This window comes from Proteiniclasticum aestuarii, assembly GCF_017368455.1.
Lineage (GTDB): Bacteria > Bacillota > Clostridia > Clostridiales > Clostridiaceae > Proteiniclasticum > Proteiniclasticum aestuarii.
The window spans coordinates 114,256-171,926 of sequence record NZ_JAFNJU010000008.1 but is presented as its reverse complement, the minus strand read 5'-3'; the positions used below and the strand labels follow the sequence as shown (position 1 = coordinate 171,926).

Sequence of the window (57,671 nt, the reverse complement as noted above, 5' to 3'; positions counted from 1 at the left end):
GATTATTTCAAGGTTGCGGACTTCGATCCGGATAGACCAGATCTTCGGATTGATATACAGGAACAGGTCAATGTCATGAGTAAATATGAAGGTTACATCAAGCAGCAGTTTGAAGATGTAGCCCAGTTTGCCAAGTACGAGAAGAAAAAACTTGATGGAATTGAGGATTATTTCAGCATCAAGGGACTACGAATTGAAGCAGCCCAGAAGCTGAATAAACTGAAACCTGTGAATCTAGGACAGGCATCAAGAATTTCAGGGGTAAATCCTGCAGACATCACAGTCATTCAGATTTATCTGGAATCAAAGCGAAAAAGCAGGGAGGCTTAGGATGTATTTTGATATCATGAAAAAAAGCGCCGATCAGCTCAATCTGACTTTCAGCAGAGATCAGTATGAACAGTTCATGCAATATAAGTTGCTGCTGAAGCAATGGAATGAAAAACTGAATCTGACAGCCATAACTGAAGATGATGAAATCATCAGCAAACACTTTATTGATTCTATCCAGGCGTTCCAGTCAGAAGAACTGAACCATGCAGAGTCTTTGATTGATGTGGGTACGGGCGCTGGATTTCCGGGATTACCCATTAAAATCATGAAGCCTGAGCTGAAGATTACGCTCCTGGACTCGTTGAACAAAAGACTGAATTTCCTGCGTGCAGTCTCGGAAGAGATGAACCTGGAGAATGTGGAGTTTGTTCACAGCAGAGCTGAGGATGGTGCCAGAAAGTCGGAATATAGAGACTCATATGACGTAGCCGTATCCAGAGCGGTTGCAAACCTCACATTGCTTACAGAGCTGTGCCTACCCTATGTTAAGGTGGGTGGACATTTCATAGCACTGAAAGGTCCTGCAGTTGAACAGGAAATTGAGGACGCGGAGTATGCGGTTAAAGTTCTGGGTGGAAAAATCATCAGAATACAGAAAGTCAAGGTAGAAGGTACAGACCTGAATCATAATCTGGTTGTAATCAGGAAAATGAAGCCCACACCGAAAGGTTATCCCAGATCCTCAGCAGCGATCAAAAAGTCATTAATCTCTGAGAAATAGCTGATATAGCTAAAATTTTCAAATGTTTCACGTGAAACAAAATGTAGATTCGTCTATGTTTCACGTGAAACATTTTTATTTGCCTACATTTAGAGTTGAACAAGACAAACGATCTATAAAATATTCGTCAATCAAATAAGCTAAGAAGTATGTGGTGAAAGACAGAATGTTTCACGTGAAACATTTCTTCTGATGACAACAAAAGATTAATTTTAAACTTCGTTAATCGATGTAAAGCTTGAGAAACCTACTTTGTAAAGATCCCGATCACGAATGTTTCACGTGAAACATCTTTTAGGAACTATGAAACTGCATTGATAAGCGTTATAATCAGAATTAAGAGTTCAAAGGAAGAATAAAAAGGAGTGTTATATGAAAATCGTCAGTATTTTTAACCAAAAAGGTGGTGTTGGAAAAACTACCACAAACATAAATCTTGCTTCCTATATTGCACTGAAGGGTCACAAGGTGCTTGTAATTGATATAGATCCTCAGGGTAATACATCCAGTGGATTGGGTATCGAGAAGGATCAGCAGGAGAATACCACTTATGAGCTGCTGCTTTCTGAAACCAAAATTGGTGAAGTTATACAGAAAGTGGAAAAAGTGGAAAATCTGAGTATTGTACCTTCCAATATGGATTTAGCCGGTGCAGATCTTGAATTAAGCTACATGGAGAACAGAGAATCGATTCTGAAGAATAAAATCCAGGGTCTTGAAGAAGAGTTTGATTTCATCATCATTGACTGTCCTCCATCACTGGGGCTTCTGACAATCAATGCACTGACTGCATCAGATACTGTGCTTATACCGATGCAGTGTGAGTATTATGCATTGGAAGGTATAAGTCAGCTGATCAAAACTGTTCAGAAGGTCAAAAAAGGCTTGAATAAGAATCTTGAAATCGAAGGTGTTGTCCTGACGATGTTTGATCCTCGCAGGAATCTTCAGCTGCAGGTGGCAGAAGAGCTGAAGTCATACTTTGGTGAGCTGGTGTATGAAAATTCGATTCCAAGGAATGTGAGATTGGCAGAAGCACCAAGTTTCGGGATCCCAATAGCGCTGTATGATTCAAGAGCCAAGGGCGCTGAAGCATATTCGGATCTTGCAGACGAGTTCTTAAGAAAAAATCTAGGGAGGTAGATGATGGCTAAGAAATTTGGATTGGGTAAAGGATTGGATAAACTGATACCTGAAGATGAAGAAAATATTGGAGTTCTTGACATCAATAAGATCAAACCGAATAAGAAGCAACCAAGAAAGTATTTTGATGAAGAGAAAATAGCGATGTTGGCAGAATCCATCAAAGAGCATGGCATGATTCAACCGATTATTGTGCAGAAAGAGAAAGAGGATTACAGTATCGTGGCTGGAGAAAGACGATGGAGAGCAGCCAAACAAGCGAATCTGAAAGAAGTACCTGTTATCATTATGGATATAACGGAATCAGCAGTACTGGAGATCTCGCTGATCGAGAACATTCAGAGACAGGATCTGAATCCGATTGAAGAAGCAAATGCCTACAAAAGGCTGCTTGGTGATTTTGATCTCACTCAGGAAGAGCTTTCCAGAAAGATCGGCAAATCCAGAACAAGCATCAGCAACACGATGAGGTTAGTCAATCTGGATGATCGGGTACAGGAGTTTCTGATAGAAGAAATACTATCTGAAGGCCATGGCAGAGCTATACTTGCTATAGAAGAGAAAGAAGATCAGTACAAGTTGGCACAAAGAGTTGTCGATGAAAACCTTAATGTAAGAGAAACGGAGAATCTGGCAACGAACTACTATAAAGTGAAACCTGTGGCAAGAAAGATCAGACTGGATCCCTATTTCAAGGATGTTGAAAAAAGACTGGCAAAAACCATTGGAACAAAAGTATCATTAAAGCCGAAAGCCAAGAACAAAGGAAGAATAGAAATAGAATATTATAGTATGGATGATCTGAACAGAATTTTAGAGCATCTGAAACTAGAAGAATAGGTGTTAAAATGGATTACAATATTGTATCGACGTATATTACTGCCAATTTACCGATCATTATACTGATTATGGCCACTGTATTTATCGTAATGTTTTTCTTATCAATAGCACTGCTGATTTCAAATAGAAAGCTTAAAAAAAGATACGATCTGATGATGAAAGACGCCGATAAAGGTTCTCTGGAAGACATGATCAGGTCCTACCAGCGCAAAGTAGATACTTCATATGTAGATACGAAGCTAGCAGTAGAAGAAATCAAACTGCTCAGTAATCAGATCAATCACTGCATTCAGAAAGTAGGCGTAGTACGATATAAAGCTTTCGATGATGTGGGCAGCGATTTAAGCTACAGTGTAGCCATGCTGGACAATAAAAACGACGGTGTCGTGATAACGAGCATCTTCGGACGAAATATGAGTACATCCTATGCGAAGCCTATTAGTAAAGGAACTTCCAAATATGCATTGTCTGAAGAAGAGAATTATGCGATGAATAAGGCCCTAGGGCTGGAAAAGAAATAAAATAAATCGTCAGTTATGTGTTTCACGTAACTGACGATTTATTTTATTGGGATGCAGTTTGTTTCTGATTGAATTTGTCCAGAACGCCGACCGTCTGCAGGACTTTAAATCCCACAGCCATGAAGATGAGAAAGAACATGCCGATGATTCCGGCAATTTTCAGACCAATGAAGATCGCCATGATCGTGATGATCGGATTGATGTTGAGGCTAGAGGATAGGATCCTCGGCTCCCATATATTTCTGCCAACAGCCACAATGATCCATAGTATACCCAGACCTATCGGTATGGTCATATTCCCCTGAGTGAAATAGTAGAAGGCCAGTGGTATATAGGCAGCTGATACACCCAATACCGGAAGCAAATCAAGAAATGCGGTTACAAGGCCAAGAATCAGAGCATAAGGAATACCAAGGATCAGATATCCGATCATGGAAATAACACCGGTAATCATTATGATCAGCAGATAGGAAAGGCTGTATCTCACCACCATGTTCTTGCCTTCTGTGATGATGTTCCGTACACGATTCTCCTGGGTATCAGAAGTAGGCAGATAGTTGTATATGAAACCGGGATCGTTGATGAATTTCTTAGTAAAGAAGAAGGAACAGACTACAGTGAATATGATAATCAGCATTAATGTAGGAAGACCTGCAATCGTATCAATTGCAAAACCGCCAACAGCTCGACCCATGGATATTACAACATCTTTCAAAGAGTTCAGAGTAGAACTGAGCATTTCGCTGCCTGATTCGATGATTGCCGGATCCAGGCTTTGTATGTTGGATGCCAGCCAATCATATTGATTCTGGAACCATCTGACAATGGCATCATAATTCTCATTGATATAGTTCACACCATTCACGACTAGAAGAGCGGACTGATTCACCAGACGGATGGTGAGTGCGGTAACAAGAGTTCCAATGATTCCATAAAAAGTCAGCAGCGTTGCCAGTATCACCAGATTCTGATGAATCTGATTGCTGGTCCAGGAAATCAGTTTTTTCACAATCGGGCTGACAATGGCTGCAACAATAAAGGCCAGCACAAATGGAATTGTGTAAGGAAGCGTTTTGACAAAAGCAAAGAATGTGATGGTATATACGACAAGGTAAATGAGAATTTTGTCGTACTTTCTTATATAAGATTCTCTATTATTCTCCATGATACACCTCACTGATATATTTCAGAGCGACCAGCAGCTGATCGATGTCCTGGACTGTGGTAAAGTGCCCGAAACTGATCCTCAGGCTGCCGGTCTCTCCCGTTCCTAAAGCTTTATGAGCAAGAGGAGCACAATGATATCCGGATCGGCTGATGATGTTGAATCTGTTTTCCAGAATGAATGCAGCTTCAGAGCAATCCATGTTCTTGAAAGTAAGAGAGAAATTGGGGATACGTCCAGAAGGGGTACGCTTTCCCATAAGTGCTATGCTATCAAGAGCATCTAGGTGATGCAGAAAATACTCCGATAAGAACATGTGTTCTTCATTGATTCGGTTTATCTCTCGTTCTTTTATGAACTTGACACCTTCCAGAAGTCCTGCGATTCCGGGTATGTTATGGGTTCCTGATTCGAACTTATCAGGAAGAAACAGGGGCTGATCCAGACTGAGGGAGTCAGATCCTGTACCACCAGTGAAAACAGGACGCATGTCCTGATTCATACGATCTGATATGATGAATCCGCCTGTGCCTTGTGGACCCAGCAGTCCTTTGTGACCTGTAAAGGCTATTGCATCCACTTTCAGCGATTCCATGTCTACCTTTATATAGCCCGCACTTTGTGCAGCATCTATTATAATGTAGATGTCCTTATTACGAAGCCTTTCTCTGATGCGAGCTGCGGGCTGTATGGTTCCAGTCAGATTGGAGACGTGGCTTAAGATGATTGCTTTTGTGTTCAGGTTTTCCAGGTCTGACAGTGAATCCAGGAGTATTTCTCCGCTATCGTCGCAAGGGAGCAGGTCATAAGTGATGATTCCATCCTTTCGCAGCTTTTCGAGGGGGCGCAGGACAGAGTTATGTTCCATCACAGAGGAAATCACGTGATCACCAGGTTTCAGTAGGCCCAGCAGTATGGTATTTAGTGCTTCCGTCACAGATGATTTCAGAACGATGTTTTCGGGTTTGTCGCAGTGAAAAAGCAGGCTAAGTTCAGTTCTGCAATCATGTAGAATTCTACCGGCAGCCATGGAAACGCTGTTGGCTCCTCTTCCCGAATTGCCTGCACCATTTATCATTGTATTATAAACAGCATCGTATATACGTTGGGGTTTGCGGTAACTGGTTGATGCGTTATCAAAATAAATCATATTCTTATCTCCATTTTCTTCTTATAAATAATTATAAGCCATAGTTCACTCAATGGTATGCATAATATGAAAAAATTGTCTTTTTGTTGATATATTCTGAATTCGGCAAGGTGGATAAAAACAGATGTATTCGTGTATAATATGATGGATAGAATATAATCAGAAACTGACTTAACGGAGGATAGATATGGATTTTTACTTACTGGTTTACAAGAACACTTCAGATGCGCTTAAGGGCGAAGAGGAGTTTAAGCAAAGAAAGATAGCACACGCAGTATATCCAACACCTCCACAAATATTAGGCAGCTGTGGAATTAGTCTCAGGTTTACCGAGATGGAACTAGAAGATGTTGAGAAGATGATTGATTCCGGAGCGGTGTATAAGGCACTATATAAGATCACAAAGATAAGCATCATTAAAATTAAGGGGTTTGAATAGCGTGATTAAGGAATATGAGATCGGCACCATCGTTCAGATGAAAAAACAGCATCCATGCGGAAGTTATTTATGGGAAGTCACCAGATTGGGTGCAGATATCAAAATTAAATGTAAGGGTTGCGATCGGATCGTGATGCTGCCCCGCAATAAATTTGAAAAAGATGCAAAAAAAGTGATTGAGAAAAAATAATGTTTGCATAATGTAGCTATAAGTGATAAAATTTACTGATGTAATCCCCGCCATGAAAATCATGGCCTTAGTCCGGGGGGAGGAGGTGACATGATGAGAAACTATGAAACTATTTTCATACTACATCCATCATTTGACGAGGAGGCAGTGAAGACTGCTGTAGATAAGTTCAAGGGTGTAATTGAAACAGAAGGTGGTATCATTGATAACGTTGATCTTTGGGGCAAGAGAAGACTTGCTTACGAAATCGACAAAGTTAATGAAGGTATCTACGTTCTATTTAACTTCCAGGCAGAACCAGAATTACCAAAAGAGTTAGACAGAATATTCAGAATTACCGACGGTATAATCAGACATATCATTGTTAAATTAGATAAGTAAGGATGGTGCAGCAATGAACAAAGTAGTTTTAATTGGTAGATTAACGAAAGATCCGGAACTGAAATACACTCCTGGATCGGGAACTGCAGTTACAACAATTACATTGGCTGTTGACAGAAGATTCTCCAAGGACAACCAGAGAGAAGCAGACTTTATTCCAGTAGTAATCTGGGGTAAATCAGCGGAATCCACTGCCCAGTATATGGCAAAAGGAAGACTCATGGGTGTTTCAGGAAGAATTCAGACCAGATCTTATGAAGCTAAAGATGGTGGCAGAAGGTATGTTACTGAAGTCGTTGCAGAAGAAGTCCAGTTTTTGGAATGGGGAAACAGCAACAATAGGACCCAGGACAACAACAGCGGATATTCAGGGAACGATAACAACCAGGGGTATGGGGCATCATTCGATGATATGACACCGATTGATGACGGAGATATTCCATTCTAAACGAATAGGTAAGGAGGGAAAACCATGAGCAGAGATTTCAAAAGAAATCCTAGAGGAAGAAGAGCAAGAAGAAAAGTTTGTTCTTTATGTGTAGATAAAGTTGAATCTATAGATTACAAGGATGTTGCGAAGCTTAGAAAGTTCATCACTGAAAGAGGTAAGATTTTACCAAGAAGAATTTCAGGAGCATGTGCTAAGCATCAGAGAACAATAACTGAATCAATCAAGAGATCAAGAAATATCGCACTACTTCCTTTCACACAAGATTAATGATTTAAACCGTGGTCCTTGGGATCACGGTTTTTTGCATATTATAAGCTAGTTGATGTGTTTAGCATAATGAGTGCGGGTAATCCTGCATTCATTATTGTAAACATATATGATAAAATCGTAAGTAAAATGTACTATAATTACAGTGTGAAACCTTTTGCAGAATAAATCAGAAAATGGAGATAGAAATGAACAACAACAGCAATACAAAGAAACTAGTCACAAGTGCACTGCTGGTGGCACTTATCGTGATCTTCTCGCTTCTTGGAACCTTACCGTTTTTCAGCACGATATCACTGGCGGTGGCACCGATCATCGTTGCGCTGATTTATCATAAAGGCGGGAAACTGAATACAGTCATCAGCTTTTTCGTGACGCTGGTACTGGTTTCGATCCTGATCAACCCGATATATGCAGCAACCATGATCGTGCTCAACTTCGCTATGGGTGCTGGACTGATTTTCATGATTGAAAAGAATGTAAGCCCACTGATGAACTTCATCGTCTTAGCCCTTGCCGTGGCCGTCGGTGTCAGCATCATGGTGATAGTAGATCTGAAACTGATCAGCGATCTCACCATGACAGAATATGCGGCTGTCCTTGTAGAGGATATGAAGTTTTCCATCAGTGAGGTGATAAAATCCTATGAGGCTATGGGTATGGATATGGAAGGCAATGAGGCCATAGAAATGTTTAAGTCCATCAATGTGCGCATGATGCTTTCCTTCATGCCAACGATGCTTGCCTTATACTCTCTGACAGCCGCTGCTTTTGTCTATAAGATTTCAGAAGTGGTCTTCAGAAAGATTGGCATCCGTGTGAAGCCCTTACCGAAACTGAGTGAAATCAAATCCAATGCGTTCGTCATACTTGGTACATTGCTTGTTGCCATGCTGGGCATTGCGCTCGTATCTTTCGGCGTCCCCATGGGGGAAGGAATCATGCTGATGGGAAACAATCTGTTCACCATAGCAGGAACTATTGGAGGAATTTCTCTGATCAGTTACTATATGGAGGCAAAGCTAAAATACCCTAAGGTGTTCAGGATTGTCATTCTTGTCTTCATCCTTTTTTCCAGCCTTGTATCCGTAATATCCATAATAGGTGTCATAGACAGTGCATTCGACTTCAGAAGACTGACAGAGAATGGCCTTTATTCCATAATCAAGAGCCGAAGCAACAATACCAAATAATATTGCAATGAAACGAGGGGCAGGTATGAAAAAGTATTATGAGTTCAGAAAGAGTGATTATTTATATAGCCTGATCATTTCTGTGGCGATCCTGACCCTTTATGCATTGGGGCAATGGCTGATCGCTACGGGACTTCTTATTCTGTTTGCGATGATGATCATCTATCTGAATGCATTGGATACCTATAAGAAAAAGAGATGGGAGAAATTCGTCATTGATCTCATCACGAAGATGAGAGAATCGATTGTGCATACCATTGAAAAAACCAGTGTACCTATTGTGCTGATCCGGGATGATGGTGAAATCATCTGGTACAACCAGGAGTCTCTGAATCTCTTTGATAAGAAGAATCATAACTTCAGACTGGAAGAAATCACACCCGGAAATAAGGAAGAAATTCTTTCATTGCATGAAAGCGGATATGTGGAAGCGAAAATCAACACCAAGGAATACCATATCATGGTGATTCCGGTGGACCATGCTGCAGATGAATTTGAAGAACATCTCCGCGTGCTGGTATTTAATGACATATCGCTGATCAAAGAAGCAGAAACGAAACGATCCTGCGTCATGTCTGTGGAGGTGGACAACTACAGCGATCTGCTTGCCAGCATAGATACGGAGAAAAAACCTTTTCTTCTGGCGGAAATCGAGAATTTCATTTATGCTTACGGGCATGAAATGAAAGCCATGGTAAGAAAATACGAAGCCAGCAAATTCATGATGGTGGTTCCGGAGTACTTCGTAAATGAGCAGGTGAGAAAGAAATTTCAGGTGCTGGACAGCATCAAGAGTATCGACCACGGTAATACGCTGGAGCCCACCCTGAGCATAGGAATCGGCAAAGGGGGAGATTCTCCTGAAGAGAATCAGAACCTATCAAAAGCAGCCAAAGAGCTCGCGCTTGGTAGAGGTGGAGACCAGGTTGTAATCAAAACGCCGGAGCATCTTTCTTTTTATGGAGGTTCATCCAAGGAGATCGAGAAGAAATCAAGAGTTCGATCAAGAGTCGTATCCAATGTACTGAAAGACATCATTGAAGACAGTCATAAAATATACATCATGGGTCATAAGAATCCGGACATGGACTGTTTTGGCGCTGCGGTAGGAATCAAGGTCATAGCAAGAGGTCTTGGAAAGAAGGCGATGATCCTGAATGAAGAGCCTTTTGTGAACATCCTTCCGGTGTACAATAAGTTTATGGAAGTTTCGGAGTACAAGGAAGATATCATTTCAGTCCAAAGAGCCCTTGCCAAGATCAAGCCACAGGACACGCTGATCATCGTGGATGTCCATGCGAACAATTATGTACTGGACCAGAGTGTCATCGAGAAGTTTGAAAAAATCGTCATCATCGATCATCACCGAAGAACACCGGACCAGATCACCGGAGCGATGCTGTCCTATATTGAAACCTATGCATCGTCCACTTCTGAACTTGTCACGGAGCTCATTCAGTATGTGTTTGAAAAACCGGAGATGTCCATTCTGGAAGCGGAAGCGCTGTTTGCGGGAATCCGTGTGGATACCAAGAGTTTCAATTTCAAAACGGGCGTCAGAACCTTTGAAGCCGCATCTTTCCTGAAGAGGCAAGGTGCGAGAACGGTGGAAGTAAGAGAAATGTTCGCTTCGGATCTGAAAAGCTTCAACCTGAAATCGGAAATCATACGCAATGCGGAAATCATTGACAAGATCGCCATAGCAAAAGTATATGATACAGAAGATATTCTGGTTTCCGCTCAGGCTGCTGATGAGCTTTCAAATTTCAAAGACATTAACGGAGCTTTCGTACTAACCGCGCAAGATAATGATATAATAATAAATGGTAGATCAATCAAAGAGCTGAACGTTCAACTGATTCTGGAGGAATTAGGCGGGGGAGGTCATATGACCATGGCAGGTGCTAGACTTGCCGACATATCCATGGATGAGGCATATGAGAAGCTCTATGAAGCAATCAATAAACACAGAAAAGAGGAGAGTAATTTATGAAGATCATACTACTGAAAGACGTAAAGAACATGGGTAAAAAGGGAGATGTGGTGGAAGCTTCAGATGGATATGCAAGAAATTATCTGTTTCCCAGAAAGCTGGCGCAGGAAGCAACACCGGATAATCTGCATATCGTGAATCTCAAAAAAGAGAACGAGAGAAGAATCAAGCTGGAAGAAACGGAAGCTGCGCAGAAAATTGCAGATCAGATGAGAAACAAGGAGCTTGTAATCAAAACAAAGGTCGGAGACAATGGCAGACTTTTCGGTGCCATAACAAATAAAGATGTGACTGAACTATTAAACAAGACTTTTGGTACTGACATTGATAAGAAAAAAGTCCTGATGAATACCATCAAGCTTGTAGGAAGCTATGATGTGGAAGTCAAGATTTATCCTGAAATCAGTACAAAACTTAAAGTAACTGTTCAGGAAGACTAAAGGAGCAAGAATTTGAATAATTCAACAAATAGACCCTTCTATGAGGACAACGATATTCTGGCGGAAATCAATGTTCAGCTGGACATTCTTGAAAATGTCCTGGATAAGGGTGCAGTAAAAGCAAGAATCAGTAAACATAAACTGCAGAAGCATCTGGCAGGAGATACGCTTTCTCGTGCTTATGCTGTAAATAAGATCGCATCTGATGGGATGTCCTCTCTGGCAATGCCAAGGGAGGATGATCTGGTCCAGATGGTGGAAGACACCAACAAATGGATTTCCGAAATCATCGCACGAAACTATGTTCAGCGCAAAGTGGAAGAAGAAGTGGAAAAAGAACTCATGGACAAGCAGGACAAGTACATCGATGAGATGAGACTGAATGTCCTGAGAAAGAAGAAAGGTCCAGAGAATGCAAAGACGAGAAAGAAGTTCGAAGAGCTCCTTGAGCTGGATCAGAAGCATCTTTCAAAAAACCTTCAGGCGCTGCTGAGACCGGAACAGTTTGATGAGATCATAGGACAGGAGCGGGCAGTGAAGTCCCTGCTGTCGAAAATCTCCTCTCCCTATCCTCAGCACATCATTCTCTACGGCCCACCAGGAGTAGGGAAAACCACTGCGGCAAGAATCGCTCTGAATGAGGCGAAGAAACTCAGCTTTACGCCCTATGAGGAAGATGCGAAGTTTGTGGAAGTGAATGGAACAACCCTTCGCTGGGACCCTAGAGAGATCACCAACCCCTTACTGGGCTCGGTTCATGATCCCATCTATCAGGGCAGCAAGAGAGATCTGGCTGAGGGAGGAATCCCTGAGCCCAAACTCGGACTGGTGACGGAAGCTCATGGAGGCGTCCTGTTCATAGACGAGATCGGGGAACTGGATGAGATTCTGCAGAACAAGCTGCTTAAAGTACTGGAAGATAAACGGGTGGAATTCTCCTCCGCTTATTATGATCCTGATGACGACAACACACCACAGTATGTGAAGTATCTGTTTGACCGGGGAGCACCGGCGGATTTTGTCCTGATTGGTGCCACCACGAGAGAACCAGGCGATATAAGCCCTGCCCTGCGCTCAAGATGTACAGAAGTGTTCTTTGAGCCGTTGACCTCCAAGGACATTGTGCGAATTGTAGAGGACGCGGCAGAGAAGCTCCAGATCAGTCTGGAAGAAGGCGCAGCGGAGCTCATTTCCAGTTACACCATTGAAGGGCGTAAAGCCATCAACCTGCTTGCAGATGCATATGGTGCGATTCTTTACGAAGGAAGAATCGAAGAGGACAAGAGAATCACAGTAATGGTCAAAGACGTGGAAGAGATCATCAAGATTGCCCGTATCGCGCCCTATGAGATTATTTCCAATGACAATGAATGGGAAGTCGGACATATTTATGGCCTGGCAGTATCCGGGTTCGTGGGATCAACCCTTGAGATTGAGACCATGGTCTATGAATCCAAGCAGAAGGGCAAAGGCGTTGTAAGATTCAACGATACAGCAGGAAGCATGGCGAAAGATTCCGTGTTCAATGCGGCATCGGTTATCAGAAAGATCACCGGAAAAGACATGAGCGACTATGACATCCATGTGAATGTCATTGGAGGAGCGAAAATCGATGGGCCTTCTGCTGGCGCCGCCATCACGGTGTGCATCATTTCAGCACTGCTGAATAGACCCATCAGGCAGGACACAGCAATCACCGGTGAAATATCCATACGAGGCAAAGTGAAGCCTGTGGGCGGAATCTTTGAAAAAGTCTATGGTGCAAGAAGAAAAGGCATCAAGCATGTGATTGTCCCTTATGATAACAGAAACGATGTGCCCACGGGCATGGAAGATATAACAGTGACTTCGGTGAAAGACATCGAAGAACTGCTTGAAATTGTATTGCAATAAGGAGAAGAGAATTCATGGAGAACAGACCCCTACGAATAATGCCCAATAACCAGGAAGCAGAGCAGTCTGTCATCGGGTCCATGATCCTGGATAAGAATGCCATCGCCACCGTTCTGGAAAAGCTCCATGCGGACGATTTCCACAGAGATGGACATAAAATCATCTTTCAGGGGATTCTGGATCTCTTCACAAGAGATGTGCCCATCGATCTGGTCACACTGGCAGACCATCTGAAATCCATCGACAAGATTGATTATGTGGGTGGAATCAGCTACCTCACAGAACTGGCTTCTTCCGTACCCACAACGCTGAATCTGTCTTCCTACATCAAGATTGTTTCAGATAAAGCGATGCTGAGAAGACTGATCAGAGCTTCCACTGAAATCATGGATGACAGTTATTCCAAGCAGGACGAAGTGGATGTGGTGGTTGAAGATGCTGAAAAGAGGATCTTCAACATTGCAGAGAAGAGAAATACCGGAGGATTTGAGCCGATCAGCACAATCCTTGAAAGAGGTTTCATTGAGATTGAAAAAGTCTTCAACAACAAAGGAACCACGACAGGTGTTTCCACTCCTTTTCCTGAGCTTGACCGTATGACATCCGGTTTCCAGAAAGGGGACATGGTTCTGATCGCGGCAAGACCTTCCATGGGTAAAACTACTTTTGCGCTGAATCTGGCTGAGTATGCCGCATTAAGAGAAGGAAAATCCGTTGCGATCTTTTCTCTTGAAATGTCCATGGAACAGCTGGCCTATAAGTTTCTCTGTTCGGAAGCCAACGTGGAGCTGACAAAGCTTCGTAACGGAGATCTGGATGATAAGGACTGGGAGAATATCGCAAGGGCTTCCGGACCGCTTTCGCAGGCGAAGATCTACATTGATGATACGGCGGGTATATCCGTTACAGAAATGAGGTCCAAATGCAGAAGACTGAAGCTGGAAAGCGGGATTGATCTCATCATGATCGACTATCTTCAGCTGATGAGCGGTAAAGGAGAAAGCAGACAGCAGGAAGTATCGGAGATCTCCCGTTCCATCAAAGCCCTGGCAAAGGAGATGTCCTGCCCCGTCATTGCCCTTTCTCAGCTCTCCAGAGCCCCAGAGCAGCGTGCGGACCACAGACCGATGCTGTCAGACCTTAGAGAATCCGGCTCCATAGAGCAGGATGCAGACCTTGTCATGTTCCTATACAGAGATGAGTACTATAATCAGGATACGGAAGACAAGAATATTGCGGAATGTATTATCGCAAAACAGAGAAACGGTCCGGTGGGCACCGTCAAAATGGCATGGCTTGGACAATACTCCAAATTTGCAAGGCTTGACATGGTTCATCAGGATTACTGATCTTTCATATAGAAATAAAGTAGCAGGTCTGGTGATATCAGACCTGCTACTTTTCTGAATATATAGTATAATAATAGTAGAATAAAAAATATCCTGTCAGTTTATGCGTGAAACGATGGAGGTAAGAGTGGGAAGAAGTACTGGTAAAACGAAAGAAAGATCCTATGGAGCGGTCATCATCAATGAAAAGGGCGAATTTCTGCTGATCAGACATCAGAACGGCGCACATTGGGATTTTCCGAAAGGCCATAAGGAGAAGGATGAGACGGATCGGGAGGCTGCAATACGGGAAGTTCTGGAGGAAACAGGACTGAAGGTGAGACTCATTGATGGGTTCAAAGAGAAATCAAGATATTCACCGATCCCTGGTGTGGAGAAAACAGTGACTTTCTATCTGGGGTTCTCCATGGCCAGAGTGTCCATTCAGGAAGAAGAAGTGATGGACTATGAGTATCTTCCCTATGAGAAAGCAAGAGAAAGAATCACCTTTCCGGAAAGTAGAGAAATCCTTAAAGCTGCGAAGCAGTTTATTGATACCTATCTTCAGGCCAATGAAGATTAAAACGAGAAAAGCGGAAAAGCAAGTGCCATTCAAGGTACTTGCTTTTCTGCTTTTTCCTTCTATGATACGCTTCTCAGCGATTCTTCTTCTTTTCAAGGGTCGTCCTGATATAGCTGAAGCCAGCCATGAAACCAAGGGCTGCGGATATGAACAGAAAGATGGTACCAAGAGATTTGCTGAACAGCAGGGTGAAGATGCCGATATAGAAAGAGAAGGTCACAAACTTCCCTAACCTGTTGGCAGGATTGATGATTCCCCATTTATAGACGACGATGCCGCCTAGGATCATGAAGGTTTCCTTGATGCCCACCAGAATCAGTATGATGTAGGGAATCACGCCGGTGATTGCATAGGAGATGATGGCTGTGAGGAGCATCAGCTTATCTGCCAGAGGATCCATGACCGTACCGAAGGGGGTTACGAGATTATTTTTTCGAGCCAGGTATCCATCCAGAAAATCAGAAAATCCTGCAATGAAGAAAATAACCACTGAATAGAGGAGGTTTTCTTCAGGGTTTCTCAAATAAACATATAGGAATATGGGAATCAGGAATATCCTGAACAACGTTATTAAGTTAGGAAGATTCAGGTTGCTTGAGTTTTTTTCCAGTTTCATCTGTGCACCTCCTTCGGGAGACAAGGTGATATCTTGATTTATACCATTATTATTTGATATTTCTGTTAAGTATATTATACCTGAAAGAATGGTCTTTTGTCCTGATTCCATCAGAAAAATGAAGAGGAAGTATAACCGGAACCCATAAGAAACCTGTACATTCCCACTAAATACAGATGATAATATTCGTGTAGATGCAAGCGTTCCGAATGAGTCAGATGATAAAAATAAAATTGATGTTAACGTACGTTTCTGTTAAGATAAGACTGTTAATTTGTATCGGAGGTAATCTTATGTCAACTTTAGTTATATTAGGCGCTCAGTGGGGAGACGAAGGGAAAGGTAAAATCACCGACTATCTGGCGGAAACCGCAGAAGTGGTGGTGCGATTCCAAGGTGGAAACAATGCCGGTCATACAGTGGAAGTAGGAGAAAAACAGTATAAGCTTCATCTGATTCCTTCAGGAATCATACACGGGAAAAAACTCAATATCATCGGAAACGGTGTGGTGCTGGACCCGACTGCGTTCTTCAAGGAAGTGGAGTATCTCGAGGACACAGGTCTTACAATCACTGCGGACAATCTCATCGTCAGCGATCGAGCCAACGTGATCATGCCCTACCATAAAGTGCTGGATCAGCTGAAGGAAAAGGCAAGAGGAAAGAATGACATAGGAACCACAGGAAAGGGAATCGGACCGGCTTACACGGATAAGGTGGAAAGATCGGGAATCAGGGTATGTGACCTGATGCATCCTGAAGTCCTGAAAGAAAAAATCGAGCTGAATCTGGAAGAGAAGAACAGATATATCACGAAGGTTCTAGGCGGAGAGGCCATGGATCCGGAGGAAGTCTACAACACCTACAAAGCCCTTGGTGAAAGACTGAAGCCTTTTGTGAGAGACACATCAGTGGTTCTATATGAAGAGATGAAAAAGAAGAAGAAGGTTCTCTTTGAAGGAGCACAGGGTATGCTTCTTGATATCGACTATGGAACCTATCCCTTCGTCACATCATCCAATACAACCGCTGGAGGGGTGGCAGCAGGATCAGGAATCGGTCCCAATACCATCGAAAAGGCTGTAGGTGTCACCAAGGCCTATACCACCAGAGTGGGAAAAGGACCTTTTCCCACAGAACTGGAAAATGAAACCGGAGAATGGATCAGAGAAAAGGGTCATGAATATGGGACCACCACAGGAAGAAGCAGAAGATGCGGATGGCTGGACCTGGTCATCGTGAAGACCTCCATCCGAGTGTCAGGGCTCACATCACTGGTACTGACCAAGATCGATACCCTGGCAGGTCTTGAGAAAATCAAAGTCTGTGTGGGTTATCGCCTTGGAGATGAGCTCATCGACTACGTGCCTGCAAGCCTTGCGGACCTGGCTTTGTGCAAGCCGGTCTATGAGGAATTTGACGGCTGGGATGATTCTGTTTCAAAAGCCACAAGTTATGAGGAAATGCCTCTTAATGCGCGAAAGTATATCGAAAGAATCGAAGAACTTCTTGAAATCAGGTGTTCCATCATTTCAGTGGGGCCTAGAAGAGATCAGACCTTCCAGAAAGACGATCTATAGCATGAAACCGTACCGATGCGAAATCAGCAGTGAATTTCGCATCGGTATTTTCCTTATCCTGAGTCTCCCTCTGGCTGATATAATGGAAGAAACAGAAGATGGAGGAATGGAGATGAAAAGAGAAAATATTATAGTAAAAATGCATGATGGTTCTTCGCGCAAGATCAGAGTCGCATTGCCGACAGAGATGAAGCCTTTTGAAATGTATCCGGTCTTGTATCTTTTCGACGGGCAGAACGTGTTTGACAAGAAGGATTCCTTCGCTGGCGTCATATGGGATGTGGAGAAGGCAGCGGATCGGCTGGTTCGCGCAAAAATCATAAAGCCTATGATCTTTGTCGCCATAGACAATGCAGGGGATAAACGGCTGGACGAGTATGGTCCCTGGCCCTTTGAAGATGAACGATACAGCTCTCTGGGGCAGGGAGGAGAGTTTGCAGCCTATTTTGCGGAGAAAATCATACCACTGGTAGAAGACAGATATCCTATCTCGAGGCGGAGAGAGGACAGAGCTCTTGCTGGAAGCTCCATGGGTGGTCTCATGACCGCCTACATGGGCACAAAGTATCCGGAGCTGTTCTCCGCACTGGGGGTATTCTCCCTGGCATCCTGGGTGTCGGAAAAGCCTTTCCTTACGATGCTCCATGAGGAAGGTAATTTCAGGGACATGAGATTTTTTCTTCAGGTGGGAACGGAGGAGAGCCGTGACGAAGAAACGGGAAAAGTGGATATAGAAGACTCCCAGATCTATGTGAACAATACACTGAACTATCTCAGAGCACTTCTTGAAAGAGGAGCGGAGTACAGAAGAATCAGCCTCAATATCGCTGTGGGGAAAACACATAATGAAGCAGTCTGGGCAGATTTCATGCCCCGGTTTCTCCAATGGCTGAGTGAAAAATGATACAAAAAATGGAGGCTGAGATCATCTTCTCAGTCTCCATTTTACATCTGTCGATTTTCTACCGACCCTCCATCTGACCTGTCAGAGCCTTCATGACGGTTCCGGCGGTGGACCAGGCCCATTGGAGGTTGAATCCCCCGCAGGCGCCCAGAACGTCCAGTACCTCACCTGTGAGGTACAGATTCGGCACCTTAAGAGATTCCAGTGTATGTCGGACTTCCCTGGTATCCACCCCACCATAGGTTCCCTGGGCCATGTTGAATCCCTGGGTTCCGGTCACTGGGAAGGACCACTCCTTAAGCAGCTGGGCCAGCTTTATCAGATGAATAGGATCCACTTCACCAATCACGGTGGAAGGTCGATCCAGTCCGGATTCTCTCAGAAGAACCGGGATGAGTTTAGAAGGAAGAAGACTTTTGAACACATCCATGGCGGACCGATAGCTGAATAATGCGGCATGATTCAGTATGATCTCCTTGACCTCCTCAGGGCTTTTTTCCGGGAAGAAATCCAGTGTGAGAAGGAGCTCTTTTCCGTTCTCTAGATGAGGATGAAGGAATCTGGAAAGCTGCAGAATGGGAGGGCCTGATATTCCGTAATCTGTGAAGAGAAGCTCGCCTTCTTCTTTCCTAAGGATAGCATCATTCATGCTAAGGACTGCGGACCCGCTTATTTTCACGCCACTCAGTGCACGCAGAGCGGGATGGGAAAGCTTCATCTGTACGAGAGAGGGCATGGGGGTGATCACGTGATGGCCAAGCCCACGGAGAATCTTATACATGGAGCCGTCGGATCCGGTTCCAGGGGCAGCCATACCACCGGAGCTTATGACCAGTTTGTCGCATTCATATTGTGACATTGTCGTTGTAACAAGAAAGGTTTTGCCCTTTTTTCGGACATTCGTGACTTTTTCATTGAGCTTCAGAGGCACGCCTTTTTCTTCCAGTGAGAGCCGTAGAAGATCCACCACAGAGGAGGACTGAAGAGAGTAAGGATACATCTTATGGTCATCCAGTGTAGTCAGGTTCAGGCCCAGGCTCGAAAAATAGCGCAAGGTATCTTCAAGGTCATAAGTCCGAAGGGGAGAAAAATCGTAGGAATCGTTGTCGCTGGTGTACATATCGCTGATTCTATCCATGACCGTTTCATTGGTGATATTACATCGTCCATTTCCGGTCGTCAGCAGTTTCTTCAGAATCCGATCCTTCGCTTCCAGAAGAAGGATGTCTTTACCATAGTCGGCCAGAAGAAGAGAAAGATAGACACCGGAAGCTCCAGCACCCACAATGATGATTTCATGTTTTTCCATATCGATACCTCATTTGAATTTCTTATTCATCATTATAATATAACTGAAGGGAAATGTCTTTCCGGTTACTTTGTTTGGTCTATATTACCTAAAGTATGGAAATCTGAAACCGTTAAGGCTATAATTAATGTACAGGTCTGTAAATGTTTTCTGACATTTTAGTTAGGAGGAATAAATTTTGGATGCAAGTAAATTGATGGAATATAAGAACTGGGTCGTCGCTGGTGATGTACATAATCAGACGAAGTATGCTGGAAGAATCTACAACAAACTGATCAAGAGAGGGTATAACGTAGTAGGTATGCATCCTCTGGATGAGAAAGAAGATGTGATCAACTCCTTCAGCGAGCTAAGTGATCGGGAAGAAAAGTTTGAAGTGCTGAATCTTGTGATCAATCCAAGAAGAGGTCTTGAAATCGTGAAGGATGCCCATGCATACGGAATCAAAATGATCATGGCTCAACCAGGAGCGAGAAGTCATGAGATCAGAGAGTTTTGTGAAAACAACGGCATGGAATATGTGGAAGGCTGCACCCTGGTGGAACTGAGCTATTAGGAAGAACCCGAAACTTTTTTACAAAAAAATGTTGACAGTCTGTTAAATGTTAGGTATTATAGTCTTTGTCAGGTTAACACCCAAGCTAATTCTGACCTAAATGAATAAGGAAATTAATGGCGATATGGCCCCTTGGTCAAGCGGTTAAGACACCACCCTTTCACGGTGGTATCAGGGGTTCGAGTCCCCTAGGGGTCACCATTTATTCATGTATTACGGGAGCATAGCTCAGCTGGGAGAGCATCTGCCTTACAAGCAGAGGGTCACAGGTTCGATCCCTGTTGTTCCCACCATTACATGGCCCAGTGGCTCAGTTGGTTAGAGTGCCGGCCTGTCACGCCGGAGGTCGAGGGTTCGAGTCCCTTCTGGGTCGCCATTTCAATTTAACTTAAGGCCCCTTGGTCAAGCGGTTAAGACACCACCCTTTCACGGTGGTATCAGGGGTTCGAGTCCCCTAGGGGTCACCATTTTTTTTTAAGGTATGGGAGCATAGCTCAGCTGGGAGAGCATCTGCCTTACAAGCAGAGGGTCACAGGTTCGATCCCTGTTGTTCCCACCATACATGGCCCAGTGGCTCAGTTGGTTAGAGTGCCGGCCTGTCACGCCGGAGGTCGAGGGTTCGAGTCCCTTCTGGGTCGCCACTTGCTGGTGTGGCTCAATGGTAGAGCAGCTGATTTGTAATCAGCAGGTTGATGGTTCGATTCCGTTCACCAGCTCCAGTAGAAACTCACTTTTATAGTGAGTTTTTTTTATTGCTTAAAAACGGATCTGGTCTTGATTTCAACAAGAACCTGTGACCAATCTGTGGAAAACCTGGGACTTATACCCGAGTTATCCACAAACAGGTGTATGATTTCATGAAAAAAGAGCAGAGCTTTGTGGATAACTTTTCGTGAACCTGCTGCAGAAATAGACCAGAATCCGATAGTGAAATTGAAGAAAGAAGTTCAAAAGGAAGAAAGCCCGGGGTCAACCCCAGGCTTTCTTTGTTCTTTCATGATTCTTTTTGATTCTGAGATCCTGCCCCAGGAACTTATAGAGGTTGAAGTCCCCTACAAGGCGGGAATAGATTCGTTCATCATACTTGTTCTTCAGATTTTCCAGTGTCAGATTTGTGGATATGATCATCTTCTTTTTTCTCAGAAGCTTTGAATTCAGGAAATTGAACAGCTCCACTTTGGAAAATTCCGTGCTGAGTTCTGTTCCCAGATCGTCTATGATGAGCAGATCGCAGTTCAGAAGAAGTTCCAGAAGCTCCACATTGTCATTAAACTTGACTTCTTTCAGATTCTGAATTAGACCATCCGCTGTACGGTAGACCACAAGAAAACCTGCATCCAGAAGCTCCTTGGCAATACAGCTGGAAAGGAAGGTCTTCCCGGTTCCGGGGCTACCATAGAACAGTAGATTACTGTCTGTGGTTTTAAAGCTGCGGATGTAACTCAGAGAAGCTTCCAGGATATTTGACATATTCTCCTTGGGCGATAAGGGATAGGAGCCCTCTTCTCTTTCATAAAGATCCAGCTTGAAATTGTCGAAGGTGTATTCTCGGATGAGATCATTGAAATCCGAGGTGCGATGATAAACATCGATGAGATTCTTCTTGTAGCAGGAACATTTATCCTGGCGGATGTATCCCGTATCCTGGCATCTGTTGCAGGTGTATTGATGTTCCAGATAGTCTAGGGGATAGCCGAGGCTGCTTAGAATTTCGAGCCTGGATGCCCTAAGTTCGGTAATTTCTCTTTTCAGCTTCGGGAATTCTTCCTGATAGTTCACATTCTTTTTGAAGTTCATCATGGCCAGTTCCATACTGAGCCGGGCAATCCGCTGCTCGATGTGCGCCAGTTCAGGCGCTTTTCGCTCCACTTCCTCTTTTCTCTTCAGTAAAGCCAGTTTCTCTCGTTCTCTTAGTTCCTCATATTTCTTCATGATGAGGCCATGGTAGCCTTTGATCATTTATCCCACCCCAATAGCTTTCTTTCAAGATCGTCATAGTCATATTCTCGCTCCGTGAAATCCTTGTTCTGGTTCTGCGTTTTTCTGGTTTTGGATTTTCGTGGCATCTTTTCGTTCTTCTCTACATCCTGAAGGGTTTTGATGTCGTCCTTCAGCCAGGATCTGAGTATTCCGTTGATATAACCCATTTCCACTTTCCCCAAGGCGTTGAAGCTGATGTCGCAGGCTTTCAGGATCATGTCTGTGGTGAAGCCATAGGTGTAGAACCATTTTTCAAGAAGATCTTCCTGAGGTTTGGGCACATCCCGGTCATTGATGCCAAGATAGGTCAGCACCTTTCTGTAATTCGACCACTTCTCTTCATGCTTTTTGATGTTCTGCTGGGCAAGTTCGGCGGTCTTGATGCCCTGACTGTCCCAGTTGATGGCCACGGTCTCGATGTATTTCATGCTGGTCTTGCCCTTCAGCACACAGTGCTGGACCATCAGTATGATCACTTCTTCTGTGAGTCCGTATCTGTCCTTGAAGTAGAGGAATTTCTCCGCTTCCGAGGAAGATAGTGGACGGCCCATGAGCATGGATATCTCCTGCAGCATGGGATGCATGGGCTCGGAAGGCTTTTCCGCTTCTTTTTCTGCAGCGGTCTCTTTCGCCTCCTGTCTCTTTGCAGGTTCCGATGCTGTAATCCTAGGATGCACCAGACTCTGGCTTTCCTTGATTTCAATGGACATGCTGCCGTGGGCATCAATGGTATGGAGGGAGAGGAGTCCCACCTGATCCCAGTACTCCAGCGCTTTCAGCACATCGGTCTCCAGAAGACCTAAAATGTCCGCAAGAAAACTGGTGGAAACACCGTCTTCTCCGACCTGTGTATAGCGAAGAAGAGTGATGTACACCTTGACGTATTCGCCCCTTGCTTTGGGCATATAATAATCCACGAAATTCGCGGATAAAGTGACGACATTTGATTTATAGGGTCTAAGCATAATGGTGCTCATGAAGTATCTCCTCGTTCCTGTGATAAGAAAATTATAACAAATAACAGCATGAAAATTCATCCCGGGACAAATTTTCTGAAACTACGGTTAAAAATGTGGGGCCTTATCGGCCCCACAGCAGTTATTTTGATATGACGTTGGGATCTTTCAGTGGTATGGTGGCTACAACGGAATCCTTTCTGAAGTTGAAGTTCTTCCAGAGCTGAAACCTGTCGACTCTGAATTTACTGCCGGCATTCTTTCTCAGTACATTCTGAAAGCTTGCCAGGTCCTTTGTGATGCCTCCGTTGAAAAGCACCAGCTGAACGGAATCCTTCGATTCGATTTCCTCTTCCTCTCGCACTTTGAATCCGTGGAGTCCAAGCATGGTATTGAAATTACGGGAGAGGCTTTTCACATATCCGAAATTGCTCACATCAAGGCCGATGGTCCTGGTACTTTCATCAAAGGACAGATTTCCTTGCACATCGATTTTGAAGTAGCGGATGGGTCTTGAGATATCAGTGATGATGTCTTCAAGCTTCGTAAGATCCGGATCTTCGATGGTTTCCAGAACAACACCGTAAAATGAGGTTTTCTTTTTCGGTTTTATTTTTTTTATGAGATTTCTGGTGGAACTTTCAATGACTTTCCCTGATTCCTTGTCCAGAAGTGCTACGAGATAGTATTTCATCTACTGCTGCCTCCGCATGTGTTTTTTTTCATTATATCATAACTTGCTTACTCTGTTGTCTATTGTCTGCTCTTCGATTAGCCGTCATCTGGTCTATTTTGTGAATGTTGGCCGGTTCTGAGGCGATGGGAATCTATCAGACACTGAAAATGCTGGCTTGCAGCGATTCAGGTATCTGCAGTAAAGATTGTAATAAATGCAAGTATACACTGGAGATTTATGATATAATATATTGTGGTAATTGCCCATGGGATGATTGAAGAGAAGGCTTGAATGTCATCAGATTTGGAAAGAACAGAAGAAGGTGCCCATGCCTCGGGAAAAGCCTGATAAGAGTATGAGTGATAAAGGTGGAATATATGGAAAAATTAATAATAATCGGTGGTCATAAATTACATGGAGAAGTGGAAATCAGCGGTGCCAAAAACGCTGCGGTTGCAATACTTCCAGCGGCGCTCATGGTGGCCAATGGAATCAGTGAAATAGAAAACATACCAGACATTGACGATGTGCACTGTCTGGAAAGAATCATAGAATCTGTAGGTGGGAAAATCGTGAAAAACGGGACCACCTATTCCGTCGACTGCACAGGAGATCTGAAAGTCGTGGCGGATACGGAAGATGTGAGAAAGATGAGAGCGTCCTACTACCTGGTGGGCGCACTGCTCGGCAGATACAAAAGTGCAAAGGTGGAACTACCTGGAGGATGCGCCATCGGCGTCAGACCTATGGACCAGCACATCAAGGGATTTGAAGCGCTTGGGGCAAAAGTGACCATGGACCATGGCTCCATCACAGCCAAAGCGGAGAGACTCATCGGAGCGAACATCTTTTTCGATGTGGTCTCAGTGGGCGCGACCATCAATGTGATGCTGGCAGCGACCCTTGCAGAAGGACAGACAGTCCTTGAAAATGTGGCCAGAGAGCCTCATGTGGTGGATGTGGCAAACTTCCTCAACACCATGGGTGCAGACATCAAGGGAGCGGGTACCGATGTGATCCGAATCAATGGCGTCAAGGAACTGAAGGGCTGCACATACAGTGTGATTCCCGACCAGATCGAAGCGGGAACCTACATGATTGCCGCTGCAGCCTGTGGTGGTGAAGTGACCATCAAGAACATCATTCCCAAGCATATGGAATCCATTTCGGCAAAACTGGAGGAAATGGGGGTAATCATAAAGGAATACGATGACAGTCTGGTGATCCAATCAGATCCGGAGAATCTCAAGTCCTGTAATGTGAAGACCTCTCCTTATCCTGGATTCCCAACAGATGTGCAGCAGCCCATGGGTGTACTCATGAGTATCGCCAAGGGAAGAAGCATCATCAATGAAAGCATCTGGGAATCCAGATTCAAGCACATGGATGAACTGAAGAAAATGGGCGCCTGTGTCCTTGTGGAAGGAAGAACGGCAATCATCGAAGGCGTGGAAAAACTGTCCGGTGCCAATGTCAGAGCTACGGATCTGAGAGCGGGTGCGGCCATGGTCATTGCTGGACTGATTGCAGAAGGAAAGACGGAAATCAGCGACGTGGAGCATATCTATAGAGGATATCCGAATATTGAACAGAAGTTCAGAGAGCTGGGTGCTGAAATTTCCGTCGAAAAGTGCTAGGAAGTGTAAATATGATTTTTTGCTCATTGTACAGCGGTTCCAGCGGAAACAGTATTTTCATCGGTTCGGATAAAACGAAGATACTTGTGGATGCGGGACTGACTGGGAAAAGTATCATCAGTGCGCTTGAAAATATCGGGGAGGATCCCACGGAGCTGAACGGCATTCTGATCACCCATGAACATAGTGATCATGTGAAAGGCGCAGGTATTCTTTCCAGAAAATTTGACCTTCCGATCTATGCAAATGAGAAAACATGGGTGGCCATGGAGAAATGTCTGGGCAAGATCAGACCTCATAATGTGAAGATTGTGGAGAAGGAGTTCACCATACAGGATATGGAGATCTCCTCTTTCAGAGTACCCCATGATGCGGTTGCCTGTAGAGGGTACACCGTCACTCAGGGTGGAAAGAAAATAAGCATCGCCACAGACATCGGTGTGTTCACGGAAGAAATCAGAAACAGCATTCTAGAGTCCGATCTGGTGCTTCTGGAAAGCAATCACGATATTGAGATGCTGAAATTCGGTCCCTATCCCTATGATCTGAAAAGAAGAGTACTGAGTGAGGTCGGACATCTCTCCAATGTGGATGCCGGAAAAGCCGCGCTGGAAATACTGAAATACGGAAAAAAGAAAATCGTCCTGGGTCATCTATCCGGAACCAATAATGTTCCGGAACTTGCTTTCAAAACCGTGGAGAACATCTTCCTGGAAGAGAAGCTGTCCATAGGTCCCGGGCAGGATGTGGATCTTGCACTGGCAAGCAGAATCAGACCCTCCAGTTATACGGAGGTGTAACATGAAGATATTTTACAGCTGCCTTGAAGATTATGACATGGCCATAGATGATTTCATATTAGAATATGAAACCTTTCCTCTAATAGAAAAGGATGAAAAGCATATATGTGACTACTGCAAAGAAAGCTCTGCCTATCGTCTCCGAAAGATGGAAGATGTAGCGGATCATAGCGATGACATGGTATAATGACAAAGCATTATTACAAAGTTTGAAGGAGAATTAGACATGAATTTATACAAAAGCTGGAATGACATGGTCGTAGACTATGTGAAGACAAAGGGAGAGAAAGCATTCTGGGAGGAATACTCCAAGGTGGAAGGCGGAATCTACAGAAAGATTCTGGACAATCCATATGAGAAATTCACTTATAGAATCAGTGATCTTGCAAAAGAGATGAAGACAACAGATGAATTCGTCATGGGATTCACAGATGGAGTCAATGATTCTCTCAATACACAGCTGGACCTAGAAAACATCGGTGCGGATGATGAAATCACCCTGGATATCAATCTGGAGAAGCTGTATTATAATATGCTGGACGCGAAAGCGGATTATCTCTATGAGATTCCAGCCTGGGAAAACATTCTGACTGAAGAGAAAAGAGAAGAGATTCAGAAGGAACTGAAGGATTCCAGAACCGTAAGAAATGAGAATAAGATTGGAAGAAACGATCCGTGTCCATGCGGAAGCGGCAAGAAGTACAAAAAGTGCTGTGGCAAGGTTTCTTAGTTCCTATATGAATGAGTAGGATTTGATTGGAAGACTTCGTGACTTATGGAACGAAGTCTTTTTTCTTTTCTTAAGTTTTTCTAAAGAAAAGCGCTTTTTTCTTTTTTGATACCAATTGAATCTTTCCGGAGCGTATTATGGTAGGTAATGATGCCAAGAGGGAGAGGAGCACATGAAATGACCATCAAGCATATACGAAATCAGGCTGTAGTGGCAGGTCTGCTCGCTCTTCTTCTGGTTTTCCTAACTGCCTGTGGAAATAATCGGGGAGAGCCGCCTGACAGTCCGTTGAATCCGGAGGGTCTCCAGGAGGAGAAAGAGACAGAAACGTACAGAGAGTTCATGAGCAGCTCTGGGAAACTCTCCATTGCTGCGACGGATCTCTGGGAAGAGGACCAGACGCTTCATGAGGAGTCGGATCTTTCCTTATATAATGAAGCGTATCAGTCCTACCTCATCACCCTTGCAGACGATAGGGAAAGATTTCCTGAGGAACTGGATCTGGATTCCTACAGTGAGCTCATCGGGACAACTGTCATGAAGGATCTGGCAGAACCGAGGATGACAGAAATTGAAACTGTGAAAATAGATAGCCTTGGAGGCAGAAGGTTCCAGGTGGAAGGGAACATCGATGGTGTTTCCGTGACCTATGCTTTCCTCATTCTGGAAAATGAGAAGGAATATATTCAGGTGATTTTATGGAGCTTCACAGAGAATATGGAAAACAATGCTGCCTATTACGACAAGATCATCGAATCTTTAGAGTGGCATGAGGTGGAAAATGACGAGAACGGAAATTGATATCATTGCGGTAGGAAAGCTCAAGGAGAACTACCTGAGAAGCGCTCAGGACAGTCTGCTTAAGGGACTGAATCACAGAGCGGGAATCAGCGTGATTGAAATAAAAGACGAAAAGACGAAAGAAGGTGCTTCGCTGAAAGAGCTGGAGCGCGTGAAGAATCTTGAAGGTAAGAGCATACTGAAGCATCTGGATGCAAGGGCTAGGATCATCGCCATGGATCTCAGAGGAAAAAAGACGAATAGCGATGCATTGAAGAAGATGCTGGCAGTCGAGCAGATGGACGGGCAGAAAATCCAGTTCATCATCGGAGGCAGTCTGGGCATTTCTGAAGAAGTGCTGGCCATGGCGCATAGGAGAATTTCCTTTGGCGACATGACTTATCCGCATCAGCTCTTCAGAGTGATGCTGCTGGAAGAACTGACCAAGTTGATCTAAGGGAGAACCCTTAATAGAAGGAGAGATAAGAGACATGAGTGAGACTAGAATGATTCGGAGAAAGAGACAGAGATACAGATCCTATCTGGAAGGGTGGAACCTTCTGCTGTTTCTGTTTGGCACTATTTTATTTATGGAACTGATTCTGAGGGTGAATACGGAGGAAATATTCTTTAATGCAGGACTTCTCTATTCCTTATTATTTTCAGGGACCGCTTCCATCCTGATCTATCTGATTGCAGGACTTTTCAAAGGAAGTGCCAGGACAGCTGTCATCAGTGCTGCACTGATCCTTCTGACACTGCTTTTTTCATCACAGCTGATTTACTATAAGATCTTCAAGACTTTCTATACAGTATACTCAGCAGGCAACGGTGCCCAGGTGCTGGAATTCATCAATGACATCTTCTTCGCCATGGGCAAGAATGCCCTCTGGCTGGTCCTTCTCTTTCTGCCGCTGATTGTATTCGCTGTACTCACGAAGAAAAGCGATGCGTCCAATTATGTATCCAGCTGGAAGGAAAGAGGCATGCTGGCACTGACCCTTGTGATCTTTTTCGGAGGAGCTCTTGCCGGGATCCATCTGGGAGACAAGGAAGTGAACTCGGCCTATGACATGTACTACAGAAACAACTATCCAGTGGCTTCTGTGAATCAGCTGGGTCTCATGACCAGCATGAGAATCGATCTTCAGAGAACCGTCTTCGGATTCGAACCTGAACTTGCGCCACCACCACTGGCAGAGGTACCGGAGGAGCCGGAAGAGCCTGAGGAGACTCCATCAGAAACTCCCGGAGAAGAGGAAACACCGGTGGAGGAGACTCCAGTGGTCTATGAAGAGAATGTGATGGATATCGATTATGAAGCCATCATCGGGGAGACTTCAAACGAGAATCTCAAAAACATGCACATCTACTACAGCACAAGAAAGCCTACCATGCAGAATGAGTATACAGGAAGGTTCAAGGATTATAACCTGATTCTCATCACGGCAGAAGGGTATTCCCATTATGCAGTGGATGAGGAAGTGACACCTACCCTGTACAAGATGCAGGAGGAAGGGTTCAAGTTCACGAACTTCTACAATCCCATCTGGGGCGTCAGCACTTCCGATGGAGAGTATGTGGCCACCACAGGTCTCATTCCCAAAAGCGGCGTATGGAGCATGTACAAATCCGGTGCCATCTCCATGCCTTTCACCATGGGAAATCAGCTGAGAAACCTTGGCTACAAGACCATGGCTTATCATAACCATACCTATGATTACTACAACCGTGACATTTCCCATCCGAATCTGGGTTACGACTATAAAGGGCTTGGCAACGGTCTGGATGTGAGAGCGACCTGGCCGGAATCGGACCTTGAGATGATGGAGCTGACCACAGAGGAATACATGAACGACGTACCCTTCCACACCTACTACATGACGGTGTCAGGCCATATGAGATATTCCTTCTCAGGAAACTTCATAGCAAGCAAGAACAAGGATCTGGTGCAGGATCTTCCCTATACGGAGGCTGGCAAGGCCTACATGGCCACCCAGATCGAGCTGGACCGAGCCATGGAGCACCTGCTTGAGAAACTGGAAGAGGCCGGTGTGGCGGACAAGACGCTCATCGCCATCAGTGCGGATCATTATCCCTACGGACTCGAGATGAATGAAATCAGCGATCTGGCCGGTCATGAGGTGGAATCAAACTTCGAGCTCTACAAATCCAGCTTCATACTCTATGCAAAGGGAATGGAGCCTGAGACCATCGACCGTCCCGTATCAAGCCTTGACATCATACCGACCATCTCCAATCTCATGGGCCTGGAATATGATTCCAGACTCATGATGGGAATCGATATGTTCTCGGACAGCGATCCGCTGGTGATCTTCAACAACAGAAGCTTCATCACGGACAAAGGAAGATACAATTCCGTGACGAAGGAGTTCACCCTGAATGAAGGTGTCACCATGACGGATGAGGAGAAGGAAGAATACCGAAAGTTCATTTCCAGTGAGATCGAGCGACAGTTCTATTACTCCGCCATGATTCTTGATACAGACTACTATTCCATCGTAGTGGATCGATAGAAGAAAACAAGAAGAGAAGATGAGGTTTATCCGCAAGAGAGCGGTTAGACCTCATCTTTCTTAAATAAGCGTGAAGGTTTCACGATCTTTTTGAACCGGGTCATGCAAGGGTCTAGAATAAAAGGTAGGCAGAATACTGTCTGTAATAAACAGCTTAATTCATTTAAGAGATTGGAGAGAGAAAGATGAAGATAAGTGTAATCGGATGCGGCAGATGGGGTTCCTTCATTGCCTGGTATCTGGATCGAAGAGAACATGAGGTGACGCTCTACGGAAGAGCATCCTCCAGCCACCTGAAGCGTTTCAGGGAGGAAAGAACCAATGGTCTCATCACGCTGCCGGAAACCGTACAGCTTGAATCTGACCTTGGAAAGGCACTGGAATCGGAAGTGATCATCATTTCTGTGAATTCCCAGGGGCTCAGAGCGCTGATGCAGGAGATTGAGCCTTTCAAAGTCAGAAACAGAACCTTTGTGCTCTGCATGAAAGGGATGGAGATCTCCACCGGAAAAAGACTCACAGAGGTGGTGGAAGAATATATGGAAGACACCTCTGCAGTTGCTGTATGGCTGGGACCCGGACATGTTCAGGAATTCTACAGAGGAATTCCCAACTGCATGGTCATTGATTCCAGGGATGAGAAGGTCAAGGAGAGGCTCATCGAATCCTTTTCCTCGGATCTCATCCGTTTTTACTATGGCAATGATCTCATCGGGAATGAAATCGGAGGAGCAACGAAGAACATCATCGGCATTGCGGCAGGAATGCTTGATGGACTGGGGCTGTCTTCGCTGAAGGGAGCGCTCATGTCCAGAGGCACCAGAGAGATTTCAAGACTCATCGAAGCCATGGGCGGAAATGTTCTTTCAGCCTATGGCCTGTGTCACCTTGGTGATTACGAGGCTACAGTCTTCTCCCAGTTCAGTCATAACAGAAAATTCGGGGAGAGCTTTGTGAGAGGAACAGAATACACTTCTCTAGCGGAAGGGTACTATACCGTGGAAGCCATCATGAAAATCTCGGAAGAGCATCATGTGGACCTGCCCATATGCAGAGCGGTCTATGATGTACTGTTTCATGGCAAGGATCCGAAAGAGACCCTGAACAGTCTCTTCGTCAGAAGTCTAAAGGAAGAATTCTGACGAGTAAGATATAGGAATAAAGAAGAGAATAGAACAAATGCTATAGGAGCTTCATGCTTAACATTGTATAATATATTTTATATCGATGTTATCTATTGAGGCTCCTATGCTTTTACAATCATGAACAAATCTTTGTCAGAAAATTGTGCGGAAATAGAGCAAAAGCCTTGAATCCTTCCGAAATAAGGTATAAGATATATGTGTTAGTTAAATGTCAAACGAAGGTTTGGCCAGTCTCACATACGGGACGGGGAGACCCAGTATCTTAATGGAGGGGAAAACATGAAAAAGATCGTATCACTATTACTCACAGCAACTATGGTTCTTGGACTTGCTGCATGCGGAAACACCGATGAAGAAACACCTGAAACTCCGGAAACACCCGGAGAGGAGGAGACGCTTACCGGTACAGGAGAAGGATACGGCGGAGAGGTGACCGTCACTGTCACCATGGATGGAGATACAATTACCAATGTCGTAGCAGAAGGTCCGGATGAAACGGATGGAGTCGGTACACCAGCACTGGAACAGCTTCCTGAGAAATTCGTGGAAGCGAACTCTGCAGATGTGGACGTCATTGCGGGCGCTACAGTCACAAGCAGAGGGCTGATCTATGCAATGAAGAACGCACTGGATCCAGATGCGAATCCATGGCCTATGGTGGAAGAGGAAGAGGATCCTTCCAATGTGGAAGCATCCGATGTAGCACTCGGTTTTGGTATTTCAAGCCTGGGCAGAAAAGGCCCCGGAGCGGATGATACGGAAACACAGGTCTGGAGCATCAATGAAGTCCTGGCCAGTGCTCTTTTCGATGGAGAAGGTAAGATCATTTATCTAAATGTAGATCAGGTTGAAGTGGCCACACCAAACTATGATGGAGAAGGAATGCCCCACCTCAGTGGATGGCCAGGACAGGGTGGATACAACATCGACGAAGACCATGATGAAAAGGTCGATGGTGTTACAGAAGATACGGAAGAGAACTTCATAGCGGAAGTGGAGCTCTGGAAGACCAAGCGTGAAAGAGGCGATGACTATAAAATGGGCATCAGCACCTGGTCCGAGCAGATGGATGCTTATGAAGAAACCTTTGTTGGAATGACTGTAGAAGAAATCGAAGAATGGTTTGAAAAATATACATCAGACAGAAATGGGCGTCCCCTGAAGGAAGGTTCCGAAGATGCGGAAGACAAGGCAAAGTATGATGCATTAAGTGCTGAAGACAAGGAAATGCTTGCAGATGTGACCACATCCGCAACCATGAGCCTCAATGACTCCCATGGAAATATCATTGAAGCCATCAGAAAAGCATATGAGAACAGAATGGGGCTTGAAATCACAGAAGCGGAAGCAGCCGGATTCGGTGTGTCCTTCATGCCAAGAATCGGACCTGGAAAAGACGACCAGGATGTGCAAGTCTACAGTCTGAATCAGGTGTTCGCCAATACCTTATTTGATGAGGAAGGCAGAGTGGTTGCCATCCATGTGGATCAGCTTGAAGTGGCTTCACCGAACTATGATGGTGCTGGAATGCCTCATTTCAGCGGATTCCCAGGTCAGGGCGGATACAACTATGATGAAGACCATGATGAGAAAGTAGACGGAAAGACCGAAGATACAGAAGAGAACTTCTTCAGTGAAATCGAATCCTGGATGACTAAGCGTGAGAGAGGCGATGACTATAAAATGGGCATCAGCACCTGGGCAGAGCAGATGGATGGTTATGAAGAAGTGTTCATAGGCAAGACTGTGGAAGAAATCGAAGAATGGTTTGACAAGTATACCTCCGACAGAAACGGACGTGCATTGAAGGACGGTTCCGAAGATGCGGAAGATAAGGCGAAGTATGACGCGCTGAGTGATGAAGAGAAAGCCATGCTTGCAGATGTTACAGCATCCGCAACGATGAGTCTCAACGATGCACATGGTGACATCATAAAAGCCATCAGAGCTTCCTTTGAAAACAGAGAAGTGATCAATCTGTCCGTAAACTAAACAGTGAAAGACAAAATCCGGATGCCTGAGGGTATCCGGATTTTCCTTGCATCATCGTAGTCTGACAGCCTTTTTCATGGGAGGTCCGGCAGTCCGATGAAGTGTGGAGATCAGAAACTTAAGAATCTATTCATGAAACCTTTCAGTGGTTATGGTACAGTAAAATAAAAGCAAGAAAGAGAGGACGATGTATTATGGGCAAATGGATCATACGGATCGTGGGTGCTCTTCTGGTGCTTGTGATTGCCGGAGGGCTTCTTCTGTATTTCACGGACAACAGATACAGTCTTTCCTACAGGAGTTACAATGCGCTTAGAAATGCTTCATCCATGGATCTCAGCTTCGAGAGCAGAATGGGTATGGGAGAGAACAGTCTGGGTATTACAGGTGATACACTCCTTGTTCTGGAGCCGAATACATCTTATACGGAAATCAGTATGAATCTGGGACCCCTCGGAAACAGAAGGATTGTGGACATCTACACGGAAGGAGAAGAGGTGTTTCATAAATACAATCTGCCTTTTCTTTCCTGGCAGGAAGGGATGCCGATTCTTCAGGAGGATTCCTTTAATCCGGCCATGTTTTCGAAGCTTCAGATGGATGTGAAACTGCTGGATCTTCTGAAATTCGTTTCCATTCTGGACAAGAATGAAGAAGAGGTGCTTCTGGAGTATTACACGACAGATTTCTTCACACCGGAAGAGTTCAAATCCATACTTGTAAGCATGCTGAAGCTCAATGAAGCGGATGTGGAAAAGTGGAACATCAGAACCTATGAAATCCGTTTTTCATTTCATAAGGAGAAGAAAGAGCTTGAGAAGTTGGCTGTGAAGTTTGATTATGAGGTTTCAGAAATGGTTCTGGATAATGAACTCATTCTGATCATCAACGAATTGAATTCTCTGGAAGAGATTCCTCTTCCGGAGGGAATCCAGGAGACTCCGTAAACGGGAGGGGAATTATATTTTGTCTGAGGGGGAACAGGTATCCATCCTGTGTGTTACAATGGAGAATAGTGAAAATAATAAGGAAATCAGGAGAAAGAATGAATATAATTTTTTGCAACATCAACTGGATGAAATATTATAACGGAGCATCAGCGAAGGACCGGCCCAAGCATGCGGGCGTGCTGGTGAAGGATCCTTCTGATGTGTTCGAGCAGAACAACTTCAGGGACTTCAACGGAAAATGCTACGGCTATGTGCGTTCAGGTGGAGACATCCTTCTGGACAGACACTTCAGAGGCGTTCCTCAGGGTGCCAAATCCATGAAGGATCTCACCATCGTCTGGTGTGCGGCGATCAGTGAGGAAGAATCCCGCATTGTCGGCTGGTACAGAGACGCCACGGCCTACAAGGAAATGATCAGTCTGCCTCTCTATGAAGATGAATATATAGATTTCAGCTTCATGGCGGATGCGGAGAACTGTGTACTGGTTCCAGAAGAAGAGCGGACCTTTGTCATCAAGACTTCCAAGTCCTCAGCACGAAGGAAAGGTGCTATCCGATCCAACATCTGGTATGCCAAGTCAGAGTATGCCCAGAGGGAGTTCATCCCAAGGGTGACGGAGTATATCGAAGACTACAGAGGTGCTTCCGACATGATGCGCATAAAGGATCTGAAAGATCAGCTGCCGGAAGAAGAAATCACAGGCTATGAAGAAGCTCTGCTGAAAGCCAGGGAGCTTTATGAGGAGGAAAACTTCAGAAAAGCGGTGCTATACTACAATGCAGCCAGGGAAATCGAGGACACCTATGATGCATCCTATGAACTGGCCAATGCCTACTTCAAATTGAACGGATATGATGAAGCTCTTGAACTGGCGGAAAAGATGATCGTTGATCATGGTGAGAAAGTGGAGCTTGTGGAGCTTGCCTTCATGGCCAGCGACATGGTTCTCGATATGGAGAAGGCGCCCAGGTACTACAGAAGACTCCAGGAGCTGGAAGGGCAGCCCCTTACGGATGAAGAGTACTATGAGTACTATAATGAGCTGCAGTCTCTTAACAGAAGCTACAAGCAGTATATCTAGCGGGAAGAGTATAGTGAGATTCAGTGGGGGAGAGATCCCTGCTGGATCTTTTAATTTGTTTTAATTCTTGCTTCACTACTTGTGCATCGCGTAGTTATGTTAGAATGAGAAGATAAAATATCATGGAGGATCAATGAATATGAAATATGAAGTACTGCTGTTTGATGCAGACGATACGCTTTTTGATTTCAAGAAAGCGGAAAGACATGCGTTTATAAAGACCATGGAGGATTACGGATATGACTACAAGGAAGAGGTGCATCTGAAATCCTATCATGAGATCAATACAGCCATCTGGAAGGAATTTGAAAGAGGAGAAATCACCCAGAAGAAACTGAAGGTGGAGCGGTTCAGAAGGTATGGAGATGCGCTGAAACTGGATTTTTCTCCAGAGGACTTTGCGGCAAAATACATGGGGCATCTATCCCATGCTTCCTTTCTCTATCCTGATTCGGAGAAGCTCCTGAAGATACTTCATGGAAAATATAAAATGGCCATCATCACCAACGGACTTACAGATGTGCAGACAAGAAGAATCAGGCAATCACCGGTCAGTCATTATTTTAAAGAAATCGTGATTTCCGAAGAGATCAGGGTGTCGAAGCCGGACCCGGAAATTTTCTCCTACACCTTGGAGAAGCTGGGGCATGAGAATCTTGAGAGAGTTCTGATGATCGGGGACAGCTTAAGCTCCGACATCAGAGGAGGAAGGGACTTCGGTGTGGATACGCTGTGGTACAATCCATGGAAGAAAGAGAACACAAGCGAAATCATACCGACATATGAAGTGGACAGTCTCATGGAGATTCTGGACCACGTGTAATTCGAATAGAACAGATAGTGGGAAAGCCGGGTGAAAACCCGGCTTTTATGCGCCTGTGAAGAGGTGATAAGGTTTACAGATATGAAAGAATTGAAATTGAAAATTTCATAAATGCATTCAGAACGAGAAAACAATAAAATGATATGAATGCCTATTTGCAATGGATGTAAGCATTTATGATTTGTTTCGCCAATTCAGTACCCGGTTAATTAAATAAATAAAATGCAGGATTTAAAATTAGATTATTCATTTTTTCGAGTTTTTCATCAAATTTGTATTGACTTTGCCTGCTCATCAATATACAATTCATTTATTATTTATTCACAAATTAAATTCGGGAGGCAATACAATGAAAAAAGGATTCATGAAAATAATGGGACTGATTCTGGCAAGTACAACCGTTCTGGCAGCGTGCGGGAACAAAGGGACAGTGGTGAAGCTGGCGACGGGTGGAAACACAGGAACCTACTATTCCTATGGAACGGCTGTCGGTCAGATTATAGGAGGAAAGGAAGACATCTCCTTTAACATCCAGTCCACCGGCGCATCAAAAGCGAATATTCAGCTCATTGATGCAGGTGAGGTGGATATGGCCATTGTGCAGAATGATGTCATGGATTATGCATACAACGGTACGGATCTGTTCATGGAGGATGGAGCCGTCACAGGATTCTCCGCCATGGCGGCCGTGTATGCGGAAGTGGTTCAGATTGTCGCAAATCCTTCATCTGGCATCACATCCATTGCGGACCTCAAGGGGAAGAGTGTTTCCGTTGGGGATGCGGGAAGCGGTGTCGAGTTCAATGCCAAGCAGATTCTGGATGCCTACGGCATCACTTTTGAGGACATCAATAAGCAGAATCTGAGCTTCTCAGCCTCAGCAGATGCCTATAAGGACGGCAAGATTGATGCCTTCTTCGCCACTGCAGGCGCACCCACCAATGCCATCATGGATCTTGTGACCAGCAAAGACATCACGATTCTGGATATTGATGATGAGGTGGCAAAGACGCTGATGGAAAGCTACCCATTCTACACCGTCTATGATATCCCAGGAGGAACCTACACGGGTGTGGAGGAGGATGTGACCACTCTGGCAGTGAAAGCGACCTTCATCGTAAGCAACGATCTGGATGAGGATACGGTCTACAGCATGACCAAGGCGCTGTTCGAGAACAAGGATGAAATCACTTCAGCCCATGCCAAGGGAAAAGAGCTCAGTGAAGCCTATGCGGTGGATGGAATCTCCATTCCATTCCACAAGGGCGCAGAAAAATACTTCAAAGAAGCGGGAGCGCTGAAATAAGATGAGAAAGAAAGTCTATCTCCTGGGAGCGCTTCTGCTTCTGGGAGGCATTCTTCTTTTTTCACTGAAGGAGAAGGAGCTTCTGATCAGAGACCAGGACACCGGAGAAATCTATGGATCCTTTGATGTGGAAGAAGGGGATGTGTTTTCCATCACCTTCATTCATTCCGTGAACAAGAGTCCGGTGACGGATCGGCTCATCATCAGAGGCCATCACCTGGATGCCTATGAGACCATCTACAGCTCCTTCGGAGCCGGTGTCCAGACGGAGCTCAGAGAGGGGGAGGAGCTGTCCTATGACAAGGATGGAAACATGGTCATTAGAGGTTTTCAGCAGTCCTATGGGTCTTTGAATCTCATCGTGGGCACGGTCAGTGATCATATCCTGACCATCCACGGAAAGGAAATCAGTCTGAGAGAACTATGCGGGAGAAACGCATCTGTAGCAATTGTAGTGAAATAGAAACGGAGAAGAGAGATATGAAGAAAAGAAAAGAGCTGAATAAAATAATGACCGATGGAGCGGCAGTGGAAGAGCTGATGGCAGAGTTTGATCGTGAGTCCAATACACGTCATTTCACGGGAACCATGAAGCATGTGATCACGGGACTTCTGGTCTTCTTCACACTGTATGTGTTCTGGATGACACTCATCGCCACACCACCCGAACAGGTCAGAAGGTCCTCCTTCATCGGGCTTCTGATTTTCATCGGATTTCTGATCTATCCCATCCGTAAAAGCCATGCGAAAAGAGTGAACAGGATTCCCTGGTATGATCTGCTCTTTGCGGTCATGGGTGGAGGCGCGTTCTTCTACTATGTATTTAATTTTGAAGCCATTGTAGCCAAAGCGGTGAACATCGGTCCCGTGGAAATCGCCATGGGGATCATCGGTACACTTCTACTGGTGGAGCTGTGCAGAAGAGTGGTAGGCCTGCCGATCCTTGTTGTGGCAGCAGGATTCGTCGCCTATGCCTTTTATTCCGGTCATTCCGTGAGAAGAATCATTCATCAGCTTTTCTATACCACGGACGGAATCATCGGAACACCTCTTGGGGTTGCAGCAACCTTCATCGTACTGTTCATCATCCTGGGTTCTTTTCTGGAGAAGACCGGTATCGGAACCTTCTTCATCGACATGGCCAACTCCATTGCCGGAGGCGCCTCAGGCGGACCTGCAAAGGTGGCGGTGATTTCCAGTGCACTGGAGGGGATGTACTCTGGAAGCTCCGTGGCCAATACCGTAGGAAGCGGCAGCGTGACCATCCCCATCATGAAGGAAACAGGATACAAGAGCGAGTTTGCAGCGGCTGTGGAAGCGGCAGCATCCACAGGCGGTCAGATCATGCCTCCGATCATGGGAGCGGCGGCGTTTCTCATGGCCGAGATGACCGATACGCCCTATGCCACCGTGGCCATGACAGCCATCCTGCCTGCGCTGCTCTATTTCTCCGGAATCTTCATGATGATCCATCTGGAAGCCAAGAAGCTGGGACTGAAGGGTCTGCCCAAGGAAAGCATTCCCAATTTCTGGAAACTGCTCTTTAAGAAAGGGTATCTGTTTCTGCCCATCGTAACCCTCATCACCTTCATGAGCATGGGACGTACGCCCGCCTATTCCGCCATCTATGCGATTCTGACGGCGGTCATCGTGAGCATGTTCAGCAAGGAGACGAGGCTTACGCCAGAGACCTTCATAGAAGCACTGGCAAACGGCGCCAAGAATACCATGGGGGTGGCCATCGCCTGCGCCATCGCGGGCATCATTGTAGGCATCGTGACCCTTACAGGCCTGGGACAGGATCTTCTCAATGTCCTCATGGGTGTTGCCGGAACCAGTAAACTCCTGGCTCTGTTCCTCACCATGATCAGCTGCATCATCCTGGGGATGGGGGTCCCCACCACAGCCAACTATGTCATTATGGCTACCATCACTGCGCCCATCGTCATGAGCATGGGTGTACCGATGCTGGCGGCGCATATGTTCGTATTCTATTTCGGCATTGTGGCAGACATCACGCCACCGGTGGCTCTGGCGGCCTATGCAGGGTCCGCCATCGCAAAGTCCAATCCCTTCAAGACAGGGGTCACGGCCACAAGACTGGCCATAACGGCCTTCATCGTGCCCTACATCTTCGCCTTCAATCCTGCTATGCTTCTCATTGATACCACAGCCCCGGAAGTGGTGAGAATCGTCCTCACCTCGCTCATCGGGATATTCGGAGTTTCAGTGGCCATGGAAGGGTTCATGCTGACGGAGATGAAAGCCTGGGAAAGAATGATCATAGGCGGTGCAGGACTCATGCTCATTGATCCGAACCTCTTGACAGACACCACCGGTATACTGGTGATCTTCACCATGGTCTATCTGCAGTGGTCAAAGTCAAAGAAACTGAAGATATCTTTGGAACAGGCTGTATAGGAAAAAGAAGGTTTCTCTCTGGAGACGACGAGAAATCTCAATCGAAAACCCGGAAAGTTTAGTGGAAGCTTAAAAAATGAACCTTTCATGTATTCTATGAAAATCAGCGATTTTAAGATGTGCTCGTGCTATGATTTAGAAAAGAGGCATTTGGGATAAAGTGTACGTTTAGCTGTTTCCATGGACACGGAAGGTGTGAACTGAAATGAAAAGAATAAGGAAATTTGCAGTCAGCAGATTCAGATCGCCTGAAGCGAAAAAAGAATTTCTGAAATACTATGCAATGGCCATGAAATATCTTCCGAGCCCGAAAGAAGTCATCGATATCGAGACGTCTTTTGGGCTTGCTCGCGTTTATCACTTCGGAAAAGAGGAGAATAAAGACAAGACGCCTCTTGTGCTCCTCCATGGCCATTATGCATCGTCCTACATGTGGTTTCTGAACATACCGGCATTCATGAAGAACAGGTCTGTCTACGCCTTTGATATCATCGGTGAACCGAGCAGAAGCATTCAGACAAGGCCATTTGTGAAGACCCGCGATCAGGCGGTGTGGCTGGAGGAATCCCTTGAAAAGCTGGGACTGAAGAAAATCCATCTTCTTGGAGCTTCCTTGGGCGGATGGGCCGCAGCCAATTATGTGCGGCACTACCCAAAGAGAGTCAAAAGTCTCCTGCTGCTGGACCCTGTGTTTGTCTTCACCTCCATCACCCTGGAGACAGTGAAGCAGTTTCTCCTGTTCCAGTGGAACAAGGATAAGATGCTTTCTTTTCTTCTGAACCGTGAAATTGATCTGAAAGGAGACCCCATGACCAGAATCGTCACCACCAGCATGGAGAACTTCCTCTTCAGAACACCGATCCCCAGAAGGATCAGCAAAAGGGATCTCAATAGAATAAAATGTCCGGTGCTGGCCATCATGGCGGGAGAGAGTCTCCTTCATGATGCGGAAAAAGCGGTGAAAGTGGGACGAGCGCAAGTGAGAAATATTGAAATTGAAAGCTGGAAGGGGGCCTCCCATGCACTGAATTTTGAGAAGGACAGGCTGGTGAACAATCGGGTCATAAGATTTATGGAAAAACTGGAGGAAAGGGAAAAGTGATGGGATCCATCGCGGGGTGGATTATCCTATGGAAATTTCAGTGAAGAAGTGCTAAGCTGAAAGAAAATGGTCAGAAAATTCCAACGGCCATTAAAGTGGGGGTTATTTTATGAGAATCATTCTACTGGGACCACCTGGGGCAGGAAAAGGAACACAGGCAAAGTTCATATCCGAAAAATTCGGCATTCCGCATATTTCAACGGGAGACATCTTCATGAGAAATATCACAGAAGGTACGGAACTGGGGAAGAAGGCGAAAAGCTTCATCGACCAGGGACTGCTGGTGCCCGATGAAGTGACCATTGACCTGGTGATGAATCGTCTGGACCAGGCGGATGTGGAAGAGGGCTATCTCCTGGACGGATTTCCGAGAACTGCGTATCAGGGAGAGGTACTCTGCAGGATGATCCGAAAAGGAGGCCAAGTGCTGGATGCAGCGCTGCTCATTGACGTACCTTCCTCCTATATCAGGGAAAGAATGCCGGGTAGACGAATCTGCAGGTTCTGCGGTGCAAGCTATCATCTGCAGTTCAATCCTCCTGAAGAGGTAGGGCTTTGCGACCACTGCGGTCATGAGCTAGCAGAAAGACGTGACGATCATGCGGAAGCTGTGGAAGAGAGACTGAAAGTGTATGAAGAGCAGACCATGCCGCTGATCGAGTTTTTCGAAAAGAAAAAGCTCCTTCTGAGAATAGATGGAACAAAGGAAATCGAAGCAGTCACAAGAGAGATTTTCGAGAAGCTGAGCACCCTGGAAAATCATGAATAAGATGAGAGAACTGTGTCTATAGTGAATGAAGCCTTAATGTTCAGTGAATTCCCTCCTGAACTGTAGCGAGACCCTGAAGGAAGATGGTACCATAAATGCATAGGATGAAAGACGAAGGAAAAATCATTCGTTTCAATGAAGTGAAGCAAGAGCAAATCAGGAGGGAAAATATATGACAGATTTCAAAGATAAATTTGACAATGCAACGGATAAGGCAAAAGGAAAATTCAACGAAGCAGTTGGAGAAATCACAGACGACGAGTCACAGGAACTGAAGGGAAAGCTCCAGCAGAAGAAGGCCGAAGTAGAAGAGGACTTTGAAGAAGCGAAAGACAGCGTGGCAGATAAAATCAACGATGCCCTGGATGATGACGACAAGAAGTAATAGGGAGAGTCTTAAGAAAAGAACATAGACGTCTTTCAGCCACTTGCCCGGTGCATACGCGCCGGGTTTATTTATGCAAGGAATTATTGCATTCGTCCGGCGGAAACTGTACTGGTGAAGGGATTTCCCCTGAAAGTCTTGTGTTATAATTGAAATCAGTGATGAAAAATCAGAAACGAAAAGGGGAAATGAAATTGGAAAGAAAAAACATCTGGCTGAATTATGACGAAAAGGACCTGGAAGCACTGGAAGCGGTGAACAAGGAATACATGGCTTATCTGGATGCAGGAAAGACCGAAAGAGAAGTGGTCAAGGTATCTGCAGAGATGGCTGAAAAAGCAGGGTATGTGGATCTTCAGGAGATCATCAGAAACAAGACGAAGCTGAAGGCTGGAGACAAGGTCTATGCAACCCTCATGAAGAAAGCCATCGCGCTGTTTCTCATCGGAGAGGATTCCATTGAGAAGGGCATGAACATTCTGGGTGCTCATGTGGATTCACCAAGACTGGACGTGAAGCAGAATCCGCTCTACGAGGATACGGACCTGGCGTATCTGGATACACACTATTATGGTGGTATCAAGAAGTATCAGTGGGTCACCATTCCGCTGGCCATTCATGGTGTGGTGATCAAAAAGGATGGAACAGCCATTGATGTGGTCATCGGGGAAGATGAGAAGGATCCGGTGGTGTTCATCTCTGATCTGCTCATCCATCTTTCCAGAGAACAGCTGGAAAAGAAAGCAGGCAAGGTCATTGAAGGGGATGATCTGAACATCATCATCGGCAGCAAGCCGCTGAAGGGGGAAGAGAAGGAGTCCGTGAAGAAGGGAGTCCTGAAACTTCTGAAGGACACCTACGACATGGAAGAGGACGATTTCCTCTCCGCAGAACTGGAAGTGGTGCCTGCAGGTCGCGCCAGAGAAGCGGGACTTGACCGCAGCATGGTCATGGCCTACGGACATGATGACAGAGTCTGTGCCTACACATCCCTGGCTGCCATGCTGGAATTCGATTCAGTGAAAAGAACCGCCTGCACCCTTCTAGTGGACAAGGAAGAGATCGGAAGCGTCGGCGCCACAGGAATGCGTTCGAAGTTCTTCGAAAACACGGTGGCAGAGCTTCTGGAGGCCATGGGCATCTACAGTGAGCTGACCTTGAGAAGAGCTCTTGCCAGCTCCAGAATGCTGTCCTCCGATGTAAGTGCAGGCTACGACCCCACCTATGCATCTTCTTTCGAGAAGAAGAATGCAGCCCTTCTGTCAAGAGGCATGGTCTTCAACAAGTTTACAGGCTCAGGCGGAAAATCAGGTTCCAATGATGCCAATCCGGAGTATATGGCGGATCTGAGAAGAATCCTCGATGAGAATAATGTGGCTTATCAGACAGCAGAGCTTGGCAAGGTTGATGTGGGCGGCGGCGGAACCATCGCATACATTCTGGCCCTCTACGGCATGGAAGTCATCGACTGCGGTGTTGCGGTTCTGAACATGCATGCGCCATGGGAAGTGGTCAGCAAGGCGGATGTCTATGAAACCAAGAAAGGCTATATGGCATTTCTTAGAAACTAAGGTTTATGAACGAACAGAAAAAGGACAGGATTATTCAGTGGACTGAAAATCCTGTCCTTTGTGATTGTATGCTTGATTGAACATCTGATCCAGACTACCCGATGATCCTGTCCAACAGTCCCGTGGTACTGAGCAGAATGACGAAAACAAGGATGGGGACAATGTACTTGATGAGTACGGACCAGAGCTTTTCGGTTCTGAAGTTGCCGCCAGTCTTGATTTCCTTCACTGCATTGGGCACACCCCATACGAATCCGATGAAGATGGCACTGAGCAGTCCACCAAGAGGCAGCAGATAATAGGAGGTCACTACATCCAGGAAGTCGAAGATGCCATAGCTGTTGCCGTCGATCCATGGAATCAGGAAGTCGCTCCAGGCACCCATGGAAAGGGATGCGCCGATTCCGATGATAAACATCACAGTGGTGAACACAAGAACGGAGACTTTGCGGCTCCATTTCAGTCTGTCGATGCCGAAGGCTACCGTCACTTCCATCAGAGAGATGGAGGAGGAGATGGCTGCGAAGAAGACCAGAATGAAGAAGATCAGGGAGAAGACCGTTCCAAGAGGCATGCTTTCAAATACAGCCGGCAGGGTGATGAACATGAGTCCAGGTCCCTCACCGGGCGCAAAGCCGAAGGCGAATACCGCAGGAAGGATGGCGAATCCCGCCATGATGGCGACCAGTGAATCCAGAGATGGAATCAGCAGCGCATCTTTTTCCAGGTCTTCCTGTTTGCTCAGATAGCTTCCGTAGGTGACCATGCAGCCCATACCCAGGCTCAGAGAGAAGAACACCTGACCCAGTGCGGCTATGAAAACCTTCAGGGTGATTTCACTGAAATTCGGTGTGAGGTAATACTTCAGTCCTTCCGAAGCTCCTTCCAGAGTCACGGAACGGAGCACGATGACCATGAGCATGATGAACAGTGCCGGCATGACGATCTTGACCGCCTTTTCTATTCCACCGGAAATCCCTCGTATAACAATGATTGCTGTGAGTCCCATGAAAATTAGATGATAGATGACAGGTTCCACCGAGGAAGTGATGAAATTCGTGAAATAGGCACCTTTATCCGCGCCTACGCCCGTAACACTGGCGACGATGTATTTCAGGACCCATCCGCCGACTACGGAGTAATAGGACAGGATGAGAAAACCGGCCAAAATTCCGAAGCCTCCGACAAAACCCCAGCCTTTCTTCAGCTTGCTGTAAGCGCCATAGGCGTCGGAGTTGGTATGACGACCGATGGAAAGCTCCGCCAGCATCAGTGTGAACCCGAGAATGACCACAAGTCCCACATAGACCAGCACAAATGCGCCTCCGCCGTTTTCACCGGCCAGGTATGGAAATTTCCAGAGATTGCCCAGTCCGACAGCAGAGCCCACTGCTGCCATAAGGAAACCGAAGCGTGAGGACCACATGCCTCTTTCCGGCGTCTGTTCAGGTTTTAATTGTTGCATAAATAATTCCCCCTTCTCCATTTAAAATTGATAGTTGTTTAATAAAATGAGAATAAAACTATCGTTTTTTAAATTTATACCACTTATTATAATAAGAATGATACTTGTAGTTCAATAACTTTCTGTAGGAGGAAGCAGGATTTATGACTATGATAAATTGTTTTTAAAATTTCGTCTTCCAAAGTATCAGCGGTAAGCGCTTCATTATGAATCAATCAGAAAAAGTGTGAAATTGATAAAAAATTATCGAAAGAATCGGATGGGGGAAAGACCATAAGAGATACACATCTATGTAAACAGATAGAATACATCTATTCAGAAAGAGCATCCCTCTGCTTATGCTCCAGTTCTCGGGCAGAGGGATGCTCTTTCATCTTTCATCAGTTTTTATGCATTCAGAATCAAAGATCTTTCATGATGCCATAGGCCTCAAAAGCCTGATTCTCTCTGTTGGAAAGGATGGTGAGAAGAAGGTCTGTGCTCAGGTCATAATCGCTGACCATGGAAATGCCGGGATCGGCGCCCATGACAGAGAGCCCTGAGACAGAAGAAGCATCCTTTCTGATCCAGACTCCGTATCCGTACCTCTCCTTCTCATTTTCAGCCTGCACAGAGCACATTTCTGAGAGAAGAGGTTCCTCTATGAGTTTCCCGCTCTGCAGAGCATGCCAGAAGCGCCTCATATCAGATACGGTTGTATAGCCACCACCGTCACCGCCACCTATAACCGGGATGGCATAGATGTTGGACACCACCCTGCCAGGTTCTTCTTCATAGTATCCCAGTGCGGTGTTTTGGGGAAGAGCGTTCATGGCGAAATATCCGCTATCCTCCATGGCTGCCGGCAGAAATACCGTTTCCTTCACCACTTCGGGAAAAGATTTTCGGGTGACGGATTCGATGAGCATGGAGAGAATCACAAAGCCACCATCATTGTAGCTGAATTTTTCTCCAGGCTGAAATTCCATCTGGTTGTCTTTCAGAAGAACAAGAAAATCCTTCGGGGTTCTCATTGCATACATGGGCAGGTTCTTCCAGAGGTCTGCATAACTTTCGTTGCCATCTTCCCTGAAGTAGTCCTGAAAGCCTGAAGTGTGTGTCAGAAGATGTCCTACAGTAACATTCTTATCCATGAATGAAAAAGTGTCAGGCAGAAGCGCGGTCACCGAATCCGAAAGAGACAGAGCCCCTTTTTCCACAAGCTTCAAGGCCACCACGGCTGTGAAGATTTTGGACCCTGATGCCACAGGAAATCTTGTGCCCACGGTGCATGGCACAGCTTCATTCACAACGGCAAGGCCAAAAGCCTCTTCATACAGGACTTCATTCTTTCTGCTCAGGGACAGAACGCCGGAAAATCCGGGCAATTCATTCAGCAGTTTTTTTCTTCGCTTTTCGATCTCCATATCAGATCCCCTCCTTGAGATTCATTTCTGCTACCATGATACCACGGAGAATAGTACAGGTATATTTTGAATCTGCTGTGAGCTGAAATGTCCTTTGAAGGAATCCTCATTCTGTGCTAAATTAGGGAAGTACGATTAAGTTAATGAGAAGTGAAAGATAGGGGTAATTATGCAGAAGAAAGACATACTGGAAATAAAGAAAAGATTCAAGAAAGACCAGGCCACCTTTTCAAAGATGGCGGGATGCTATGTCAATGGAGAAAAGAAGATTGTGACGAAATTCATAGAAACCTTCCTCAATCTGGAAGAGGATGAATACCACAAGTATCTTGAGATCGCAAAGAAGGTGCTTACAGGAACCGTGGGCAACAACCTGCTGGAGCTGAGATTTCAGCAGGAAGTGGGCAGAATCACCGAGAAGCAGACCTTCTATATGGACCTGAAGCGCACAAGGCTTCTGAAGGATGAGCTTCTGGACGCATTTTATGAAAGCGTCATCGAAAACTATCACTATGTGGGGAACTTCATCATCCTTCTGTTCCATGATGCCTATGATGTGATCACCAAGACCGAAGACAACCTGAAGCTGGATGAATCGGAAGAGGTCTATGAGTACGTCCTATGCGCTGTCTGTCCGGTATCCCTATCGGATCCGGGGCTCAGCTATGTGGAAGACGAGAATATGATCCGTGCCCGTCACAGAGACTGGGTGGTGGAGATGCCTAAGCACGGCTTTGTGTACCCGGCCTTCATCGACCGCAGTCAGGACCTGGATGCCGTGATGTACTTCACCAAAAATGCCAAGGATCCCCATCCGGAGTTCATGGAAGACATTCTGGGCTGTCAGATGAAAGAGACCGCCCAGCTTCAGAAGGAATCCTTCCAGGCCATGGTGAAGGGATCTTTAGAGGATGGAAACCAGCCATCTGAAGAGATCTTCATGGAAGTGCAGGATCAGCTCAGTGCCATGGTGGCCGATTATAAAGCCACCTATGCGGATGCGGATGTGGAGCCCATGGTGCTGACCCAGAGAGATGTGGAGGGGATCCTTGTGGACAGCGGAATTCCGGAAAATGTCACGAAGGAGATCACCGCCTCCTATGGGTCCTACTATGGTGAGGATCTTCCTCTGGCTGAAAGCCTCATCGATGCCAAGGTGCTGAAGGAGAAGCAGCAGAGAGACAAGGAAGAGCGTCTGAAGAAGGAAGTGAGTCTTCTTCATAGTGAGTTGGAGAAAGTGAAAGAGGAGAAGGAGAAGGAAGAGGCGGGCGACTATGATGTGATTCTCCGCGTAAAGGAAGAAAAGGTCGCCAAAATCAGAAGCCAGATCATTGATGGCCAGAAGTGCATCGTCATTCCTGTGGAGGACCATGAACAGGCCATGATCAATGGTGTCGAGGATCTCCTCAAGTAAAAAACAAAATCCCTGACAATAGCCTAAATATTTTGACAATTGTTTTTTTACGGCCTATCATAGAAGTATATAGGCTCGATGAGCTGATTGAAAGAATACAGGAAAGTGAGGGAATTAAGATGAACATGGAACAGGTACAGAGAATGAGACAGGGCAAGGGCTTCATCGCTGCGCTGGATCAGAGTGGCGGGAGCACACCCAAGGCATTGGCGGGATATGGCATCGAGAAGGATCAGTACAAAGACGAGAAGGAAATGTTTGATCTGGTTCATGCCATGAGAACAAGAGTCATGACCAGCCCTGCTTTCAGTTCCGACTACATTCTGGCTGCGATCTTATTCCAGCAGACCATGGAAAGAGAAGTGGAAGGGTTGCCTACAGCAGATTATCTGTGGCAGAAAAAGGGAATCATCCCCATTCTGAAAGTGGACAAAGGTCTTGCGGAAGAAAAGAACGGGGTACAGCTCATGAAACCCATCGACAATCTGGATGAGATTCTTGAAAAGGCCAAATCCTATAATATTTTCGGCACCAAAATGCGATCCGTAATCAAAAAAGCTGATGAGGAAGGAATCCGGGAAGTGGTGGCCCAGCAGTTTGAAATCGGAAAGAGAATCCTTGAAAAAGGACTGTTTCCCATCATCGAGCCTGAAGTGGATATCAGAAGCTCCGACAAGAAGGAATCAGAAGCGATTCTGAAAAGAGAGATTCTCGCCCATCTGGATAAGCTTCCTGAAGACGAGATGGTGATGCTGAAGCTGTCTATTCCGGAGGAAGACGGATTCTACACGGAGCTCATCGAGCATCCCAGAGTCATGAGGGTAGTGGCACTGTCGGGAGGCTATTCGAGGGAAGAATCCGTAGCACTTCTGAAACGCCATCCTGGACTCATTGCGAGTTTTTCCAGGGCACTGCTGGAAGGGCTGAATCACACCTACAGTGATGTGAGATTCAATTCCACACTTGAAAGATCCGTGAAGGAGATCTACGAAGCCTCCATCGTTTAGAAAAGAAGAGACAGGGCGGATGCGTCGGCGAAAATAGCCGGTGCATCTGCCCTGATTTTATTAGATGAAAAAGACGCCTTGCGGCGTCTTTTTACACTTATATCATGCAGTCCACGGACTACTTCAGGTTTCCAGGAGCAGCCTTCAGGATTCTTCCGGAATTCACCTTTGCAGGAGCAACTGCAGGTCTTACGATACGCATCGACTCACCTCCTTTCAATAAACGTGAATTATAATAGACTGTTCTTCCAGATGAGACCAAGCACTTTTCTGATGTTGGTCTTCTCGGAAGGGCAGGGTCTGTCTCCGGTCAGCATTCTGTACCAGGGGCAGTGATTTCCCTGACAGGAAGGTCTGTAGAAGCAGGACTGACAGGTGGTATCTGTCTCTTCCCCGGAGCTTACCCAGGCGATGATCTTGTCATAGTCCAGGTCCAGGCTTCCATCGACGCTTAGATGCCCCACATGATTGATGTCGGCATCAAGAGCTGTGGTGCACTTGTAAAGCTGACCGTCGGAACCGATGACCAGGGCGTTGGGTTTTGCGGCATAGCATACGGAGCCTCCGGGCATGATCATGCCTGAAATGGAGGAGCTCATGAAGAGATTCTTCTCCACCGCATCAGAGGTGAATGCCCAGATCTTCTTGTTGGCCGTCATATGTGAGCAGATGGGAATGTCCTCGTCATGGTCCCCGCCCCATCTGCCGACGGGTCTGTAGAGAAGTCCGAATCTTTTATCCCCTGCAAACCAGGTTGTGAGATAGTCCGTCAGCTCTTCCGTTTCCTTGAGGTTATCCTGGTCGAAGTTCACACGGATGCTGATATCGAATTCTTCGCTGCTTTCACCGGCGCTCTTCAGGTTCTCCATGATGTCCTGGAAGGTCTTTCCGCCTCCGATGAGGAAACGTCTGCTGTCATGAACCGCTTCCACACCGTCGATGGTGATCATGTACTGACGGATGTCCATGTCAAGAAGTCTTCGAAATACATCCTTGCTGAGGAAATATCCGTTGGTGGAGATGTCTGCGGAATAGGCGATCTCGTTTTCTTTGGCGATGGCCTGGAATTCTCTGGAAAGCTCCTCCATCAGATCGATTTCCAGGAGCGGCTCTCCGCCGAACCAGCTGATATGAAGAGTATGGATGGTTCTGGCCTTTTCTCTGACCAGGGCTTTGACCCCGGCGATGGTTTCATCGGTCATTCTTCCTCTTGTGAAGGACTCGTAGCAGTAGGTGCATCTGAAGTTGCAGGCCTCTGTAGGCATGAGGATCAGATGGAGCATATCGGTGCGATGCATGGACTGATGAAGAAACTGTGCTCTTTTCAGTTCGTCGATGTGTTCTCCCACAAGAAATCCGTTATCCACAAGTGCTTTCTTCACGTCCGTATCAGGCCATGCGTCCGCATTCTTGAGAAGTCCCAGAACTTCCTCCTTCTCTTCTTTTGAGAAATCGATGAGTGCACCGGTGTAGCTGTTATATAGAATCAGACCTTCCTCTTCCGTGTGGGAAAGAGCGTTGAATCTGGATGCTTTGAATATACTGGACAAGTCAAATCCCCCTTTAGGATCACATAATCAGAAAAGTGTCTCCGAGATTGTTATTTAATTGATAATCATTATCGGATATGACAGGTATCATTTTAGCATAGTTTTGAAAATGTATAAAGAAAAAACAGCTGAAGCACATCTTTGGATCCGATGCTTCAGCTGTCGTGATTTCCTCTATACTGCGGTACTGAGTTTCTTCTCCAGTACCGGCTGGATATCGCCTGCTTTCGTCAGGGCGATTTTCGTTGCCACTGGACCTACCAGTTCGTAGATCACGGTTCCAGCAAGGATGATGACTTTGATGGTCTGTCCGTATTCCGGCAGCACGGAAAGGGCTACCGAGGCCAGACCTATGGCTACACCGGCCTGGGGAATCAGGGTGAATCCCAGATACTTGCGTACGGGTTCTTCGCATTTGCAGAGGCTTGCGCCCAGCGTTGCGCCAAATACTTTTCCGATGACTCGTACGACCACATAGATGAGGCCGACTACACCGACGGATGGCAGAATCGCTATGTTCAGATCTGCTCCGGAGATGAAGAAGAACATCATGAAGATCGGTGGGGTGAAGCGTTCAATCTGATCAAATACGGAGTTTGCTGTACTGGAGAAGTTCACAAATACCGCGCTCAGCGCCATACAGGACAGAAGCTCCGAGAAGCCCAGATATTTTGAAAGTCCCAGGGTCAGCGCAATCATGGCGATGGTGACAGAGAGTCTGTTTCCTCTTCCGCTGAACCACTTGATGAGAAGGGTCTGGATGGCCCCCATCACTGCACCGATAAGCAGTGCGCCGATGATATCATAAAACGGCTTGAAAAGAGTCATCAGGAGTGAAACTTCTGCAGTAGCATTAAGGGTCTTCACGATGGCCAGCGAGATGCCGAAGAGCATCAGCGCGATGGCGTCGTCTATGGCCACCACGGGCATCAGCGTATTGGTCACAGGACCCTTCGCCTTGTACTGACGGACAACCATAAGTGTGGCTGCAGGAGCAGTGGCTGCTGCAATGGCACCCAGCATCAGAGAGAAGGAAAGATCATGTCCTGTAAGAATCAGGGCCAGGTCCACCAGTGCTACAGCCATGAAGGCTTCCAGAACAGCGATGACGACAGGCGCTTTTCCTACCTTCTTGAGGTAGCTGAACTTGAACTCCGAACCGATGGAAAAAGCGATGAATCCCAGCGCGATTTCCGAAATGGGCTCAAAGGACACGATGGCTTCATGAGGAAGCAGCTTGAACATATAGGGGCCAGCCAGAAGTCCCATGATGAGATAGGCTGTGACATTGGGCAGATGAAATTTCTTGATCGCCTTACTAGAAAGAAGGGATAGAAGAAGTGCAATGCCGAGGTAGATGAATATCTGAAGTTCCATGCTTATTCACCCAACCCTTCCACAGAAGTCAGCGGAATGGAAAACATGATTCCAGCTCCGGGTTTATTGAGATCACCAGTGATTCTCTTCACGGTGGATTTCGTCTTCAGCACTTGTTCCTCTCGTAGTACGAACAGAAGTACGTGACTGTCTTTTTCATAGGTATCGGACATTAAATGCCTCATCATACCAAATACGGGAAGCTCTTCGTGCTGCATCAGTACGTTGGCCATACCTTTGCCTTCCAGTAGTGTTCCACCTTTGATACCGGCTTCTGCAAGTTCTGTCATCAGATTGTCGATACATTCAATGTCTTTAAGAATGAGTATTAATAATTGCATTGGGTCTCCTTTCGTCTGAGTTTTTTCAACAGATTTTATCCTACGCCTCTGGAAACCAGGTGTCAAATGAGCGAAACCCCTTATAATGAGCCAATTATTGAGGATTTCCTCATTAATTGTAGTGAATAGACTGATATTCTGACACAATTTAGAATTGAAAATGTATACACTTCAAAATGAATAATTTTTTTCTTAACGAAAAATATTGATTGTCCGGATAGAAGGACAGCAGATCTGCTAGGATGAATACACCGGAAAAGTCTGAAATTGAGGAGGATGAAAAATGAAGAAAATCGTGATGCTTTTGATGCTTTTTTCTCTTTTAGCGGGTACGGCTTGTGGAAGTGATGTGGAATCGGTGAAGAAGACCAATGAAGAGGCTCCAGCAGGAAGTGAAAAGGAATCGGAGGCGGAAAAGGAAGAACTGGAGCAGGAGGAGATTCTCTACGGGATAGGGGACCGAATCGTTTTTGAAGACAGGTATGCGCTGACCATCGTGGGTGTGACGGAAACGAAGGATCGAAATGAATTCTCGGAGAAAGAAGTGCAGCAGGTACTGATCATCGAGTATCTCTATGAGAATCTGGCCAGTGAAGAGGAAATCTATATTTCAGAGATGGAGTTCAAGCTGGTGGACGAGGGCGGCAACATGATGGATACCTATCCCGTGGAAGCTGTCCATTCACCAGAATATACACCAAAAGGTGCCAAGACACTGGCTTCCTTTGCAGTGGGTGCAGAAGCAGCCAGCGGAAGTATTGATGTTCATTATTATGATAATTTCTTCTCTTCTGAGGCGGATGCGAGATTTCTTCTGAATGTGGGAGAAACGCTTACGGTGGATCTTCTTGGAGAAGCCCCGTCCTATGAGCATACTTTCGGTATGGGGGACATCATAGAAGTATCCACATCAGAGGGAGAATACATCCTTACAATTGAAAGTGTCAGAAAAACCGCTGAAAGAAATGAGTATGAGAAGAGAATGCCGGAAGCGGTCTATGAGATCACTTATTCCTATTCCAACATCAGCATGGACAGTCCGCTTTATATTGATGAGTACTCCTTTATCCTGATAGATGGCCATGGAAATACGGGCTACTCCTATCCGGTCTTTTCGGATATCTACCCGCAGGAAACGGTGAAAGGTGCAAGATGCAACGCTGTGATCTATCTGGCAGCCCATAAGGACAGTGACCGCATCATTCTCTGTTACAAGGACAATATGTTCAACGACATGTCGGATTTCTATATAGAACTGGATGGAATCCAGTGAATGGGGGAGGACTGAAAATGAAAAAGACGGCAATATTTCTTGTGATCAGCATGCTGATCATGACCATGGCAGGGTGTGCCGGCAAGAATGAGAATCAGGAAAGTCAGGACGCTGCGGAAAAGCAGCAGGAAGAAGTCAGCGTAGACAAGAATCTTCTCAGTGTCGAGATTATCCTGCCTCCGGATTTTGCTGGAGATCTGAGTGATTTTGACAAGGAGTCATACCTCACTGAGAATCCAGGCATGAAAGATGCAGAGGTGCTGGGAGATGGGTCCCTGAAGCTTACCATGAGTCGTGCAAAGCACAAGGAGCTTATGGAAGAGATGAGGGAAAGCGTCGATGAAGCATTCAATATGCTGATGAACGACGAAGAGACCTCCTATATCAAAGATGTGAGAAGATCGGATGACTACAGAAAAGTGGATGTCATTGTGGACCGGACAGGCTATGAGAACGCCTTTGATTTCTCGTCACTGACCATCATGATGTCTGTGGCCATGTACCAGGTCTTTGAGGGAAATGAGCTTGAACTGCTGCTGCGCTACCTGGATGAGGAAACGGAGGAAGTCATTGATGAAATGAAACTGCCGGAAGAGTTGTAAAAGAATGTATGAAAGAATAAAAAGAAGATAAATACAGTATATACAGATTGTGGTATTGGATGAGAATAAAATATTGAGTTAGAATATAAAAGAATAAGAAAATCTGAGAACGGAGGCTTATATGAGAAAAGTACTACTGACCGTCACCATGATCATGATCATGATTTTAGCCGGATGCAGCAATGATGAACCGGAAATTCTGGAGACACAGGAGAATCCCGTGAAAGATAAACCCACCATTATTCTGAAAGAAGAGGAACCAGAACCGGAACCGGTCATCTATGGTTTAGGAGAGCGTGCTGTAGTAAGAGAGGACTATGCGGTTACGATTCTGTCTGTGGAAGATACAGAGTATAGACTACCGTGGAAACCAGAACAGAAAAATATTGTCGTGGAGATACTCTTTGAGAATCTGTCCATGGATGAAAATCACGAGGTCTTTCACTATGAAACGGGCCTGGTCACTGGATTCAATCTCAGTGTCCACAATGCAGATCCATACCCACCAGTAGTTCTGGATGAAGCCTACGGGCATGTATTTACCCCAGCTGGGACCAAGAGTGTTCACAAACTTGTATTTGAAGCACCGGAGCATCCCAACGAAGTGAGATTACGATTCAGTGATTATTTAAATGAAAATCTGCTGTTCAATGTGGAAAAGGGAAAACGTGTGGAAGCAGATCTGACCGGTTCTCTTCCAGAGCCGGAAAAAGTCTACGGAAAAGGAGAGCCCATGGTCATCACGAAGGCTGCCAAGGACTATTTGCTTACCGTTCAGGCTGTAAAAAGACTGGAACCGGAAAGCTCCGAATCGGATAAAGAGATGGTCGCAGAATATGAAGTGGAGCTGTTATTCTTGAATATGGATATCCGAAGAGTCATGAATAGAAATTTTCAGCTGACATTCATAGATGATCAGGGAAATACTTCCTACACCAATGTATTCAGTTATCCTGAAGAGACTGACGAAGGAGTAAAGATTTCGATGTTCTTTACAGCAAACGCCGAGAGCGATAAGGTGATGCTTCATTATACCGACTCCCTTCTCGACAGGGATGAGGCATTCTATATTCTGATTGATGACTTTGAAGAATAAGTCGTAACGAGAAATGATCAGACTGTGAGACAGGGCAGGGATTGTGTACTTAATAATGAAGGTTGGTTAGAAAATCAAGGATTCAAAAACAGATGGAACCCATGAATGGGACCATCTGTTTTTGAATTGTGCCTCACTTGAAGAAAATATTTTTCGTGCATATATGTTATAATAATATCGTAGACTGAATATTAAGATAAAAAGCAAACAGTAAGGAGGGAAGGTTATGAAGAAGATGCTACTGCTGCTTGCGGCCATCACTATAGCCATTCTGTCGACTGCTTGTTCCGGAAGTAAGGAAGACATTATTTCCGCTAGTGAATGGGAAGAGGAACATCCTGAAATCTATGCAAGCTATCTCGAAAACAGCGAGATGGAGGAAACCACCTATGGAGGCTCTGTTCCCATTGACTATCTGGAGAAGTACCCTTATCTGAAGGTGCTGTATGAGGGAAACAGTTTCAGTGTGGAATATCTCAGAGCAAGAGGACATACCTATGCACTGGAAGACATCATTCATACAGAAAGAAGCAAACCCGGAGCGAGCTGCTTATCCTGTAAGACCAGCGGATTTCTGGAACTTGTAGAGGAACACGGCGAGGAAGCCCATGCCATGGTGTTTGAGGATGTGGACAAAAGCGAGATGGAAACCATCAGCTGCTATGACTGTCATAAGAACGAACCAGGTGTCATCACCATTACAAGAGAACACTTAAACACTGCACTGGAAGGAATCGAAGGAGAGTTCAAGGACGGAGATCTGGTCTGTGCACAGTGTCATGTGGAGTATCATCTGGATCCTGAAACCAAGGAAGTCATCATGCCATCGGTAAATGGCCTGACTCCTGCGGAAATGATGGCATTCTATGATGAAGTGAATTACACCGACTGGGTGCATCCAAGTTCAGGCGCAGAGCTACTGAAAGTGCAGCATCCGGAATGGGAAACCTATCAGGGAAGCATCCATAACAATATGGGCGTCACCTGTATCACCTGTCATATGCCGGACATGGAGGGAGCAGACGGAGAAACCCTTCCAGCCCATCAGTGGACAAGTCCATTAAAGACCATAGAAGCGTCCTGTCTAGGTTGTCATCAGGACTATACCGCGGAAAGTCTTACAAAAAGAGTGGAAGATCTTCAGGGCGCTGTGGAAGAAAAGATGAATGAAACGGCACTGCTCATTGTGGATCTCATTGATGCACTGAAGAATGCGGAAAGTGATGGAATCACGGAAGACAAGATTGTGGAAGCAAGACAACTGCATAGATAAGCACAATGGTACTGGGATTTTGTGTTCGTCGAGAACAGTGAAGGATTCCACAACAATGCCAAATCCCATGAGCTGCTGGATCTGTCCAGAAGTCTCACCGAAGAAGCATTATCCATCCTGAACTGACCTGAACAGACATCAGAATAAGAAAATGATGAATAAGACTCCTTCGTCGGGAGTCTTATTTTGTAGCTGGAGGTACTATGAGAGATAAGGGAAAGGGAAAACAGAAAGGGCGCATACTAAGGTTCTTATCATCCATGAAATTCGGAATGATTCTGCTTGCGCTGCTCGCGCTATATTCTACACTGGGTACGCTTCTTCCCCAGGGAAATCTGCCCGGATTCTACAAGGAGAATTACAGTGAGACCATAGTCAGATTCATTGAAGTCTTTCAGCTTGATGATGTCTATCATTCCATCTATTTCATCATGCTCACGATACTTTTATCCATGAATCTTTTTTTCTGCAGCATCAGAAGACTGCCTTCCGCCATAAGGCAGTTCAGAAGATCGGAGAAGTTCGAACCGGACCTTCTGAAGAAAAAAACCATGGAAATGAAGACTGCGCCGTCAAAGGAACCTGCGATGCTTCTTACGAAGCTGGGATTCAAAAAAACTGAGCAGATGATTTTTGAAGAAAAGAAAATCTGGTATGGCGCAAGACGTAGAGCAGGCTATTTCGGATCCTTTATAGTGCATCTGGGGCTTCTTATGGTCATTGTGGCCTTCGCAGCCGGAAAGATTCTGGGATATGAGACCTATGTGAGGGGCATTCCAGGAGATGAGCTTTTCATGGAAGACACGGAGTATCACCTGGATCTCAGGGATTTTGACATACAGTACAGAAGTGATTACAGCATCCATCAGTACATCTCCACGGTGGATTACAAGAACAAGGATGGGGAGATTCTTGAAAGCGGAGAGATCAGTGTGAATGATCCCATGCGGGTGAAGGGCTATAAGGTCTATCAGAGCGGTACTGGCTGGATGATTAACATCATCGTGGATAAGGAGAATGAGGAGATCAGAAGAGAACGCTTCTATCAGTCCGGAATTCTCTTTCTGGAAGAGGAGAATCTGGCCATCGAATTTCGGAATTTCTATCCTGATTTTCTGCTTTCGGATGGAAAAATCTACACCAGGACTCCGTTTCTCAACAATCCGAGATATCTGTTCACCCTCTATGAGAATGGAGAAAGTGTCTACATGAATGTGGCATCCATGGGT

Annotated in this window: 57 protein-coding genes and 7 tRNA genes (2 of these 64 only partly in view); 52 read left to right on the top strand and 12 right to left on the bottom strand. The window is 45.6% G+C overall.

Features of this window, described 5'->3' with window-relative positions; all coding sequences use genetic code 11:
• From mnmG to J3A84_RS11425, 5 genes are all read left to right on the top strand, one after another.
• A protein-coding gene (mnmG, locus tag J3A84_RS11445; protein ID WP_242694179.1) for a tRNA uridine-5-carboxymethylaminomethyl(34) synthesis enzyme MnmG crosses the window boundary here: on the top strand, positions 1-330 show its final stretch. 1,572 nt of this gene lie to the left of the window's left edge; 330 of the gene's 1,902 nt are visible here — the last part of the coding sequence; its start codon lies off the left edge, out of view; the stop codon is at positions 328-330.
• Between the two features lies 1 nt (position 331).
• Complete coding sequence (gene rsmG, locus J3A84_RS11440) at positions 332-1,054, top strand: 16S rRNA (guanine(527)-N(7))-methyltransferase RsmG (RefSeq protein WP_207600161.1); 723 nt, start codon at positions 332-334, stop codon at positions 1,052-1,054.
• Positions 1,055-1,426: 372 nt separating this feature from the next.
• On the top strand, positions 1,427-2,197 hold the full coding sequence (locus tag J3A84_RS11435) for a ParA family protein (RefSeq protein WP_207600160.1): 771 nt from the start codon (positions 1,427-1,429) through the stop codon (positions 2,195-2,197).
• A 3-nt stretch (positions 2,198-2,200) separates the two neighbouring features.
• On the top strand, positions 2,201-3,037 hold the full coding sequence (locus J3A84_RS11430; protein WP_207600159.1) for a ParB/RepB/Spo0J family partition protein: 837 nt from the start codon (positions 2,201-2,203) through the stop codon (positions 3,035-3,037).
• Between the two features lie 8 nt (positions 3,038-3,045).
• On the top strand, positions 3,046-3,558 hold the full coding sequence (locus tag J3A84_RS11425; RefSeq protein WP_207600158.1) for a DUF4446 family protein: 513 nt from the start codon (positions 3,046-3,048) through the stop codon (positions 3,556-3,558).
• A gap of 43 nt (positions 3,559-3,601) precedes the next feature.
• Here J3A84_RS11425 and ytvI read toward each other — a convergent pair whose 3' ends face one another.
• Together ytvI and J3A84_RS11415 are read right to left on the bottom strand one after the other, a co-directional pair.
• Positions 3,602-4,723: a sporulation integral membrane protein YtvI gene (ytvI, locus tag J3A84_RS11420; protein WP_207600157.1), complete on the bottom strand. Its 1,122-nt coding sequence runs from the start codon at positions 4,721-4,723 to the stop codon at positions 3,602-3,604.
• Positions 4,713-5,873: an aminotransferase class V-fold PLP-dependent enzyme gene (locus tag J3A84_RS11415; RefSeq protein WP_207600156.1), complete on the bottom strand. Its 1,161-nt coding sequence runs from the start codon at positions 5,871-5,873 to the stop codon at positions 4,713-4,715. Before J3A84_RS11415 ends, ytvI begins: the two co-directional genes overlap by 11 nt.
• Positions 5,874-6,060: 187 nt before the next feature.
• Between J3A84_RS11415 and J3A84_RS11410 the strand changes: the two genes are divergently transcribed.
• The 11 genes from J3A84_RS11410 to J3A84_RS11360 all read left to right on the top strand — a co-directional run bounded on the left by J3A84_RS11410 (position 6,061) and on the right by J3A84_RS11360 (position 15,031).
• Positions 6,061-6,312: a putative Se/S carrier protein gene (locus tag J3A84_RS11410; protein ID WP_207600155.1), complete on the top strand. Its 252-nt coding sequence runs from the start codon at positions 6,061-6,063 to the stop codon at positions 6,310-6,312.
• Position 6,313: 1 nt separating this feature from the next.
• On the top strand, positions 6,314-6,502 hold the full coding sequence (locus J3A84_RS11405) for a DUF951 family protein (RefSeq protein ID WP_207600154.1): 189 nt from the start codon (positions 6,314-6,316) through the stop codon (positions 6,500-6,502).
• Positions 6,503-6,595: 93 nt separating this feature from the next.
• Positions 6,596-6,883, top strand: coding sequence for a 30S ribosomal protein S6 (gene rpsF, locus J3A84_RS11400; protein ID WP_207600182.1), 288 nt, complete (start codon positions 6,596-6,598; stop codon positions 6,881-6,883).
• 13 nt (positions 6,884-6,896) lie between these two features.
• Entirely contained in the window at positions 6,897-7,331 is a 435-nt protein-coding gene (locus J3A84_RS11395) for a single-stranded DNA-binding protein (RefSeq protein ID WP_207600153.1), read from the top strand.
• A gap of 24 nt (positions 7,332-7,355) precedes the next feature.
• On the top strand, positions 7,356-7,601 hold the full coding sequence (rpsR, locus tag J3A84_RS11390) for a 30S ribosomal protein S18 (RefSeq protein ID WP_207600152.1): 246 nt from the start codon (positions 7,356-7,358) through the stop codon (positions 7,599-7,601).
• Positions 7,602-7,789: 188 nt separating this feature from the next.
• Positions 7,790-8,794 carry a DUF2232 domain-containing protein gene (locus tag J3A84_RS11385; RefSeq protein ID WP_207600151.1) on the top strand — a complete coding sequence of 335 codons (1,005 nt, stop codon included), beginning with the start codon at positions 7,790-7,792 and terminating at the stop codon, positions 8,792-8,794.
• A gap of 25 nt (positions 8,795-8,819) precedes the next feature.
• Entirely contained in the window at positions 8,820-10,787 is a 1,968-nt protein-coding gene (locus J3A84_RS11380; protein WP_207600150.1) for a DHH family phosphoesterase, read from the top strand.
• Complete coding sequence (rplI, locus tag J3A84_RS11375) at positions 10,784-11,227, top strand: 50S ribosomal protein L9 (RefSeq protein ID WP_207600149.1); 444 nt, start codon at positions 10,784-10,786, stop codon at positions 11,225-11,227. Before J3A84_RS11380 ends, rplI begins: the two co-directional genes overlap by 4 nt.
• A gap of 12 nt (positions 11,228-11,239) precedes the next feature.
• The gene (lonC, locus tag J3A84_RS11370) at positions 11,240-13,120 is read left to right on the top strand and encodes a Lon family ATP-dependent protease (protein ID WP_207600148.1); all 1,881 of its coding nucleotides are present in this window, start codon (positions 11,240-11,242) and stop codon (positions 13,118-13,120) included.
• A gap of 14 nt (positions 13,121-13,134) precedes the next feature.
• Complete coding sequence (locus tag J3A84_RS11365) at positions 13,135-14,469, top strand: replicative DNA helicase (protein ID WP_207600147.1); 1,335 nt, start codon at positions 13,135-13,137, stop codon at positions 14,467-14,469.
• Between the two features lie 127 nt (positions 14,470-14,596).
• The gene (locus J3A84_RS11360; protein ID WP_207600146.1) at positions 14,597-15,031 is read left to right on the top strand and encodes an NUDIX domain-containing protein; all 435 of its coding nucleotides are present in this window, start codon (positions 14,597-14,599) and stop codon (positions 15,029-15,031) included.
• Positions 15,032-15,104: 73 nt separating this feature from the next.
• On the opposite strand, the gene pgsA is transcribed toward J3A84_RS11360, so the two are convergent.
• Positions 15,105-15,647: a CDP-diacylglycerol--glycerol-3-phosphate 3-phosphatidyltransferase gene (pgsA, locus tag J3A84_RS11355; RefSeq protein ID WP_207600145.1), complete on the bottom strand. Its 543-nt coding sequence runs from the start codon at positions 15,645-15,647 to the stop codon at positions 15,105-15,107.
• A gap of 293 nt (positions 15,648-15,940) precedes the next feature.
• Here pgsA and J3A84_RS11350 point away from each other — a divergent pair, with 293 nt between their 5' ends.
• Both J3A84_RS11350 and J3A84_RS11345 read left to right on the top strand, forming a co-directional pair.
• Positions 15,941-17,227, top strand: coding sequence for an adenylosuccinate synthase (locus tag J3A84_RS11350; protein WP_207600144.1), 1,287 nt, complete (start codon positions 15,941-15,943; stop codon positions 17,225-17,227).
• A gap of 112 nt (positions 17,228-17,339) precedes the next feature.
• Positions 17,340-18,131, top strand: a complete 792-nt coding sequence (locus J3A84_RS11345; protein ID WP_207600143.1) for an alpha/beta hydrolase — start codon at positions 17,340-17,342, stop codon at positions 18,129-18,131.
• 58 nt (positions 18,132-18,189) lie between these two features.
• Here the strand turns inward: J3A84_RS11345 and J3A84_RS11340 are convergent, their stop codons facing one another.
• Positions 18,190-19,440, bottom strand: a complete 1,251-nt coding sequence (locus J3A84_RS11340; RefSeq protein ID WP_207600142.1) for a BaiN/RdsA family NAD(P)/FAD-dependent oxidoreductase — start codon at positions 19,438-19,440, stop codon at positions 18,190-18,192.
• Positions 19,441-19,618: 178 nt separating this feature from the next.
• Here J3A84_RS11340 and J3A84_RS11335 point away from each other — a divergent pair, with 178 nt between their 5' ends.
• The 8 genes from J3A84_RS11335 (at position 19,619) to J3A84_RS11300 (ending at position 20,715) form a co-directional block, all read left to right on the top strand.
• Positions 19,619-19,996: a CoA-binding protein gene (locus J3A84_RS11335; protein WP_242694175.1), complete on the top strand. Its 378-nt coding sequence runs from the start codon at positions 19,619-19,621 to the stop codon at positions 19,994-19,996.
• 126 nt (positions 19,997-20,122) lie between these two features.
• Positions 20,123-20,197 (top strand) — tRNA-Glu (locus J3A84_RS11330).
• A gap of 16 nt (positions 20,198-20,213) precedes the next feature.
• Positions 20,214-20,289, top strand: a tRNA-Val gene (locus J3A84_RS11325).
• Positions 20,290-20,295: 6 nt separating this feature from the next.
• Positions 20,296-20,372, top strand: a tRNA-Asp gene (locus tag J3A84_RS11320).
• Positions 20,373-20,388: 16 nt separating this feature from the next.
• Positions 20,389-20,463 (top strand) — tRNA-Glu (locus J3A84_RS11315).
• Positions 20,464-20,479: 16 nt separating this feature from the next.
• A tRNA-Val gene (locus J3A84_RS11310) sits at positions 20,480-20,555 on the top strand.
• A gap of 5 nt (positions 20,556-20,560) precedes the next feature.
• Positions 20,561-20,637, top strand: a tRNA-Asp gene (locus tag J3A84_RS11305).
• Positions 20,638-20,640: 3 nt separating this feature from the next.
• Positions 20,641-20,715: transfer RNA gene (locus J3A84_RS11300), tRNA-Thr, on the top strand.
• Between the two features lie 250 nt (positions 20,716-20,965).
• Here the strand turns inward: J3A84_RS11300 and J3A84_RS11295 are convergent.
• The 3 genes from J3A84_RS11295 to J3A84_RS11285 form a co-directional block, all read right to left on the bottom strand.
• Entirely contained in the window at positions 20,966-21,955 is a 990-nt protein-coding gene (locus J3A84_RS11295) for an ATP-binding protein (RefSeq protein ID WP_207600141.1), read from the bottom strand.
• On the bottom strand, positions 21,952-22,953 hold the full coding sequence (locus J3A84_RS11290) for a DnaD domain protein (protein ID WP_207600140.1): 1,002 nt from the start codon (positions 22,951-22,953) through the stop codon (positions 21,952-21,954). Before J3A84_RS11290 ends, J3A84_RS11295 begins: the two co-directional genes overlap by 4 nt.
• Before the next feature lie 121 nt (positions 22,954-23,074).
• Entirely contained in the window at positions 23,075-23,626 is a 552-nt protein-coding gene (locus J3A84_RS11285) for a hypothetical protein (protein ID WP_207600139.1), read from the bottom strand.
• A 359-nt stretch (positions 23,627-23,985) separates the two neighbouring features.
• Here J3A84_RS11285 and J3A84_RS11280 point away from each other — a divergent pair, with 359 nt between their 5' ends.
• From J3A84_RS11280 to J3A84_RS11190, 19 genes are all read left to right on the top strand, one after another.
• Entirely contained in the window at positions 23,986-25,245 is a 1,260-nt protein-coding gene (locus J3A84_RS11280) for a UDP-N-acetylglucosamine 1-carboxyvinyltransferase (protein ID WP_207600138.1), read from the top strand.
• A gap of 11 nt (positions 25,246-25,256) precedes the next feature.
• Positions 25,257-26,045 (top strand): MBL fold metallo-hydrolase, encoded by a 789-nt coding sequence (locus J3A84_RS11275; RefSeq protein WP_207600137.1) that lies wholly within the window; start codon positions 25,257-25,259, stop codon positions 26,043-26,045.
• A 1-nt stretch (position 26,046) separates the two neighbouring features.
• Entirely contained in the window at positions 26,047-26,232 is a 186-nt protein-coding gene (locus J3A84_RS11270; protein WP_207600136.1) for a CxxH/CxxC protein, read from the top strand.
• 39 nt (positions 26,233-26,271) lie between these two features.
• Positions 26,272-26,775, top strand: coding sequence for an SEC-C metal-binding domain-containing protein (locus J3A84_RS11265; protein WP_207600135.1), 504 nt, complete (start codon positions 26,272-26,274; stop codon positions 26,773-26,775).
• A gap of 177 nt (positions 26,776-26,952) precedes the next feature.
• The gene (locus tag J3A84_RS11260) at positions 26,953-27,576 is read left to right on the top strand and encodes a hypothetical protein (RefSeq protein ID WP_207600134.1); all 624 of its coding nucleotides are present in this window, start codon (positions 26,953-26,955) and stop codon (positions 27,574-27,576) included.
• Positions 27,557-28,012, top strand: a complete 456-nt coding sequence (locus J3A84_RS11255) for a 23S rRNA (pseudouridine(1915)-N(3))-methyltransferase RlmH (protein WP_207600133.1) — start codon at positions 27,557-27,559, stop codon at positions 28,010-28,012. The genes J3A84_RS11260 and J3A84_RS11255 overlap by 20 nt, the downstream gene beginning before the upstream one ends.
• 34 nt (positions 28,013-28,046) lie before the next feature.
• On the top strand, positions 28,047-30,092 hold the full coding sequence (locus tag J3A84_RS11250; RefSeq protein ID WP_207600132.1) for an LTA synthase family protein: 2,046 nt from the start codon (positions 28,047-28,049) through the stop codon (positions 30,090-30,092).
• Between the two features lie 185 nt (positions 30,093-30,277).
• On the top strand, positions 30,278-31,234 hold the full coding sequence (locus J3A84_RS11245) for an NAD(P)H-dependent glycerol-3-phosphate dehydrogenase (RefSeq protein ID WP_207600131.1): 957 nt from the start codon (positions 30,278-30,280) through the stop codon (positions 31,232-31,234).
• Between the two features lie 282 nt (positions 31,235-31,516).
• On the top strand, positions 31,517-33,229 hold the full coding sequence (locus J3A84_RS11240) for an FMN-binding protein (protein WP_207600130.1): 1,713 nt from the start codon (positions 31,517-31,519) through the stop codon (positions 33,227-33,229).
• A gap of 194 nt (positions 33,230-33,423) precedes the next feature.
• Complete coding sequence (locus tag J3A84_RS11235) at positions 33,424-34,176, top strand: hypothetical protein (RefSeq protein WP_207600129.1); 753 nt, start codon at positions 33,424-33,426, stop codon at positions 34,174-34,176.
• 98 nt (positions 34,177-34,274) lie between these two features.
• Positions 34,275-35,261 (top strand): tetratricopeptide repeat protein, encoded by a 987-nt coding sequence (locus J3A84_RS11230; protein WP_207600128.1) that lies wholly within the window; start codon positions 34,275-34,277, stop codon positions 35,259-35,261.
• Between the two features lie 139 nt (positions 35,262-35,400).
• Entirely contained in the window at positions 35,401-36,084 is a 684-nt protein-coding gene (locus J3A84_RS11225) for a YjjG family noncanonical pyrimidine nucleotidase (RefSeq protein WP_207600127.1), read from the top strand.
• Between the two features lie 349 nt (positions 36,085-36,433).
• Positions 36,434-37,390: a TAXI family TRAP transporter solute-binding subunit gene (locus J3A84_RS11220; protein WP_207600126.1), complete on the top strand. Its 957-nt coding sequence runs from the start codon at positions 36,434-36,436 to the stop codon at positions 37,388-37,390.
• A gap of 1 nt (position 37,391) precedes the next feature.
• The gene (locus J3A84_RS11215; RefSeq protein ID WP_207600125.1) at positions 37,392-37,853 is read left to right on the top strand and encodes a DUF1850 domain-containing protein; all 462 of its coding nucleotides are present in this window, start codon (positions 37,392-37,394) and stop codon (positions 37,851-37,853) included.
• A 17-nt stretch (positions 37,854-37,870) separates the two neighbouring features.
• Positions 37,871-39,811 carry a TRAP transporter permease gene (locus tag J3A84_RS11210; protein ID WP_207600124.1) on the top strand — a complete coding sequence of 647 codons (1,941 nt, stop codon included), beginning with the start codon at positions 37,871-37,873 and terminating at the stop codon, positions 39,809-39,811.
• A gap of 205 nt (positions 39,812-40,016) precedes the next feature.
• Entirely contained in the window at positions 40,017-40,913 is an 897-nt protein-coding gene (locus J3A84_RS11205) for an alpha/beta fold hydrolase (protein WP_207600123.1), read from the top strand.
• Positions 40,914-41,022: 109 nt separating this feature from the next.
• Positions 41,023-41,682 (top strand): adenylate kinase, encoded by a 660-nt coding sequence (locus J3A84_RS11200; protein WP_207600122.1) that lies wholly within the window; start codon positions 41,023-41,025, stop codon positions 41,680-41,682.
• Positions 41,683-41,854: 172 nt separating this feature from the next.
• On the top strand, positions 41,855-42,067 hold the full coding sequence (locus tag J3A84_RS11195) for a CsbD family protein (RefSeq protein ID WP_207600121.1): 213 nt from the start codon (positions 41,855-41,857) through the stop codon (positions 42,065-42,067).
• A 188-nt stretch (positions 42,068-42,255) separates the two neighbouring features.
• Complete coding sequence (locus J3A84_RS11190; protein ID WP_342590964.1) at positions 42,256-43,638, top strand: aminopeptidase; 1,383 nt, start codon at positions 42,256-42,258, stop codon at positions 43,636-43,638.
• Positions 43,639-43,732: 94 nt separating this feature from the next.
• Here the strand turns inward: J3A84_RS11190 and J3A84_RS11185 are convergent, their stop codons facing one another.
• Positions 43,733-45,103 (bottom strand): sodium-dependent transporter, encoded by a 1,371-nt coding sequence (locus J3A84_RS11185; RefSeq protein WP_207600119.1) that lies wholly within the window; start codon positions 45,101-45,103, stop codon positions 43,733-43,735.
• Between the two features lie 401 nt (positions 45,104-45,504).
• Complete coding sequence (locus tag J3A84_RS11180) at positions 45,505-46,509, bottom strand: serine hydrolase domain-containing protein (protein WP_207600118.1); 1,005 nt, start codon at positions 46,507-46,509, stop codon at positions 45,505-45,507.
• 169 nt (positions 46,510-46,678) lie between these two features.
• On the opposite strand from J3A84_RS11180, the gene J3A84_RS11175 reads away from it, so the two are divergent.
• A complete protein-coding gene (locus J3A84_RS11175) occupies positions 46,679-47,923 on the top strand; it encodes a DUF4317 domain-containing protein (protein ID WP_207600117.1) in 1,245 nt (414 codons plus the stop codon).
• A gap of 119 nt (positions 47,924-48,042) precedes the next feature.
• Positions 48,043-48,930 (top strand): fructose bisphosphate aldolase, encoded by an 888-nt coding sequence (locus J3A84_RS11170; protein ID WP_207600116.1) that lies wholly within the window; start codon positions 48,043-48,045, stop codon positions 48,928-48,930.
• Between the two features lie 230 nt (positions 48,931-49,160).
• Here J3A84_RS11170 and J3A84_RS11165 read toward each other — a convergent pair whose 3' ends face one another.
• The 3 genes from J3A84_RS11165 to J3A84_RS11155 form a co-directional block, all read right to left on the bottom strand.
• Positions 49,161-50,480 carry a radical SAM/SPASM domain-containing protein gene (locus J3A84_RS11165; protein WP_207600115.1) on the bottom strand — a complete coding sequence of 440 codons (1,320 nt, stop codon included), beginning with the start codon at positions 50,478-50,480 and terminating at the stop codon, positions 49,161-49,163.
• A gap of 174 nt (positions 50,481-50,654) precedes the next feature.
• The gene (locus J3A84_RS11160) at positions 50,655-51,857 is read right to left on the bottom strand and encodes a cation:proton antiporter (RefSeq protein ID WP_207600114.1); all 1,203 of its coding nucleotides are present in this window, start codon (positions 51,855-51,857) and stop codon (positions 50,655-50,657) included.
• Positions 51,858-51,859: 2 nt separating this feature from the next.
• Positions 51,860-52,198: a hypothetical protein gene (locus J3A84_RS11155; RefSeq protein ID WP_207600113.1), complete on the bottom strand. Its 339-nt coding sequence runs from the start codon at positions 52,196-52,198 to the stop codon at positions 51,860-51,862.
• A 283-nt stretch (positions 52,199-52,481) separates the two neighbouring features.
• Here J3A84_RS11155 and J3A84_RS11150 point away from each other — a divergent pair, with 283 nt between their 5' ends.
• The 5 genes from J3A84_RS11150 to J3A84_RS11130 form a co-directional block, all read left to right on the top strand.
• Entirely contained in the window at positions 52,482-53,471 is a 990-nt protein-coding gene (locus tag J3A84_RS11150) for a hypothetical protein (RefSeq protein ID WP_207600112.1), read from the top strand.
• Between the two features lie 17 nt (positions 53,472-53,488).
• Entirely contained in the window at positions 53,489-54,073 is a 585-nt protein-coding gene (locus tag J3A84_RS11145; protein WP_207600111.1) for a type 2 periplasmic-binding domain-containing protein, read from the top strand.
• A 121-nt stretch (positions 54,074-54,194) separates the two neighbouring features.
• The gene (locus J3A84_RS11140; RefSeq protein ID WP_207600110.1) at positions 54,195-55,169 is read left to right on the top strand and encodes a hypothetical protein; all 975 of its coding nucleotides are present in this window, start codon (positions 54,195-54,197) and stop codon (positions 55,167-55,169) included.
• Positions 55,170-55,395: 226 nt separating this feature from the next.
• Positions 55,396-56,442, top strand: coding sequence for an ammonia-forming cytochrome c nitrite reductase subunit c552 (locus J3A84_RS11135; protein WP_207600109.1), 1,047 nt, complete (start codon positions 55,396-55,398; stop codon positions 56,440-56,442).
• A gap of 203 nt (positions 56,443-56,645) precedes the next feature.
• Positions 56,646-57,671, top strand: the 5' portion of a protein-coding gene (locus J3A84_RS11130; protein ID WP_207600108.1) for a cytochrome c biogenesis ResB family protein. It continues 285 nt past the right edge of the window; the window shows 1,026 of its 1,311 coding nt (coding positions 1-1,026); it begins with the start codon at positions 56,646-56,648; its stop codon lies off the right edge, out of view.

Excerpts from the sequence above, each read along its gene's own strand:
- rsmG (WP_207600161.1), top strand. The coding sequence starts at position 332 with ATGTATTTTGATATCATGAAAAAAAGCGCCGATCAGCTCAATCTGACT.
- J3A84_RS11435 (WP_207600160.1), top strand. The coding sequence starts at position 1,427 with ATGAAAATCGTCAGTATTTTTAACCAAAAAGGTGGTGTTGGAAAAACT.
- J3A84_RS11430 (WP_207600159.1), top strand. The coding sequence starts at position 2,201 with ATGGCTAAGAAATTTGGATTGGGTAAAGGATTGGATAAACTGATACCT.
- J3A84_RS11425 (WP_207600158.1), top strand. The coding sequence starts at position 3,046 with ATGGATTACAATATTGTATCGACGTATATTACTGCCAATTTACCGATC.
- ytvI (WP_207600157.1), bottom strand. The coding sequence starts at position 4,723 with ATGGAGAATAATAGAGAATCTTATATAAGAAAGTACGACAAAATTCTC.
- J3A84_RS11415 (WP_207600156.1), bottom strand. The coding sequence starts at position 5,873 with ATGATTTATTTTGATAACGCATCAACCAGTTACCGCAAACCCCAACGT.
- J3A84_RS11410 (WP_207600155.1), top strand. The coding sequence starts at position 6,061 with ATGGATTTTTACTTACTGGTTTACAAGAACACTTCAGATGCGCTTAAG.
- rpsF (WP_207600182.1), top strand. The coding sequence starts at position 6,596 with ATGAGAAACTATGAAACTATTTTCATACTACATCCATCATTTGACGAG.
- J3A84_RS11395 (WP_207600153.1), top strand. The coding sequence starts at position 6,897 with ATGAACAAAGTAGTTTTAATTGGTAGATTAACGAAAGATCCGGAACTG.
- rpsR (WP_207600152.1), top strand. The coding sequence starts at position 7,356 with ATGAGCAGAGATTTCAAAAGAAATCCTAGAGGAAGAAGAGCAAGAAGA.
- J3A84_RS11385 (WP_207600151.1), top strand. The coding sequence starts at position 7,790 with ATGAACAACAACAGCAATACAAAGAAACTAGTCACAAGTGCACTGCTG.
- J3A84_RS11380 (WP_207600150.1), top strand. The coding sequence starts at position 8,820 with ATGAAAAAGTATTATGAGTTCAGAAAGAGTGATTATTTATATAGCCTG.
- rplI (WP_207600149.1), top strand. The coding sequence starts at position 10,784 with ATGAAGATCATACTACTGAAAGACGTAAAGAACATGGGTAAAAAGGGA.
- J3A84_RS11365 (WP_207600147.1), top strand. The coding sequence starts at position 13,135 with ATGGAGAACAGACCCCTACGAATAATGCCCAATAACCAGGAAGCAGAG.
- pgsA (WP_207600145.1), bottom strand. The coding sequence starts at position 15,647 with ATGAAACTGGAAAAAAACTCAAGCAACCTGAATCTTCCTAACTTAATA.
- J3A84_RS11350 (WP_207600144.1), top strand. The coding sequence starts at position 15,941 with ATGTCAACTTTAGTTATATTAGGCGCTCAGTGGGGAGACGAAGGGAAA.
- J3A84_RS11345 (WP_207600143.1), top strand. The coding sequence starts at position 17,340 with ATGAAAAGAGAAAATATTATAGTAAAAATGCATGATGGTTCTTCGCGC.
- J3A84_RS11340 (WP_207600142.1), bottom strand. The coding sequence starts at position 19,440 with ATGGAAAAACATGAAATCATCATTGTGGGTGCTGGAGCTTCCGGTGTC.
- J3A84_RS11295 (WP_207600141.1), bottom strand. The coding sequence starts at position 21,955 with ATGATCAAAGGCTACCATGGCCTCATCATGAAGAAATATGAGGAACTA.
- J3A84_RS11290 (WP_207600140.1), bottom strand. The coding sequence starts at position 22,953 with ATGAGCACCATTATGCTTAGACCCTATAAATCAAATGTCGTCACTTTA.
- J3A84_RS11285 (WP_207600139.1), bottom strand. The coding sequence starts at position 23,626 with ATGAAATACTATCTCGTAGCACTTCTGGACAAGGAATCAGGGAAAGTC.
- J3A84_RS11280 (WP_207600138.1), top strand. The coding sequence starts at position 23,986 with ATGGAAAAATTAATAATAATCGGTGGTCATAAATTACATGGAGAAGTG.
- J3A84_RS11275 (WP_207600137.1), top strand. The coding sequence starts at position 25,257 with ATGATTTTTTGCTCATTGTACAGCGGTTCCAGCGGAAACAGTATTTTC.
- J3A84_RS11270 (WP_207600136.1), top strand. The coding sequence starts at position 26,047 with ATGAAGATATTTTACAGCTGCCTTGAAGATTATGACATGGCCATAGAT.
- J3A84_RS11265 (WP_207600135.1), top strand. The coding sequence starts at position 26,272 with ATGAATTTATACAAAAGCTGGAATGACATGGTCGTAGACTATGTGAAG.
- J3A84_RS11260 (WP_207600134.1), top strand. The coding sequence starts at position 26,953 with ATGACCATCAAGCATATACGAAATCAGGCTGTAGTGGCAGGTCTGCTC.
- J3A84_RS11255 (WP_207600133.1), top strand. The coding sequence starts at position 27,557 with ATGACGAGAACGGAAATTGATATCATTGCGGTAGGAAAGCTCAAGGAG.
- J3A84_RS11250 (WP_207600132.1), top strand. The coding sequence starts at position 28,047 with ATGAGTGAGACTAGAATGATTCGGAGAAAGAGACAGAGATACAGATCC.
- J3A84_RS11245 (WP_207600131.1), top strand. The coding sequence starts at position 30,278 with ATGAAGATAAGTGTAATCGGATGCGGCAGATGGGGTTCCTTCATTGCC.
- J3A84_RS11240 (WP_207600130.1), top strand. The coding sequence starts at position 31,517 with ATGAAAAAGATCGTATCACTATTACTCACAGCAACTATGGTTCTTGGA.
- J3A84_RS11235 (WP_207600129.1), top strand. The coding sequence starts at position 33,424 with ATGGGCAAATGGATCATACGGATCGTGGGTGCTCTTCTGGTGCTTGTG.
- J3A84_RS11230 (WP_207600128.1), top strand. The coding sequence starts at position 34,275 with ATGAATATAATTTTTTGCAACATCAACTGGATGAAATATTATAACGGA.
- J3A84_RS11225 (WP_207600127.1), top strand. The coding sequence starts at position 35,401 with ATGAAATATGAAGTACTGCTGTTTGATGCAGACGATACGCTTTTTGAT.
- J3A84_RS11220 (WP_207600126.1), top strand. The coding sequence starts at position 36,434 with ATGAAAAAAGGATTCATGAAAATAATGGGACTGATTCTGGCAAGTACA.
- J3A84_RS11215 (WP_207600125.1), top strand. The coding sequence starts at position 37,392 with ATGAGAAAGAAAGTCTATCTCCTGGGAGCGCTTCTGCTTCTGGGAGGC.
- J3A84_RS11210 (WP_207600124.1), top strand. The coding sequence starts at position 37,871 with ATGAAGAAAAGAAAAGAGCTGAATAAAATAATGACCGATGGAGCGGCA.
- J3A84_RS11205 (WP_207600123.1), top strand. The coding sequence starts at position 40,017 with ATGAAAAGAATAAGGAAATTTGCAGTCAGCAGATTCAGATCGCCTGAA.
- J3A84_RS11200 (WP_207600122.1), top strand. The coding sequence starts at position 41,023 with ATGAGAATCATTCTACTGGGACCACCTGGGGCAGGAAAAGGAACACAG.
- J3A84_RS11195 (WP_207600121.1), top strand. The coding sequence starts at position 41,855 with ATGACAGATTTCAAAGATAAATTTGACAATGCAACGGATAAGGCAAAA.
- J3A84_RS11190 (WP_342590964.1), top strand. The coding sequence starts at position 42,256 with ATGAAATTGGAAAGAAAAAACATCTGGCTGAATTATGACGAAAAGGAC.
- J3A84_RS11185 (WP_207600119.1), bottom strand. The coding sequence starts at position 45,103 with ATGCAACAATTAAAACCTGAACAGACGCCGGAAAGAGGCATGTGGTCC.
- J3A84_RS11180 (WP_207600118.1), bottom strand. The coding sequence starts at position 46,509 with ATGGAGATCGAAAAGCGAAGAAAAAAACTGCTGAATGAATTGCCCGGA.
- J3A84_RS11175 (WP_207600117.1), top strand. The coding sequence starts at position 46,679 with ATGCAGAAGAAAGACATACTGGAAATAAAGAAAAGATTCAAGAAAGAC.
- J3A84_RS11170 (WP_207600116.1), top strand. The coding sequence starts at position 48,043 with ATGAACATGGAACAGGTACAGAGAATGAGACAGGGCAAGGGCTTCATC.
- J3A84_RS11160 (WP_207600114.1), bottom strand. The coding sequence starts at position 51,857 with ATGGAACTTCAGATATTCATCTACCTCGGCATTGCACTTCTTCTATCC.
- J3A84_RS11155 (WP_207600113.1), bottom strand. The coding sequence starts at position 52,198 with ATGCAATTATTAATACTCATTCTTAAAGACATTGAATGTATCGACAAT.
- J3A84_RS11150 (WP_207600112.1), top strand. The coding sequence starts at position 52,482 with ATGAAGAAAATCGTGATGCTTTTGATGCTTTTTTCTCTTTTAGCGGGT.
- J3A84_RS11145 (WP_207600111.1), top strand. The coding sequence starts at position 53,489 with ATGAAAAAGACGGCAATATTTCTTGTGATCAGCATGCTGATCATGACC.
- J3A84_RS11140 (WP_207600110.1), top strand. The coding sequence starts at position 54,195 with ATGAGAAAAGTACTACTGACCGTCACCATGATCATGATCATGATTTTA.
- J3A84_RS11135 (WP_207600109.1), top strand. The coding sequence starts at position 55,396 with ATGAAGAAGATGCTACTGCTGCTTGCGGCCATCACTATAGCCATTCTG.